This is a genomic window from Pseudomonas sp. S2_A02, assembly GCF_054668495.1.
In genome coordinates this window covers 1,376,967-1,434,265 of record NZ_CP162776.1, presented here as the reverse complement: position 1 = coordinate 1,434,265, position 57,299 = coordinate 1,376,967, and the positions used below count along the sequence as shown (strand labels likewise).

At 55.2% G+C, this 57,299-nt stretch carries 50 protein-coding genes, 1 tRNA gene and 3 pseudogenes (2 of these 54 cut by a window edge); 26 read left to right on the top strand and 28 right to left on the bottom strand.

All coding sequences use genetic code 11. From position 1 onward, the window contains the following. Window positions 1-602: pseudogene (locus tag AB4O41_RS06455) on the bottom strand (tellurite resistance TerB family protein); it reaches 1,815 nt to the left of the window's first position. 402 nt (window positions 603-1,004) lie between these two features. Here AB4O41_RS06455 and AB4O41_RS06450 point away from each other — a divergent pair. Then, window positions 1,005-2,167, top strand: a protein-coding gene (locus AB4O41_RS06450; protein ID WP_415265108.1) for an IS3 family transposase whose coding sequence is annotated in 2 segments (ribosomal slippage) — window positions 1,005-1,260 and window positions 1,260-2,167 — 1,164 coding nt in all. Because the reading frame shifts where the segments join, the coding sequence is not laid out codon by codon here. Window positions 2,168-2,419: 252 nt separating this feature from the next. Here AB4O41_RS06450 and AB4O41_RS06445 read toward each other — a convergent pair. From AB4O41_RS06445 to AB4O41_RS06415, 7 genes are all read right to left on the bottom strand, one after another. Continuing rightward, complete coding sequence (locus tag AB4O41_RS06445; protein ID WP_460146742.1) at window positions 2,420-2,590, bottom strand: AbrB/MazE/SpoVT family DNA-binding domain-containing protein; 171 nt, start codon at window positions 2,588-2,590, stop codon at window positions 2,420-2,422. Between the two features lie 78 nt (window positions 2,591-2,668). Continuing rightward, the gene (locus AB4O41_RS06440) at window positions 2,669-2,950 is read right to left on the bottom strand and encodes a hypothetical protein (protein ID WP_460146741.1); all 282 of its coding nucleotides are present in this window, start codon (window positions 2,948-2,950) and stop codon (window positions 2,669-2,671) included. Between the two features lie 231 nt (window positions 2,951-3,181). Continuing rightward, complete coding sequence (locus tag AB4O41_RS06435; protein WP_460146740.1) at window positions 3,182-4,144, bottom strand: endonuclease; 963 nt, start codon at window positions 4,142-4,144, stop codon at window positions 3,182-3,184. A 173-nt stretch (window positions 4,145-4,317) separates the two neighbouring features. Next, a complete protein-coding gene (locus tag AB4O41_RS06430; protein ID WP_460146739.1) occupies window positions 4,318-5,382 on the bottom strand; it encodes a hypothetical protein in 1,065 nt (354 codons plus the stop codon). Then, window positions 5,382-6,965 (bottom strand): coiled-coil domain-containing protein, encoded by a 1,584-nt coding sequence (locus tag AB4O41_RS06425; RefSeq protein ID WP_460146738.1) that lies wholly within the window; start codon window positions 6,963-6,965, stop codon window positions 5,382-5,384. The genes AB4O41_RS06430 and AB4O41_RS06425 overlap by 1 nt, the downstream gene beginning before the upstream one ends. A gap of 3 nt (window positions 6,966-6,968) precedes the next feature. Beyond that, the gene (locus tag AB4O41_RS06420; protein WP_460146737.1) at window positions 6,969-7,772 is read right to left on the bottom strand and encodes a hypothetical protein; all 804 of its coding nucleotides are present in this window, start codon (window positions 7,770-7,772) and stop codon (window positions 6,969-6,971) included. Continuing rightward, complete coding sequence (locus tag AB4O41_RS06415; RefSeq protein ID WP_460146736.1) at window positions 7,759-9,207, bottom strand: hypothetical protein; 1,449 nt, start codon at window positions 9,205-9,207, stop codon at window positions 7,759-7,761. Before AB4O41_RS06415 ends, AB4O41_RS06420 begins: the two co-directional genes overlap by 14 nt. Before the next feature lie 694 nt (window positions 9,208-9,901). Here AB4O41_RS06415 and parS point away from each other — a divergent pair. Beyond that, window positions 9,902-10,294: a type II RES/Xre toxin-antitoxin system antitoxin gene (parS, locus tag AB4O41_RS06410; RefSeq protein WP_460146735.1), complete on the top strand. Its 393-nt coding sequence runs from the start codon at window positions 9,902-9,904 to the stop codon at window positions 10,292-10,294. A 193-nt stretch (window positions 10,295-10,487) separates the two neighbouring features. Here the strand turns inward: parS and AB4O41_RS06405 are convergent, their stop codons facing one another. Continuing rightward, entirely contained in the window at window positions 10,488-11,738 is a 1,251-nt protein-coding gene (locus AB4O41_RS06405; RefSeq protein WP_460146734.1) for a hypothetical protein, read from the bottom strand. Between the two features lie 511 nt (window positions 11,739-12,249). Between AB4O41_RS06405 and AB4O41_RS06400 the strand changes: the two genes are divergently transcribed. The 4 genes from AB4O41_RS06400 to AB4O41_RS06385 all read left to right on the top strand — a co-directional run bounded on the left by AB4O41_RS06400 (window position 12,250) and on the right by AB4O41_RS06385 (window position 16,399). Next, window positions 12,250-12,933, top strand: a complete 684-nt coding sequence (locus AB4O41_RS06400; RefSeq protein WP_460146733.1) for a Cap15 family cyclic dinucleotide receptor domain-containing protein — start codon at window positions 12,250-12,252, stop codon at window positions 12,931-12,933. A 256-nt stretch (window positions 12,934-13,189) separates the two neighbouring features. Further along, window positions 13,190-14,335 (top strand): CBASS cGAMP synthase, encoded by a 1,146-nt coding sequence (locus AB4O41_RS06395; RefSeq protein ID WP_460146732.1) that lies wholly within the window; start codon window positions 13,190-13,192, stop codon window positions 14,333-14,335. A 4-nt stretch (window positions 14,336-14,339) separates the two neighbouring features. After that, window positions 14,340-15,941 (top strand): ThiF family adenylyltransferase, encoded by a 1,602-nt coding sequence (locus AB4O41_RS06390; protein WP_460146731.1) that lies wholly within the window; start codon window positions 14,340-14,342, stop codon window positions 15,939-15,941. Further along, on the top strand, window positions 15,929-16,399 hold the full coding sequence (locus AB4O41_RS06385; protein ID WP_460146730.1) for a Mov34/MPN/PAD-1 family protein: 471 nt from the start codon (window positions 15,929-15,931) through the stop codon (window positions 16,397-16,399). The genes AB4O41_RS06390 and AB4O41_RS06385 overlap by 13 nt, the downstream gene beginning before the upstream one ends. 992 nt (window positions 16,400-17,391) lie before the next feature. On the opposite strand, the gene AB4O41_RS06380 is transcribed toward AB4O41_RS06385, so the two are convergent. Together AB4O41_RS06380 and AB4O41_RS06375 are read right to left on the bottom strand one after the other, a co-directional pair. Beyond that, window positions 17,392-17,808: an exonuclease domain-containing protein gene (locus tag AB4O41_RS06380; protein ID WP_460146729.1), complete on the bottom strand. Its 417-nt coding sequence runs from the start codon at window positions 17,806-17,808 to the stop codon at window positions 17,392-17,394. Window positions 17,809-18,257: 449 nt separating this feature from the next. After that, window positions 18,258-18,548, bottom strand: coding sequence for a hypothetical protein (locus AB4O41_RS06375; RefSeq protein ID WP_460146728.1), 291 nt, complete (start codon window positions 18,546-18,548; stop codon window positions 18,258-18,260). 537 nt (window positions 18,549-19,085) lie between these two features. Between AB4O41_RS06375 and AB4O41_RS06370 the strand changes: the two genes are divergently transcribed. After that, the gene (locus tag AB4O41_RS06370) at window positions 19,086-19,454 is read left to right on the top strand and encodes a hypothetical protein (protein ID WP_460146727.1); all 369 of its coding nucleotides are present in this window, start codon (window positions 19,086-19,088) and stop codon (window positions 19,452-19,454) included. Next, window positions 19,444-20,694, top strand: a complete 1,251-nt coding sequence (locus tag AB4O41_RS06365; protein ID WP_460146726.1) for a relaxase/mobilization nuclease domain-containing protein — start codon at window positions 19,444-19,446, stop codon at window positions 20,692-20,694. The genes AB4O41_RS06370 and AB4O41_RS06365 overlap by 11 nt, the downstream gene beginning before the upstream one ends. 681 nt (window positions 20,695-21,375) lie before the next feature. On the opposite strand, the gene AB4O41_RS06360 is transcribed toward AB4O41_RS06365, so the two are convergent. Continuing rightward, window positions 21,376-21,834: a hemerythrin domain-containing protein gene (locus AB4O41_RS06360; protein WP_460146725.1), complete on the bottom strand. Its 459-nt coding sequence runs from the start codon at window positions 21,832-21,834 to the stop codon at window positions 21,376-21,378. Between the two features lie 514 nt (window positions 21,835-22,348). Between AB4O41_RS06360 and AB4O41_RS06355 the strand changes: the two genes are divergently transcribed. Next, window positions 22,349-22,546, top strand: a complete 198-nt coding sequence (locus AB4O41_RS06355; RefSeq protein ID WP_460146724.1) for a hypothetical protein — start codon at window positions 22,349-22,351, stop codon at window positions 22,544-22,546. A 131-nt stretch (window positions 22,547-22,677) separates the two neighbouring features. Here the strand turns inward: AB4O41_RS06355 and AB4O41_RS06350 are convergent, their stop codons facing one another. From AB4O41_RS06350 to AB4O41_RS06320, 7 genes are all read right to left on the bottom strand, one after another. Continuing rightward, window positions 22,678-23,469 (bottom strand): transporter substrate-binding domain-containing protein, encoded by a 792-nt coding sequence (locus tag AB4O41_RS06350; RefSeq protein ID WP_460146723.1) that lies wholly within the window; start codon window positions 23,467-23,469, stop codon window positions 22,678-22,680. Window positions 23,470-23,623: 154 nt separating this feature from the next. Beyond that, entirely contained in the window at window positions 23,624-23,965 is a 342-nt protein-coding gene (locus AB4O41_RS06345) for a hypothetical protein (protein WP_460146722.1), read from the bottom strand. Window positions 23,966-24,138: 173 nt separating this feature from the next. Continuing rightward, a complete protein-coding gene (copD, locus tag AB4O41_RS06340; RefSeq protein WP_460146721.1) occupies window positions 24,139-25,062 on the bottom strand; it encodes a copper homeostasis membrane protein CopD in 924 nt (307 codons plus the stop codon). Between the two features lie 3 nt (window positions 25,063-25,065). Beyond that, window positions 25,066-25,449, bottom strand: a complete 384-nt coding sequence (gene copC, locus AB4O41_RS06335; protein WP_460146720.1) for a copper homeostasis periplasmic binding protein CopC — start codon at window positions 25,447-25,449, stop codon at window positions 25,066-25,068. Between the two features lie 55 nt (window positions 25,450-25,504). Further along, entirely contained in the window at window positions 25,505-26,371 is an 867-nt protein-coding gene (locus tag AB4O41_RS06330; RefSeq protein WP_460146719.1) for a copper resistance protein B, read from the bottom strand. A gap of 10 nt (window positions 26,372-26,381) precedes the next feature. Continuing rightward, complete coding sequence (locus AB4O41_RS06325) at window positions 26,382-28,175, bottom strand: copper resistance system multicopper oxidase (protein ID WP_460146718.1); 1,794 nt, start codon at window positions 28,173-28,175, stop codon at window positions 26,382-26,384. Between the two features lie 147 nt (window positions 28,176-28,322). Then, window positions 28,323-29,027: a murein L,D-transpeptidase catalytic domain family protein gene (locus tag AB4O41_RS06320; protein WP_460146717.1), complete on the bottom strand. Its 705-nt coding sequence runs from the start codon at window positions 29,025-29,027 to the stop codon at window positions 28,323-28,325. A gap of 81 nt (window positions 29,028-29,108) precedes the next feature. Between AB4O41_RS06320 and AB4O41_RS06315 the strand changes: the two genes are divergently transcribed. Next, complete coding sequence (locus tag AB4O41_RS06315) at window positions 29,109-30,860, top strand: L,D-transpeptidase family protein (protein WP_460146716.1); 1,752 nt, start codon at window positions 29,109-29,111, stop codon at window positions 30,858-30,860. A gap of 3 nt (window positions 30,861-30,863) precedes the next feature. Here AB4O41_RS06315 and AB4O41_RS06310 read toward each other — a convergent pair whose 3' ends face one another. Beyond that, a complete protein-coding gene (locus AB4O41_RS06310; protein WP_367372152.1) occupies window positions 30,864-31,346 on the bottom strand; it encodes a hypothetical protein in 483 nt (160 codons plus the stop codon). Window positions 31,347-31,606: 260 nt separating this feature from the next. On the opposite strand from AB4O41_RS06310, the gene AB4O41_RS06305 reads away from it, so the two are divergent. The 5 genes and pseudogenes from AB4O41_RS06305 (at window position 31,607) to AB4O41_RS06285 (ending at window position 39,602) form a co-directional block, all read left to right on the top strand. Beyond that, entirely contained in the window at window positions 31,607-33,178 is a 1,572-nt protein-coding gene (locus AB4O41_RS06305; RefSeq protein ID WP_460146715.1) for a diguanylate cyclase, read from the top strand. A gap of 185 nt (window positions 33,179-33,363) precedes the next feature. Beyond that, complete coding sequence (locus AB4O41_RS06300) at window positions 33,364-35,949, top strand: bifunctional diguanylate cyclase/phosphodiesterase (RefSeq protein WP_460146714.1); 2,586 nt, start codon at window positions 33,364-33,366, stop codon at window positions 35,947-35,949. 85 nt (window positions 35,950-36,034) lie between these two features. After that, on the top strand, window positions 36,035-36,829 hold the full coding sequence (xth, locus tag AB4O41_RS06295; RefSeq protein ID WP_460146713.1) for an exodeoxyribonuclease III: 795 nt from the start codon (window positions 36,035-36,037) through the stop codon (window positions 36,827-36,829). A 113-nt stretch (window positions 36,830-36,942) separates the two neighbouring features. Next, a pseudogene (locus AB4O41_RS06290) lies at window positions 36,943-37,769 on the top strand (arylamine N-acetyltransferase family protein). Between the two features lie 315 nt (window positions 37,770-38,084). After that, window positions 38,085-39,602, top strand: coding sequence for a nucleobase:cation symporter-2 family protein (locus AB4O41_RS06285; protein WP_460146712.1), 1,518 nt, complete (start codon window positions 38,085-38,087; stop codon window positions 39,600-39,602). 310 nt (window positions 39,603-39,912) lie between these two features. On the opposite strand, the gene AB4O41_RS06280 is transcribed toward AB4O41_RS06285, so the two are convergent. Further along, window positions 39,913-41,382, bottom strand: coding sequence for an efflux transporter outer membrane subunit (locus AB4O41_RS06280; protein ID WP_460146711.1), 1,470 nt, complete (start codon window positions 41,380-41,382; stop codon window positions 39,913-39,915). Between the two features lie 87 nt (window positions 41,383-41,469). On the opposite strand from AB4O41_RS06280, the gene AB4O41_RS06275 reads away from it, so the two are divergent. From AB4O41_RS06275 to AB4O41_RS06235, 9 genes are all read left to right on the top strand, one after another. After that, the gene (locus AB4O41_RS06275; RefSeq protein WP_460146710.1) at window positions 41,470-42,090 is read left to right on the top strand and encodes a TetR/AcrR family transcriptional regulator; all 621 of its coding nucleotides are present in this window, start codon (window positions 41,470-41,472) and stop codon (window positions 42,088-42,090) included. A 177-nt stretch (window positions 42,091-42,267) separates the two neighbouring features. Beyond that, entirely contained in the window at window positions 42,268-43,389 is a 1,122-nt protein-coding gene (locus tag AB4O41_RS06270; RefSeq protein WP_460146709.1) for an efflux RND transporter periplasmic adaptor subunit, read from the top strand. Beyond that, window positions 43,386-46,472, top strand: coding sequence for an efflux RND transporter permease subunit (locus AB4O41_RS06265; protein ID WP_460146708.1), 3,087 nt, complete (start codon window positions 43,386-43,388; stop codon window positions 46,470-46,472). The genes AB4O41_RS06270 and AB4O41_RS06265 overlap by 4 nt, the downstream gene beginning before the upstream one ends. A gap of 320 nt (window positions 46,473-46,792) precedes the next feature. After that, on the top strand, window positions 46,793-47,368 hold the full coding sequence (locus tag AB4O41_RS06260) for a TetR/AcrR family transcriptional regulator (RefSeq protein WP_460146707.1): 576 nt from the start codon (window positions 46,793-46,795) through the stop codon (window positions 47,366-47,368). Window positions 47,369-47,764: 396 nt separating this feature from the next. Next, complete coding sequence (locus tag AB4O41_RS06255) at window positions 47,765-48,319, top strand: OsmC family protein (protein WP_460146706.1); 555 nt, start codon at window positions 47,765-47,767, stop codon at window positions 48,317-48,319. 98 nt (window positions 48,320-48,417) lie between these two features. Next, window positions 48,418-49,191 carry an SDR family NAD(P)-dependent oxidoreductase gene (locus AB4O41_RS06250; RefSeq protein ID WP_104910644.1) on the top strand — a complete coding sequence of 258 codons (774 nt, stop codon included), beginning with the start codon at window positions 48,418-48,420 and terminating at the stop codon, window positions 49,189-49,191. Between the two features lie 104 nt (window positions 49,192-49,295). Further along, window positions 49,296-49,868 (top strand): TetR/AcrR family transcriptional regulator, encoded by a 573-nt coding sequence (locus AB4O41_RS06245; RefSeq protein ID WP_460146705.1) that lies wholly within the window; start codon window positions 49,296-49,298, stop codon window positions 49,866-49,868. A gap of 23 nt (window positions 49,869-49,891) precedes the next feature. Continuing rightward, window positions 49,892-50,590 carry a DsbA family oxidoreductase gene (locus tag AB4O41_RS06240; RefSeq protein ID WP_460146704.1) on the top strand — a complete coding sequence of 233 codons (699 nt, stop codon included), beginning with the start codon at window positions 49,892-49,894 and terminating at the stop codon, window positions 50,588-50,590. A gap of 63 nt (window positions 50,591-50,653) precedes the next feature. Then, the gene (locus tag AB4O41_RS06235) at window positions 50,654-50,983 is read left to right on the top strand and encodes a thioredoxin family protein (protein WP_460146703.1); all 330 of its coding nucleotides are present in this window, start codon (window positions 50,654-50,656) and stop codon (window positions 50,981-50,983) included. Window positions 50,984-51,188: 205 nt separating this feature from the next. Here AB4O41_RS06235 and AB4O41_RS06230 read toward each other — a convergent pair whose 3' ends face one another. The 5 genes and pseudogenes from AB4O41_RS06230 to AB4O41_RS06210 form a co-directional block, all read right to left on the bottom strand. Beyond that, complete coding sequence (locus AB4O41_RS06230; protein ID WP_460146702.1) at window positions 51,189-51,407, bottom strand: tautomerase family protein; 219 nt, start codon at window positions 51,405-51,407, stop codon at window positions 51,189-51,191. Window positions 51,408-51,455: 48 nt separating this feature from the next. Next, the gene (locus tag AB4O41_RS06225; RefSeq protein ID WP_460146701.1) at window positions 51,456-52,562 is read right to left on the bottom strand and encodes an alkene reductase; all 1,107 of its coding nucleotides are present in this window, start codon (window positions 52,560-52,562) and stop codon (window positions 51,456-51,458) included. Between the two features lie 44 nt (window positions 52,563-52,606). Beyond that, window positions 52,607-52,939: a carboxymuconolactone decarboxylase family protein gene (locus AB4O41_RS06220; protein WP_014860758.1), complete on the bottom strand. Its 333-nt coding sequence runs from the start codon at window positions 52,937-52,939 to the stop codon at window positions 52,607-52,609. 431 nt (window positions 52,940-53,370) lie between these two features. After that, window positions 53,371-53,520 (bottom strand): annotated as a pseudogene (locus tag AB4O41_RS06215) (integrase arm-type DNA-binding domain-containing protein); the annotation flags it as partial. A 161-nt stretch (window positions 53,521-53,681) separates the two neighbouring features. Next, window positions 53,682-53,757 (bottom strand) — tRNA-Asn (locus AB4O41_RS06210). Window positions 53,758-53,982: 225 nt separating this feature from the next. Between AB4O41_RS06210 and AB4O41_RS06205 the strand changes: the two genes are divergently transcribed. Continuing rightward, the gene (locus AB4O41_RS06205) at window positions 53,983-54,213 is read left to right on the top strand and encodes a hypothetical protein (protein ID WP_460146700.1); all 231 of its coding nucleotides are present in this window, start codon (window positions 53,983-53,985) and stop codon (window positions 54,211-54,213) included. Here AB4O41_RS06205 and AB4O41_RS06200 read toward each other — a convergent pair. Together AB4O41_RS06200 and AB4O41_RS06195 are read right to left on the bottom strand one after the other, a co-directional pair. Further along, window positions 54,210-54,410, bottom strand: a complete 201-nt coding sequence (locus tag AB4O41_RS06200) for a hypothetical protein (protein ID WP_460146699.1) — start codon at window positions 54,408-54,410, stop codon at window positions 54,210-54,212. The genes AB4O41_RS06205 and AB4O41_RS06200 overlap by 4 nt on opposite strands. Before the next feature lie 233 nt (window positions 54,411-54,643). Beyond that, entirely contained in the window at window positions 54,644-55,840 is a 1,197-nt protein-coding gene (locus AB4O41_RS06195) for an amino acid aminotransferase (protein ID WP_460146698.1), read from the bottom strand. A 337-nt stretch (window positions 55,841-56,177) separates the two neighbouring features. Between AB4O41_RS06195 and uvrB the strand changes: the two genes are divergently transcribed. Beyond that, window positions 56,178-57,299, top strand: partial view of an excinuclease ABC subunit UvrB gene (gene uvrB / locus AB4O41_RS06190; RefSeq protein WP_008007189.1) — the 5' portion only. It continues 894 nt past the right edge of the window; only the first 1,122 of its 2,016 coding nucleotides appear in the window; the start codon lies at window positions 56,178-56,180; the stop codon falls past the right edge of the window.

The following is a 57,299-nucleotide window of genomic DNA, read 5'->3' as shown; positions in this document are numbered from 1 at the left end:
GCTCTCTAGCCACTGCAGGTATCCGCGCCGAGCCTCTGGCGAGATGGAGTGAAAACTCGGCCAATAGGACATCAACCGCTCTTCGATGTCGACGTACGACTTGGCTATCCGCAGTTTTGGATTGATTAGTGACGGCTCTTGCGCATCGTATCGACCCAACGCACTTCCTACATAGAGCATTCCGCCGGGAAGAGAAAAACCAGACACAGTGACCGATTCGCCCGCCGGCACCCAGCAAGTATTGGATTTTTGTTTGCTTGCATCTGGAATCTTAAAGGAAGGGGAAGGGGGGAGCCGAGTTGGACGGTATAAAATTCGGAGGTTTCTTCAGACATATTGCTCAACGAAACCTCATGCATGGAGAAGGTTACGTCTTTGCTTCGCGGCTCCTGCAGGTGCGTTGTCACTGACGCAGACTTTTGCAGCTGTTCAAGCTGTCGTTTAGTGCGAGTGGCTAAAAACCACATAATGGCGCCGATGCACGCGACGATGCCAACAGCGATCCAGGCGTTCTTCGGGATCGAAGCGAGTGCACCAAAAGCCAGTGCAATAATAATCAGGATGCCGGTGCCGCTGGAGTTTTTTGCCTTCTTCCTTGCCATGAGTCATTTCAACCTTGAAAGATGGGGGCTGGCGCAATGGCAGTATCCGACAATTAAATGGCTTGAGCCATGGGGCTCGCAGAGCTATTGATCGGAAAAATGCCTTCTAAATGGACGCCAAAAACACCGCCCGTGATGCTGGCCGCATATACGCACTGATCGAGCTATAGCTCATAACCACTGAGAACGCTCACGTCTGCAGTTCTGAGCTCTCGAAAAAATAGTCCGAAGTGCAAGACATCAACACTATTCATCACTCCCCATCAATTCCTTGAGCGCGGGCCGAAAGGTACGACGGATCAGCGAGCTTCTACATCGCTCACCTGATGGGCTCACACTGTAGTGGTCTAATGAAACCGGACACCCATTTAGGCGAGAATGCTCGCCAGATAGAGGTGTCTGATGACCAAACAACGTCGTTCCTTTTCCGCTGAATTCAAACGCGAGGCCGCAGGCCTCGTGCTCGATCAAGGCTATAGCCATATCGAAGCCAGCCGCTCGCTTGGGGTGGTCGAGTCCGCGTTGCGTCGCTGGGTTAACCAACTCCAGCAGGAGCGCAACGGCTTGACTCCGCAGAGCAAGGCGCTGACGCCAGAGCAACAGAAAATCCAGGAATTGGAAGCTCGAATCGCTCGCCTTGAGCGGGAGAAATCCATTTTAAAAAAGGCTACCGCGCTCTTGATGTCGGAAGAGCACGAGCGCACGCGCTGATTGATCAACTGAGCCCCCAAGAGCCGGTTGATTGGCTTTGCGCAGTCTTTGATGTCACTCGTTCGTGTTACTACGCCCACCGCCTCAGGCGCCGAACTCCGGACGTTGAGCGGCTTCGGTTGCGCAGTCGGGTCAACGAACTGTTTACGCAAAGTCGAAGTGCCGCCGGTAGCCGCAGCATCGTGTCGATGATGCAGGAAGACGGTGAGCAAATCGGGCGGTTCAAGGTGCGTGGCCTGATGCGGGAGCTGGAGTTGGTTAGCAAACAACCTGGATCACATGCCTACAAACAAACGACGGTTGAGCGGCCTGACATTCCGAACATCTTGAATCGAGAGTTTGATGTGCCGGCGCCGAATCAAGTCTGGTGTGGCGACATCACCTACATCTGGGCTCAAGGGAAATGGCATTACTTGGCTGTCGTTCTGGATCTCTACGCACGCCGAATTGTGGGTTGGGCGCTGTCAAACAAGCCGGATGCGGATCTGGTCATCAAGGCGTTGGACATGGCTTACGAACAGCGTGGCAGGCCTCAAGGGCTGCTGTTTCACTCGGATCAGGGCTCGCAATATGGCAGTCGCCAGTTTCGCCAACGGCTCTGGCGTTACCGCATGCGCCAAAGCATGAGCCGTCGTGGAAACTGTTGGGATAATGCGCCGATGGAGCGTGTGTTTCGCAGCTTGAAAACTGAATGGATACCGACCGTGGGCTACATGACAGCTCAAGAAGCGCACCGCGACATCAGTCATTACCTGATGCATCGGTACAACTGGATTAGACCGCACCAATTCAATAACGGACTGGCCCCAGCTCAGGCCGAGAAAAAACTTAACGTCGTGTCCGGGATTAGTTGACCACTACACACCAGATAGAAGTGGAGGTTCGTGCTGAGGAGGCTTGCCGGGGGGTGCGATTCTATAATCGCTCTATAGTCGACTATAAAGCCAAGGCCAGAGCTCTTACTGCTGGGTACTAAAACGTCGATGGCTGTCGCTCCTTCGGGCTTAAGCCCGGCTCAGCATCACGTCTTCAGGTTATGTGGCCCGAGCGACTCACTCCGCAATTGTGTCTGCCTGACCGTTTCAAGGAAGCGCATTGTGGCTGTCTCATTTCTCTTGGGCGTTGCCAGGCTGTCCGCTACCCCAGGCTTCAGTGGCCTCGTCCATTCGATCCGCGATTTGAGGCTTTTTTGATAGGACAAGGCAGCCTGTGTTGCCGACAAATTCCTCCATCAAAAAAAGAGAGTCACCATCCCATTCTTCGATCATGATTTTCATAGGTGACTTTCTCACGTGTGCTCTCCAATGCTTTGAACCGGCAAGCCGCTCCTGCCTGTAGATTCTCAGTGGTACGTTTTACAGATCCGGATAATCATCAAGCCTAAGGCTAGGAGTACCCCCGTCCTCTGGCTCGCGCTTAGGCGTATGTATCACTCCAGCCTCGGAATCTGCACGCATCTGCTCGAGCTCTTTGTGAAATGCCTTGTCCTGAACCGTGGGTTTGCTGGTATACGGTTTTCGTTCAGGTACAGGCTTTGCTGCATAAGTCGTTACCGCGTCTGGGTCGTGCTGTAGTTTTTCTTGAACTTGCGATTCCAGCATTGCACGGAGCGCGTCTTTGTCGGGACGGGTAAGCAATTTGTTACTCCTAGTTGGCAGTCAGCAATTGGCTCATTGGCTGAAGGGAGTTCGGGAGTCTAAGCCCTAGCTCCAACCGTCTGCGGTGAATGACGTTATGAATGAAAATAGCAAATACCGGACGCATGTCTCAGCCTAATGTTGGGCATCGGCATCGGCATCGGCATCGGCATCGGCATCGGTTTCGGCATCGGTTTCGGTTTCGCGAGACCGGTTTTCAACAAGCAGCAACTACTTGCAGTTGCCTGCCTTTCGATATCCTGCCGCTTGGGCCTCAGATTCTGACGTGAAGGAGACCTGATTTTTTTCAGACACCTGACCATAGCCAGGGCATCCCATTGAGAGGTGGTACACCTGGCTCTTCCGGTTACCGATGATCACACCTGTCCCGGTCACGCTCGCGAGGGTAGGCTGTGCTGCTCGCAGGGAATTAACAGGAATGACGCTAACTACCCCGTCACCAACCGCCTTGTACCCTTGCGACCATCGACGCTCGCCAGTTACGAATGGATTAGAATGCCCCATGATTGCTGCAATGCGTCGATCTCGCTCTTTCTCCCAAGACGAAACCGGGTACTGCTTGTCCCAGGCCATCAGTAGCTGTTGCTGCTGACGAGACATGTTCAATTTATATCTATCGAACATGTAAAAGGTTGTCCTCGCGACTAGCCCTTTGACTTCGTCACGCGGTTCCGCAGCGCGTTGATCAAAATCAACCCGAGTCTTGCATTGACCATACTGAGGTTCTACCCCGGAGGCCATGCCGTAATTGAAATTGCTACGGTCGCCATTCACCTCACCTACGGAAGGATAGAGGTTGAATAGATCGGCCTCCATTGCTCGAAAAACAGGATCATCGTCTACGCAATGTTCTCGACCACCGTTCTTCCAGCATTGGCGTTGGTTACCGAATGTCCACGCAGGAACGATGTGTTCCCACTCAGTTCGTTCTGCCCGATTTTCTTGCTTTCTGGCCTTAAGGCCACATGACTCAGCATCGATACGACCACCTGATTTGCCAACCCACGTCCACTTGCAGCCGCAATACAACTCGCCCATGGAACTGTTGGCTTGGTCGAGATAGATCTTTTGCTTTGCAACGACTTTGGCTTCAGTGAAGCTGGTGGGTGGTGCAGCAAGGGCAGGCAGGACGGTTGACAGAGACAGCGTTACAGCGAGAAGTATTCTTTTCATGGGAAAGGCATAGGCAAATTAAGCTGCGCATAGTACGTGAAACAAGCGCCTCCACTGGCAGCTGGAAAGGAAAGTTACTAGCCTTTGGCCGTGGCCACTGGTAACTAGATCCACGTATAGATCCATAAAAAAAGGATCTCTTATCGCGCAAACCAGCACTTGATCTCATTATCTCAGCGTCGCATTTCCTGTTTATAAAAAAGGTTTTCAATCGAACGGCGTTTACGATCTGATTCAACGCCTGTGGTGACATTGTTTTTCATACGCACGTAGAAACGGCAACCTTTAGCTTTGCTCATATCAAAGATGGGGCGTACCGCTTGCAAGAATTCCTCATACCCATAAGTCTGCTTGGCCAAGATTGACTGGATGCCTGGAAGATCCATGGCATCCTGCTTCCTAGATTCCGGCCAGTCCGGTGACGACACCAGGCCAGTATCATTTAGCTCGACAAAGAACAGCATCTGGATTTTTCCGCTGACTGGATCCGCCCAGCAAGGTGGATAGTCCATCCCACCTCTGGCATCAAGCTTGTGCTGAAGGAAAGCGATCTGGCCTTGGAGGTCGCTATTTTCCTTCTTCAGTTGAGCCGGGTTGACGTCTTTTTTCTGCAACTCACCGTATGCAGTGGCGTCGCTCACTAGCTTTTCAATCTTGGAACCGTCGAGGTCGCTTACCTTCACTTTCAAAACGTCGGCCAGACGTTGCTTGGTCTGCTGCAACTCCTGAACCTTCGTGATGATGGCTTCGTTACTCAACGGGCCCGTTGATTCATCCTGTTGGTTTTGAAGGGCCTTTTTGAGATCTGCAAGCGTCAGAATAGCCTGCCTAAGAACTTCCTTGGCCTGATCTTTTTTCTTTTCGTCCGGTACTTCGGCCAAAGCCTTATCAATTTCCATGAGGGCTGTGACCTCCTTGTTTTTCTCCTCAAGGAGAACTTTAAGACGGTCAGTTTCGGCCTTGGCTTCTGCTGCTAGGGTCAGCTTCGTGATTGTATCCTCGGGCTTTTTTACGCCCGCAGCCTGCAGCTGTGTTTTGAGGGCCTGGCTAATTTGGGTCAGCAACTCCGTTTGCCGCTGAGCATCACCACTACTTTCGATAGATGCTTTAAGGGACTCGTTTTCCTTGGTGGTTTTGAACACCATCATCCCCAATATCAGCATGAGTAAAAACGAAATCATGAACGCGAGCTCTGTAAGCGAAAGCTGGAATACCTGATCGTTCTTCTGGCCGGCCATTAGGGGGCTTCCTTACGTCCAAACCACGAACCCTTCGCTTGGTCAGACGTTTTTGAAAACTGGTTACCCTCGAGATCCTTTGTTGCCGGCTCGACATGGTGAATAGGCGGTTCGGTCTGAGCCGTTGATGGCGTCGCGATTAGCACTGCTTGAGCCGCTAGAAGAGTCTCAGTGCTAGCCGAGGCTGCGCGGTCGATCTCGATGAGGGTTTCGCTCAAGCGCGTCTGATAGGCTTCCTGGCTTTCAATCAGGCTTTTTCTATCCGCCGAAAGATCTGCAGTATTGTCGAGGTTTGCCTTGATTGCTTGCTCCAGGGTGGCCAGATTTTCATGTAAGGCCAACCGGGAACACGCTTCCTCATGGGCGGAGCTAACGATGCCGTCCTTGATCTGAGCAGATAGATCGGTCGATAGAGCTACGCTCTTGTTAACCGCTTTCAGAGTGTTGCCGATCTCCAGGAATGTGCCGGAGATTTCAGTCAATGCATCGAGCTGTCTCGAGACCCCTTCAGTATTGGCCTGACGCTGGTGATCGAGAGCATTAACGATTTGCTCTTGTTGTGCGCGAAGGTTTTTGATCATGTCCTCGTTTCGGTCTTCGATGATTTCGAGGAGTCCCTTTTGCTGGGTCGAAATTCTTTCAGCTACCTCTAGGGTATTGGTGATCGAGTCGGACTTGAGGTTAATTTTGGTGATGCTTTTTTCCACCAGTCTAGCCGCATCAAGCACTTGGCCAGATATTGCTGTCACGCCTTGAGTCAAAGCATCGGTAGATCCATTGAGAGCATGAATAGCTGTATCGAGTTTTCTTGAAAACAAATCTTGTGGGAAATCGATACTGTCCAACTTTTCAACCACACCTGATGCGAAACTGTCGACGGCCTTGTCCACCTTACTGACAGAGCCGGTGGCGGCCTTAGTGTACGTATCTACCGCCTTTTTGAGATCCAGTGTAGTGCTCCTGACATCCTCAATGATTTCAGCTAGCGCCTGAGAATTTCTCGTTGATACTTCTACAAAAAACTCGTCCATGCGTTTTGCGGTCTGCTCAGTGATGCTTTGGATTTCCTTTGTGACACTGAGCACTGTTTCTTTGGCTGCGGCTGCCACTTCACCGCGAAACTGCTCCAGTTCATCGAAGGAGCGTTGATAGGAATCGATAAGCCTTCTTGAGGCTTCGACGGAGTGATCCTCCATGTTCCGGACTGCATCCTCCAGGGTAGGTCTGAAACTCACTAGGCACACTCTGACAAAGAGGCCAAGTACGGTGCTAATCATCGCCGCGCCGAATCGAGCCGCGATAATGTAGATTTCGCTGCCAATGTTCGGTAAGTCGGCTAAACACAAGATGATCGATACAATCGTAAAAATAAAACCTAGGTAATAACAGGAGTCGGCAAATTTTTCATCTGATACTACGGATTCGCGGTATCGGTAGCCAATAAATATGTACAAGATCATCAACGAAAGCGGGACTATCGATCCAAGTATCAACATACTCTGTACATACCAGGCCAATACAGCAAGCCCGATTTTTAGGGTGCAGGTAACAATAAAAAGCGGGAGTATTTTTAGCGATCTCACTGGTTATCCTTCCATGCCACGGACAGACGCCAAGGTCGCGCCGGAGTTGTCAAAATAGCTTTCCCAAAACAGTCTTAGTTTTCCAGTTTGAATTTCAGGCTTATTTTTAAGCATCTCAATTTCAACCCGTACATTTTTGAGGTCTGAGCGAGAGATCTGGCCATAAGCAGTCGTATTGAAAACGGTGAAGTCCGGGATGCCCTTGTACATCATTAGCTCTTTTGTGTTCGGTATCATGTCGGAGAACATGATCAGCGTACGCGGGCCTTGAACATTGGAGCGCTCAAAGCCTACGCCCACAAGCTTCAGCATCTCAAAAATTGGCGATTGAGCCGAGCTTTCCTTAAGCAGAAGTGAGTCTGCCATTGTCAGTAATGGATCGATGTACCCGCTCTGGTAGCGCTTTTTAATGCGCTGGGCGTTTGAATTGAACTCGGTCTTGTCTGTGCCGAGGCCCGGATTACACCTCTCAAAAACAGGCCTAACATTCTGTGTAAAATCGGCGCCAAGTAGGTATATAGATACTAAGTAACCTTCTGGGATTTTAGACGTTGCGAGCGTTTTAATTTTCTGAAGAAATACTTCCCGCTGTATTAAGCGATATGGGTCTGTATTATCGACCAAGATGACATAGTGGCCTAATGGGCCGGAGGCTGGGCAAAGGGTAGTCTTATCGGGCGCGATGTCCCTTTCGGTATATGCCCATACGAACCACGATATAACCGCAACCACAATTACACCAGTTACAATGGCAGCAATGAGCTCGCGACTTTTCTTTTTTTGAGCTGCTCGACTACGCCTGGCCATTGATTTCACCTTCCTTGTTGATCTGGTTGCGGAACGGTTTCAACTGATCAAATTTACTAATGAACGACGATTGGATTCGATCACGAATCCCTTCAGTTTTGCTGTGTAAGCTGGAAAGCAGAGCTCGTTGCAGGTCGAGCTGCATCTCCTGCGGCGCCGTATCGAAATCAGGCAAGGTGATGCTTTGGAACAAAATCCCTTGCTTGAAATATTCTGGGGTAGGGGTGCCCTTACGATAGATCTCGTTCTCAGAGCGGAAGAGTGCGATGAGAGAGCTCGATAGGTTCTCCGCCTGATGCAAGAGAGCCTGCACACGTTGTTGGGTGACTCGCTTCTCCTCGATTTCGTGTGCGTATTTCACGACATGATCCTTGGCCGTAACACTGTCACTGTCGAGCTGGCTTAGGTACTGCTCTTTGAGGTCATTCAGCTTGGCGCGTACCTCTTCCACTTCAGCCTCATGAGCGTCGACGGCTTCGTCAGCTAACTGTTGGACGTAGGTATAACCAGGATAACTATCCTTCCAGTAGAAGCCATCGAAGTAACTAACTATTGCGAAGCCTACGCTCATGCCGAACAGCAACATCGAGAAAGCATCTGCAAAATGGAATGGAGTTTGGGTCAGCGTAGCGAGCGCTATCTTAGCTGCCTCGTTCGAGCCAATATCGGCGCCCGCAGATAGCGCGTCGCGAAAATGGGAGGTGACAAGCCCTATGAAAACTGCTCCAAAAAATGCGGGAATAATTGAAAACCACCCAAAAATCTTGCGAGCTGCGGTTACGTGTAGCGCATTCGGAAGGCAGAACCGTCCCCAGCAATAGCTCCATGCAACGTTGACCGCTGCGAGACCAAACGCCCAGGTAGCGCCTTCCATGAAGCCGCCATCGAAGCTAGCAGCGAAAAGCTTGGCATTAACAGCGGCCTCGCCCGTCGTCATCAAGACTAGTATCATAGAGAGCGTAAAGACTTTCGCCCCAGACTGCGTCTTCGCGGTTCGGTTGCGCCTGTGCTCGGTCTTGAACTGTTCAAGTTCTCTGAGAGCTGTCACCGCTGCTTGATGGGTAGATCTTAAAGCCGCCTCTTCTTCGGACAGTAATGAATTTGCCTGGCGTTCAAACTCCTCATCCGCCTGACGAGATCGATTGACGATAGGCGTGATATCTAGCTCTGCCAAACGGTTGTGGATGGTTTTGAGTCGGTGTGTCGCCCAAGACAACGCGTCGCGCCGGGCGTTTTCGAGCCGACCTTTAATTGCTGCTTCGGGGCCAGTGAGCTTTTCGTCGTTTGGTAGGCCAAGCTCCCCGAGGCGTTTGGCATGGTACTCAATCTTAAGTTCTGCTTTCAGATCATCAAGATCGAGAGGATACAGAAAAGGGTTCTCACTTTTATGCTGTTTGTTGCTAGCCCTGAACCAGCCAAAAATATTCTGTAGCACGCCCCAACCCCTTCCCTATGTGACCATGGACAGCAGCGACTGATTTTGGTGTTGGTGTCAGATATTGGCTAAGGGAACGGCTAATCTCGAGGCATATGCATGCCGTACTCGTATCTCGATGCAGAGCCTGCGCGCAATGATTTGTCCCACGATCCTTAGTCAATCTGGTGCCGAATGGCAAGATGGCGGAATAATGGCTATGTGAAAATTTAAATGCAAGGAGTGCGGTCGGTCTGTGGCTGCTATCGGACGAAAGCGATTAAAAAGGGCTACTGCGCACCTGGTGATCCCTCCAGCCACTAACGGCATTGGGCGCTGCTCTTTCCGTGGAAGACTCCTGTAACGGTTATTCCTCGCTTTGATACCTGCGCTCGTTCCATTTAATTGAATCAAGCTCGACAAGTTATTCGTCAGGGACATGGTCGAGAGGAGGCTCGCGAGATGGAAAGGCTGAAGGAGCAAAGCGGTGCATACCAGTTCTTGGGAGTCACGAAGACGCCTAAACTCGGATGACTACGCTACCCATCGAAATCACGTTGTCCTGTGTCTGATAGACCTACGCAGAGGGCAATGGACAAGTCGCTGGTTCGGGCCAGCGGGCCCGGCTTAGTCGTAGGTTTTTCAGATGGAGGTGAAGGTGCTGTCATCGATCAAGGAATACCAACCAGAGTCTCAGATCCCACGGAGCATTTGGATGATCCTCGGGCTGCCATCACGCGGTACCACGCTTCATGACCTAATTCGAGAAGGGCTGCCTTTTGAATTCTTCGACCGGATAGCGAGCCTTCTGCAGCTTCAGCGAGGTGTTATCTCAAAGGCTATTTGCGTGTCGCCCGCAACGTTGGCGCGTAGAGCGAAAGCAGGGCGGTTTAACACCGTAGAAAGCGACCGCCTCGTCGCATTGATTGGTGTCCTTGAAGAAGCCCTCTCTCTGTTCGAAAACGATGTCGCCACTGCAACGGAATGGATGAGCACGCCCGTTCGTGGGATTGGTTCGAAGCGTCCACTGGATATGATAAGTACGAGGGTGGAGACGAACGCTGTGCTCGACCTTATTGGCCGCCTGGAAAGGGGTGTTCTTGTGTGAGTTTCGCAAGGCACCATGCTGGGCTACGGAGCTAAAGCTTCTTTGGCAATCGCTCTTTCGGGCTTTGCCCGGCTCCATCTACCTCGTTAAGCGGATGCGTCCAAGACAGATAGTAGTAGAGGTTCGTGCTGACGAGGCTCGCTGAGATGGCCCCGATTTGCGCCATCCCGCTCAGAGCCGATAGGGATGGAGCTTATTGGCTATGTAGCTGGTCAATCACTGCCAAGTAACGCTGGAATGGCTCCGCAAGACGTTTGGGCAAGGTACGGTGCCAGGTTCCACGTCGATACTCATTCCAGACGTCTTCTTCGGGACGATGGTTAATGATACCGAGCCGATTCTTATACTCCACCAAGGCATTACCCTTGCCAGCCAGTAATGCGGCGATGGCAATGTGCATGAGGTGGCTCGGCACGTCCTGCGGTGTCCTGGGGCGATCCAAGGTGATCGTCAGGCATCGCTGCTCGTGGAACTCACGCCAATCCGGCCCCGCGATGTCGCCGAGGTTGGCAACTTGCTTGGCTGCTGACTCGCTTTTGCCGTTGACGACTCCAAGTAGAACCGTAGGGCTCTGAAGCCCGAGTGCCGAACTGACTTTGGCAAGGGTCGCTTTTACCCGCTCCAGGTGCTCATCAGCGGCAAATACAATGAACTGGTGCCGGAAGTCATCCCCTTCGATCAGCGTAGAGGGCAACTGAACATAAAGTGGATAGAGCAGGTCATTCAGGTAGATGAACGTTTTGCGTCGGCCCTCATCATCGCTGGACTTCGTTGCTGTCAGCGCCTGCCGGGCCCATTGCGGTGTCAGCTGATCCAGACTCATGTCGGTGATGTCGATGGATATGAGTGAAAAGCCCATTGAGCGACTAGCCAGAGCCTTTCGCCCATCAAATGCGTGGCCAAGCTCAATTTCGATACCCGCCAGCACCATCGGATGCCGAAGAATGGGCTTGCCGAGCACCGCCACATCAAGGCGATAGGAGTTGCCAAACGGTGTCTTGATGCTCTGTTCTTGGGTAACGCCATTAGCCCCGAGCAGGAGATTGCCGGCCAGGTGAAACTGGCTGATCGTTTCATCCCTGTAGTACCAGGGCATGGCCAGCCCTGCGTCGAGTCGGCGCTGAAGCTCATCGGCTATCAGCTGCTTGGCTCGTCTGTGCTCCTCGCTTTCGCCAATATGACGTTGTCGAGCCTGTTCCTGGCTGTCGAAATAGTCCGCGGCTCGAACGCCGCGTTTGCCGGTGTACGTTCTGAAATAGCTGCGTGTTTTCAGCTTTCCATCATCATTGAAACAAGGGCTCACCCAGCTTACGAGACGGTGGGGTTTGTCCGCAGTGACCAAGGGCCACATCTTTCGATAATGCTCCCGGCTTTTAATCTCGTAAGCCGTAATCGGAGTTTGGAAGAGGCCTTTCCGTGAAAAGACCACCAGCGCGTCATCCATAGCAATGCAATCCGAAGAGGTATAGCCAGGGAGAATAGCGCTTCGCTATCAGGCCTTAAACGCTTGAGTTTGGAGAATGTGAAAGTGGTGGGCTAGCGCCGTAACGATACGTCGACGAAGCTCCGGTAGCTTCATCAGCGTGGTCTGCTTGTTTGCAGAGTTAAGTGCATCCTTCAGGATTTCTGGCTCAGTGCGGTAGACGGAGCTTCGCATCATGATGCGTTTGCCGTGTGTGACTTCCGTCAGCACCTGGCAGACCTCGCGGGCGGTGAGAGGGGAGGTTGTGTTCAAATTATTTGCGTCCGAGGAATTGCTTGCCCATAGCTAAGCTGCGGGGAAATGTGAAATCTATGATAATTGTTGCTCGATCGGGCCTACGAGGCCCGGCTATCCCCTCGTTGATATTGCTGCACAGCACATCTTGCCGGTGTACTGTTTGAGCGGGCCAGCTACTGCTAACCGTTGCTTATGTGGCTGCCAGTTGCCAACGGCGATCTCACAAGGAGTAAGCATGTATCAAGTGATAGGAATCAAAAACACAGCCCTCGCTTTCCTGGTCATCACGCTGGCGATATTTGCCTTTCTGCACTATGACGACCTTGCAACCCTCCTGACCCAGCCAGTAAGTCTTCTTCGCGCTCTCTCGAGCGCTTCAAGCCTTGCGGGGTTCGCTTTTTTGATCATTGGTGAATCCTTCATTTTTCCTTGGATCTGCAAGCTGCCGATCGTGAGAACTTTTTTTCCCCCAATCGACGGGGAATGGCGTGTCAATCTTCAATCCAATTGGGGGGTGATAGAGCGGTTGAGAGGGAACTTGGACGTCGAGGACAAGGTGTCGAAACAGGGAACGGTGAAAATCTTCTCTCGCTTCTTCCGGGTGCGCATGAAATTCGAAGTAGATGACCGCTATTCCAAGTCCAGTACCGTGTGCGTGAGCGTAAAGCGTGACTGGCAGCATGGAACAATAGAACTCAACTACATCTACGAGAACCTCACGAGTAATCCCAAGAGCTCGGATTGCAGCAGACACAACGGCGCTGCGCGCGTTGAAGTGCGTGACGAAGACGGCGTCGTTTCCATGGAAGGCGTCTATTTCACCGATCGCAATTGGAATCAAGGCTTGAATACGGCGGGGTACATATCGTTTGAGAGGCCTGAGCAAAGCGCAGTCGGAGACAACAAAGCAAGCGGCTAACAATGTCTAATAACACTATATGTAGTGTTTTATTTGTTTCTTGAATCTATATGTTGGTGATGGCATCATTGGATCCAGACCGCCACCGTTTCTGTGCATTATCTGAAGAATCGACGATCCGCTCGAGGTTAGGGAAGGATTGGCAGGGCGGGAGTTTGATTTAGCTTGGCGTGATGTCAGCTGGACGCCGGGCGCCCCTGCAAGCCGACGAGGCTTGTTGACCATTGAAGGCCCTAACTGAAAAAGGAGTGGCGTCATGCCAAACCTCAGCCCGCTGCTGTACAGCACCAATGAGCACATGACCTTTTTGAAGGGGCTCGACCTCGACGTTGGCGAGAAGAACGACATCAACGCCGCAAGAGCGGACGTCCGCGAAGCGCTGCGCAAAAAATTACCTGCTTCTTTGAAAGCCAGGGGATACGAAGGCAAAGAGTGCAACCCCAAGTTCTTCATTCAAGGATCTTGGGCCTACAAAACACTCAATCGACCGTGTCAGACACCTCCCCAGCAGTCCGATCTCGATGACGGTGTCTATCTGCCCATGAGCATCGTGAAGGAAGAGAATCGTCCGAGCATGGCGATCAAAGATTTCCGGGCGGCTGTGTGGGATGTGCTTGAACCTCTCTGCCTAGAGAAAGGATGGGAGCTTTACTCCAAGGCCACATGTATGCGTGTGGAAATCTCTACATTCGCTCATATCGACCTTCCGCTGTACGCCATCCCAGATGATCAATATCAGATGATCCAGGAAAGCATGGAGGCGCGTAATTACACGGCTATGAAGGCGTTTGCGGTCAACTCGGAACTGGATTCTTGGAAGAAACTGCCCTCTGACAAGATCCTGCTCGCCTGTGAAGACGGATGGATTACGTCCGATCCCTTGAAGATGAAAGAATGGTTCGAGCTTGAGATCTCGGACAAGGAAGAGCAGCTACGTCGCGTGATTCGTTACATCAAAGCATTTCGAGACAATCAATGGGATAAAGGCGGGCCTAGCTCGATCTTACTGATGGCCGCAGCCTGTCCGCTGTTTGAGTTCAAATACAAACGTGACGACCTAGCTCTTTTGCATGTCGTTGCTGGCCTTCCGAATGCTTTGCGCAAGGGCGTTAAAAGTCCGATTGACTCCAAGGTAAACCTGACAGATGCGCTTGGTGAAAAAGGCGTTGAGGAGGCGGCGGCAAAATTCGAAACATTGAGAACATACTTGGATGCCGCTACTGCTGAAAGCGCGAGTAAAGATATGGCATGCGTGTGGATGCGGAGCATGCTCGGAGATCGATTCCCTGATCGACCTGACTTGATCAGCGACCAGCTAGCGCAGCCGATGCCAGCGGTTATGGCAGCGATCCCACCTGAGCGAGGCCCATCGGAAATCGTCAAGCGCACTAAAGCGGGGTAGCTCCATGAGCGTCATCCCAGAACTGCTTGCATCGCTGAGATCGGTTGGGTTTAAGCGGTGTGAGGAGCAGCTAGATTCTGCGTCCCTGCTCGTTGAGGGCCCTCTTGCTACGCGCTTCGGTGAGGTGCCATGTCTTGCATTGATCGACAGATCGTTTCAGACCTTTCCGCTGGTGCAATTGACGCCAGTACCGGATTCCTTGCGTCCAATCGCCCCGCATGTTGGGGTAGGGGGCTTCCTGTGCTACATCGCTGAAGCGACTGCCGTGGTCGACATCTTCGACCCTATCGGGCAGACCTTAGCGGCTCTAGAGCAGGCCGCTCGGGTGTTAGATCAGATTATGGCGGGCGAGCGTGTCGATGATCTGGCTGAGGAATTCTTTGCTTATTGGCCGGGTGAACCGTTCTACGTCGACGTCAACTCGCGACAATCGGGTGAGGGCATTCTGCTGGAGGGGGGCGGGACGTATGCTATTAGCGATGACCCTAAGCGTACCTTGGCCAAGCTTTCTCATTTGCCGGGTAAGTTGAGAGAATTGGCTGTGACGGTCGACAGGGTGACTACGCGAGCCGTGCCCAGACCAACGCCTGACGCTTGGCCACCCAAAACTGTGAAAGAGCTGCTTGAGTGGCAGGGGCGTCTTGACGACGCCTGCCGTCGTAAAATTGAAGCGCGCATCGCCAAAGCCTATCGGAAGGGGTGGGAGTTTGCATTGGTCGTCGTTAACTCACCCTCAATGCCATACGCTTTCGCAACGCTAGGCCTTCAAAAGATCCCCCGCGGATCGTCCAGCGACCAGCGTCTGCCGATCTACGATGTGGAGATACTTCGGTTTCGGCTGATCCGGATTGATGACGCCTACGTGACCCAGCGCAATATCCCCGGCCAAACTACATTGGCTGGCAAGCGAATTGCTATGGTGGGGTGCGGAACAATAGGGGGATATCTGGGAGAGATGCTCGCCAAGGCAGGTGCGGGCACAGCCGGTGGTGAACTAATGTTGGTTGACAAACAGATCCTTGAACCAGGGAATATTGGACGTCATCGGTTGGGCGCAGATAAAAGCTTCCTACCAAAGGCAACCTCACTGGCTGACGAAATAAAGCGAGCAATGCCGGCCTCGAATGTACGCCCCATCGACTTAGATGCAAGGGAGGTCAACCTAGAAGGCTTCGATCTGCTGATCGATGCCACAGGTGAACAGGCGTTAGGGCAGTGGCTCGCTGCAAGGCACGCTCAGAAGGCTCCGCTACTGCATGTCTGGATCGAGGGCGCGGGTGTGGCTGTCCGATCCTACATCGGTACACACCCCTCGGAAGGTTGCTATCGCTGCCTTTGCGACTATGAGTATCGCGGGGATTTTATGGCCATTGAGGGTGGGGTAGAACCACTCTTCGCCGGCGAAGGTTGTGAGGGGCCTTACGTCCCGTTTTCAGCCTCCGTATCCATGCAAGCCGCCGCACTTGGCCTTGATGCCATCATGGCGTGGGTTGGTCGAAAAAACTGGCCAGGTCTATCTACTCGGTTGTTGAGCCGAACCCACGAGTCTGCTTCCGCAGACTGCACAGTACTGAAGCGTCCAGGGTGTCCAGCATGCGGTTCTTGACAACGTGGCGAGGCCCGGAAGATGAGCAATTTGTATATTTCAGTCAGAACGTTTTGGAAGTGTTTGAGCGGCACATCCAGAGTGACTTTGGAACGGAAGCTGGAGGCATTCTCCTTGGCCACGTGCGTGGAAAGCATCTTGAGGTATTAGAGGCGAGCGAGCCTACTCAGCAGGATCGTCGACTGCGCTATTTTTTCGAGCGAATGATTTACGGGCATAAGAGCTTGGCTGACAGGCGATGGCAGGAGAGCAATGGGCTGGTGAGGTACATCGGGGAGTGGCATACCCATCCGCAGGAAATTCCGAGTCCTTCGAACATCGATCTCACCGAGTGGCAGGTTTTGGCTCAAAATCGCGCTGATCGCCGTCCGTTGTTGGCAGTCATCGTAGGCCGCCAAAACCTGCATGTTGAGCTGATGCATGCGCGAGGGAATCGTCAGGATTTTCTTGAGGAATGACCTTGGCCGGCGCACATTTATTTGTTATTCGATGATAAGTACCCGGTCATTGTGACGGGGCAGGGAAGCAGGGCTTCACTTGGGAATTCAGAATGGGTCATGATTTCTCCCCCTTTACTCATTTATCTAATCAGAGAAGTCGGCTGTCTGCTTAGAAGAGCGGCTCTCAGCGTATTGCAGCCTATCCCAAGGCTATTGCCTTACTCATAAATCGCGTATAGATGGCTGAAGGACATGATGGAGCAACTTGATCGAGCTAGGCGTTATCTGCATAAGATTGAGCGTCAGTATGCAGGCCTCTTTTCATCATCTGGGCACGATGAGCAAGAATATTTCGATGACGTAATGTCGTTTTTTATCCATTGCTATCACGTTAGAGACTGGGCCCTACACGAGTGTGACTCATGTGTGAGCGCGCGCGTGATTGATGCGTTCATTGACTCTCATCAGGCCCTCAAAATCTGTGCAGATCTGGCAAATGGCTTGAAGCACTGCAAACTCACGCGCTCTATGCGTACTGGCCATCAGCCGTCCGTCACGGATCGGCAAACCCAAACCTCGACATGGTTCACAGGAGATGGTGGAGGTGAAGTCTTAAAGTGCAGTTACCGGGTAACCAGTAACGACCAGTCTCACGATGTGCTGAGCTTGGCACGAGAGTGCATTAACCTCTGGGAGTCCTTTCGACAGACCAGCTCATGTGGTGCTGCCGATGACTCTTGATGATGTTGCCATCACGGGGTTGCACTTGGAGGGACGCGATTCAATTTGGGGGCCCGCCTAGGTGGGACACACGCTTTACTAAAAGGTGGTTCCTGAGACGGATTTTTTGATGTCGCCCGTTCGGGCCTAAGGCCCGGCTATCTAATTAGCTAAGCATCTCCTTAACGATGGACGCCACATTTCTAGCATCGTCTATCCCTCGGTGATAGGTACCCTGCCAAACCAATCCCAACGACTCTACCGTTTGCTTAAGTGATTTCGGTCGATTGTCATATAACCCTGCATGCCATTTCCTGGCGTTGAAATGGGGCAAAGCCTTCGAGTGAGGAAGGGCAAGCCGCAAACCCTGCGTCTCGCTCAAGCTGCCTTGCATCATAGTCACCCCATGACGCCCAAGCCGCATCCGAATAACGCGTGGCAAACGTTCGTAATTCTTCGCCAACCTCTCGATAGGTCAGAGCACCATCCACATCCACATCCACATCCACATCCGCTTGCTGAATGGATGTGAGCTGCTTGCAGAAGTCGGTGAGGATGGGATTGATCTGCGGTCGAACGAAACGCTGGAACTCATCGACGATCTCAAGCGTTTCAAGGTCGATCACCACCAGGCCAATCTCAATCGTTTCCATCTGATCAGGAACGACAGCGACCGGCCTCGGTGATTCCGACTCGCCAACCCTCATCACAGGTCGCCTCAAGGTCTACGCAATAGAGGTAGCGGTATGGCGCGAGAAGATTTTGGATTGTTTGGAGATGAAGGAGTTTTGCTTCAATGCTCATGGCAAGTATGGCCTCGCTTGGATCGGTTCAGGTTAGTCGCTCTCAGCTACTCCAATCAACGGCACCTTCGAGCTGTGTGGATTGGGGCTTGAGATCACCTTGCCGGTGGATTGAACAAGGGTCGAACGATTGGTAGTTACCCACCCCAGGCAGATGTCTTAGCCGGAGGGTTATAGCTCATAGACTCTACCGTTTGTTTTGGGCCTGTCGGTCGGGAGTCGTATGAACCTGCACGCCATGCCTGTGATTGAAATTTGCTAGACCTACGAGCACGGAAGCGCGCGCAGCAAATGCAGAGCACCGCTGTATCGCATCAAATTCGCGACTAGGCGTTAGGGTTCCGTTGTAACGCTCAGACGGGCCCTAAGGAGTCTGTTGAACACAGTTGGATGGAACGCATGCGACGGCGCTCCAGGCTGTCGAGAATGGTCGGTGAGTTGAAATATGTCGCCAATGCCATTTTCTCGAGTAGAGCACTGAAGACTTTTAGCTGTTGGTACTCAATAGAGTCGACCTCGATAAATCCGTGATCGTCGTGTCTCGACTCTAAGGTACACAGACGCGCTTCGATCCATTCGTCCATTTGGTGGACGGTAACGGTTGCTAGGTCAAAATTTCTTTCTTTTGTTGAATCTCGCAGCATGCGTCAGCTCCAGTGGCAAGTAATTGTGTTACTCGTAGTCTGCCTGTGGAGAAAGAATTGAATCCACTCCGTACACCATGAAGAGGTTGGTTGCGGCTGGTAGCTACATTGCTTGCAAGATAAGGAACGCAGGGAGTCGACTCGAAATTCACGTCTATATGTTTATTACGGATAGACCTGTCAGATCACTTTTCGAGCTTTAGGGGACGTTTAGCTTCTTTGTCTGTCTCTCTAGCGGCCGATTTTGGCGTTCTTTGAGCCAATACAGGTCTTTACTGAGCCTGCGCGGGCTTGTCTTGATACTCTATGGGCCCGTATTGGGCCAGACGTAACAATGATATACGCGCTACTTAAAGGGGGGCAAAAAAAGCGTTGTTCTAGAGCTATACAAGAAACAAGTTATGTCGGTGATATACCCGACGGTCAATTTCGTGTGAAATACTCTGATGCTCACCCCCCTTGTGGGGGTTGCGCTGGGTGTTGCTCCAAGAGTGATAATAAAACATAGAAAAATCTCGATAAGAAGAGAAGTACAGTATGAGTGACCAAGTTCTCACTACGAAGCCAATAAAGCCTGCTAAGAAAGACAAAAGTCTGCTGATCCGCATGAGCGTTGATGAGCGAGCTATTTTCGATGAGCGTCTCAAGGAATCGGGCTACAAAGCGGCTGGAGCTTTCGTAAGGGACTACGTCATCAATACCAAGCCCAAACGCAGATACGTGATTATTCCTCAGGCCCAGAAAGCCAGCGAGCATCTCGTTGAGCTTGCCCAGATGATCATGGACGACAAAGAAAAAGAAGTGCTAATTAAAAAGATTATGTACGTGGCGATGAATGTTTTTGGCGAGCTGGAAAAAGTTAGGCTTGGTGGTAAAGGCGAGGAGGGAGAAGGCTATGATTGGTAAGATCCTAAAATCTTCCACTGGCTCCTGCGCCAATCGCATCAAATATGTTTATGGAGGAAAAAAGCACGACCATGACATTGTCAATATCAAAACAATTGATACCAACTGCCTAGCTTTCTGCCCAGAGGTCGGGATACAGAAGGGGTGTGTGGAGAATCTAAGTTGTATGATCCTCGACATGGATATCGCTACAAAATTAAAGATAGGCGAGCAAGGAAAGCCAAAGAGAAATTTGAAGCCAATTTTTCATGCGGTTCTTTCGCTGGATGCTGGTGAGTCACTCACCCCCGCGCAGTGGAAGATAGCTGTACGACATTACCTGAAACTGATGGGTTTCAAGAACACCACCAAGTACACATCAGTCCTTCATGCTGATACAGGTAATGAACACGTTCATATCGTTGCAAATCGAATTAGTTACGAGTTGGGCTTTCCGATGGTTAGTGACAAAAATAGTTATGAAGGAAACATGCAAGGGGTTAGCGAGATCGAAGATATGTTCGGCCTCAGAAAGGCCCCTAGACCAGAAGAAAGCTGGAACATCACTGTCAGCAGTCGGGAAGTCGAAGGGGCTGCAAGGGCGCGCACAATGCCCTACAGATCCCGGCTTGCTGCAAAGGTTGGAGCTTGTATTGAGAGTACCAGAGAGCGTAACGGTGACATTATCAATTTTGTCCGTGCTTTAAAGAGGCAACGAGTCTACGTCCACCTACGATACGACACCGAAGGCCAACCGAAGGGAATTGCTTATGAATTTGAAGGGCGTGTGACTTCTGGCAAGGCTTTGAAAAAAGCTCGCTTTACATTTCAAAAACTGACCGCGCAAGAAGGCATCAGATATGAGCCGCGCATGCTTCCACAGTTACAAGCGGAGCTTTCAAAGCGAAATCCAACGAATAAAGGCAAGTCTAATCCCGCAGAGCAGCGCTACTGGGTCAACCGTGGTTGGATCTATCTGTACTTCGTCCCAGCCAACACTGCCAGTTCGCCTTTCCTCAAACTCAAAGTGAAAAAAACCGGGGCTCAGGTTAGACAGGAGATCGCTCACGAGGAGGCGATAGCGCTGATTGAGGCCATCTTGCAGATCCTAGCTGCGCTTTTCGGTGTTGCCGCGAGGTACACGGCAAAGCCTGGCAACCCCAGAGTCAAAGGTTATACAGAGTATGATCAGGATCAGGCGTTCCCACTTCTTGCCCCTGAGCAACCTAGGGTTATTCAGAAAGAACAGCCACTGGCTTGATGAGACACGCTGAACAGAAACGGTGCATAGAGCAGGCTCAACCGAGGTCAAGATGCATTCGACCTTTCGACCTTTCGACCTTTCGCTCAGTCAGTAATGCCTGTCGATAATGCCCGGAATTGGAGCTAGGCGCTGCCGGTCTGTCCAATCAGCTTCAGTCTAGTCGAATGGGAGGTGGTGGAGTGGTGTACTGCCGGTGTATGAGTGATTACACATCGATTACACACGATATGGTCTGTAGGCGGTGTATTTACTGGTTAAGCTGTCCAATCCATCATCGGGGCGACGGAGAAGCGGCGGGAGAGCGGGGCGGGTGTGGCGGTGATTGGGGGCATTGGCGTTTCTGGAATGGGTGAGGCTGGGAGGTGGGGAGTTTATCAGGATTGGGCTGGCGGAGCTCAGGTGAGTCTTGCTGAGGTAGTTGAGAGAATGAGCACAGGAACGGGAGGGATTGAGCGACTTGGCACGAGACCGGCTAACTGGGTGTCCCGATTTTTCTTTCCATTCCGCTTTCCCTGTATGGCCATTGGTAAATAGCCTTGGATCTTTGTGTAGTCGGCACAGGCGTCAAAGCGCAGGGACTTGCAACGAGGAGCCGTCAATATACGGACACCCCTGTAAGTTAATACGTGGAGTCCGCGTAATTACTTAGTGAGGTCAGTACTAAGTAGTGACCTCCAATTAATGCCATTGACGCTTGATTTCCTGCCACTGGTTGTCTGACAGCCACTTATCTGACGCCGGAAAGAAGATATTTTCCTCAGCGGCCATATGGTCGTAATATTTTTCGATGAAGTCATTGATAGTGTCAGCAATTACTCTCGTTTCCTGAGTTGTATCCTCCAACATCTTCAGCTGTCCAGCAATGCGCCCAAATGCCTGATGATCTCGCTCGATATCCTTGACCCGTTGGTGGATCGGCGCCTCAGTCTCTAGCAAGGCCAGCCGAATAAGTTCTTCATTTTCATGGTGGTGTCGCTCTGCATCACCATGCAAGGCTTCCAGCATCTTGAACAACAGCTTGCAGTCATCAGCCCCATCGGATTCATGCCTTATTTTCTTCAGCAACTCTTTGATCCGAGTAATTTTCATAGCCACTTCATGATGATAAGCCTGAAGTTCTTTCAATAAGACGTTCATGTAAAATCCTCATGCAAGCCATCACAGAAAAATATTTTTAACCAGCACCTCTCAAGAATACCTGCACTTTTAAATTTCAATATCTTGTCAAAAGCACTCGCCAGTACGATTTAACCTTTTTAGTATAGGCGAGCACAAAGCTCTCACCTCAGGAAATTTGTCGCCCTTGGAGAAAATTGAAATATCAAGTTTATGTTTATATGCATTATCTGATCTGCCGGATATCCGCCAGCGAAACGGAAGGAAAAGGCAGCGCCCAAAATCGACGCGATTCATACCTGGATGATCGCACGCAGACAACTCGTGCCTGAGGGGCCGGCTAGGGGGACATCCGAAGGCCTCCCGCACAGAGCCGCCATTGAGCGAACACAACGAGTGTGGGTCGCTTCAGAGAAAACAAGGATGCTGAACCAACGCTGTCGCTCAGCAATGTTTCATCAGCTTCGGCAGGCTCGCAGCATAGGATGACCACCTAAGATCGAGTCACCACTTCCACCCCACAGGAAACTGAAAAATGATCTCGAACCTCTTCAAAGTCGTGATGATCTCCAGTGCAGTGCTCCTGAGCGCCTGTTCGGGCATGAGCACCAGCACGTGTTTTTCAGAAGCCTGCCAACAGTTCGATGGCCATAGCCCCAACAAGTTAAACCTTGGCGGGAGCGCTATCGGCAACAGCTTCAATGAATACAGCTCAGGCTTGCTGCACGATTAAAGATGACGCAACGGCTGAAATGCTTCCGCCGTTGCGTGATCTGCCTGATGCATCGCGAGTTCTGATTTTGCGACTGCTGCGCAATCGAACACAGGCTTCGCCAACTGCTGCATGGAATGAATAGCAGCGGGCTATTTCGCCTCTGGTACCGCAATCCACTGCCCCAGAATTTTCTGGTAATTGCCCGTCACCTTGGCCAGGTGCAGCCACTGATCGACATACAACTTCCAACTAATGTCATCACGCGGCAACAGATAAGCCTTCTCCCCATACTGCATAAATTGCGTCGGGTTAACCGCGCACAAACCCGGTTTGAGTTTCTGTTGGTACAGCGCTTCCGACGCATCGGTAATCATCACGTCAGCCTTCTTATCCAGTAGCTCCTGGAAGATGGTCACGTTGTCGTGCAGCTGCAATTGCGCCTTGGGCAGGAAGGCATGAACGAAAGCCTCGTTGGTGCCGCCGGCCGGTTCGACCAGACGAACCGAAGGTTGGTTGATTTGTTCGATGGTCTGGTACTGCGTCTGATTTTCGCAGCGCACCAACGGGATTTTGCCGTCGACGTCCAGCGTGGTGCTGAAGAACGCTTTTTTCTGGCGTTCCAGCGTGACGGAGATGCCGCCGACGCCGATGTCGCATTTGCCCGCGAGCATGTCGGGCATCAGGGTTTTCCAGGTGGTCTGGACCCACTCAACTTTCACGCCCAGGCTGTCGGCCAGCGAGCGGGCCATGGCGATGTCGATCCCCGAGTATTCGCCGTCTTCACCTTTGAAGGTATAGGGTTTGTAGTCGCCGGTCGTACAAACCCGCAGTTGGCCTTGTTGCAGGACGGTATCGAGATGGGAAGGGCTTTGCTCTGCCTGAACGCCGCTGGCTAACGCGAGCAGGCCACAGAGCATCATTGTGCTTTTTATGGTTTTCATTGTTATCGGGCTTTTGTGATGGAGTGGGGTTCAAGCGAAAGCCAGTGTAGTGAAAGCACTTCTCGGCTGTCATCTACTGTCCCAATACCCCATGCACTCCAGCGCATGATACGTGTCAGGCAAGGCCCGACACGTATCCCTCTACATGAGTTGTTTATCCACAAGCCAAGGACTTCGAACTCTTAAGATGCGCTTCAATCGAGTTGCTAGCAGAGTGGACTCTTACTCCCTTGAGTTTATCGAGTGGTGGCTCTTTCCAAAGCTTTGATGCGTCGATGGGAAGGATGACCTGTATAACAGTTCCTTGGGGCGGATCAGCCACAAAGTCGAAGTCTTGAATGCCGTCAGGCGGGAACTGAATATAAACCCGTGGCTCCAATCTCGGGTTTGTCCATCCAGCAGAACTCACAAGGCCAATTGCCGATATGTGTAGCTGCGGTGGGTTTGATTTAAGTATTTTTAACTCGACATCCACTACCTTCATTACTTCAGCCATTTTCGATCTCCTTTTCGATAAGTGCGCCTCTTTTTCACCTTGGCGCTTGGGTGTTGAACCCTCTGGCTTGAAATCTGGTGTGGTTAGACGCTAGTAAAGGCCCCTCATCCTGTCCACTGGCGGCTATGGCCGGTCATCGGATGCTGTAGAGAGTGTTTCCCTGATTACATTCTCTACAGAGCGTCCATCTCCGGACTCAGCGTCCCCAACCAAGCCACCAGCCCGACAATCAACACCGCCGCTGCCAATTCCACCACCACGCTGCGCCGTAGTGCATTCGCCGCTTCCCGGTGTTGCCCGTCCCGCAACGACCGCTCCAGAAACGGTCCAAGGTGAAACCGGTTCAGCGCGGCAAGCACGAGCATCCCGGCAAACAGCACCACTTTGATGAACAGCAAAACCCCGTAAGTGCTGAGAAAAACTTCATCCAGTTTCGGCCCGACGATGAACAGATAATTCACAACCCCCGTCACCGTGATGAGCGCCACGATGACAGCGCCAATCACCTCAAATCGATTAACCGCGCGGGCCAGCAACCTGATACGCGCTTCGGTTTGCAGAGCGTTGATCTTCGCCATCAACGCAAACGCTACTAACGCCCCAAGCCAGGCTCCAGCCGCCAGCAAGTGCAGAATATCCACCACGAAATGCCAATCACGACGACTGCCTTCATCCATCGCGCCATGTCCGTTCCAGGCCAGGCTGGAGAGGGCGATACCGCCGGCAAAAGCCGCGGCCCACAAGCTGAAGCCAGGCGCGCGGAGCATCACCGCTAAACCAGCGACGACTAACGCAACGAGGCGAAGCACACAGGCCAACCCGACGTCCGTTTCAAACACCATTATCTCGATGTGCGGACGCAGTTCGGCGAAGTCCGATTCCCCGCTCATGGCACTCGCCATCATCAGCATGCTGGCAACGGACAACACCGCACCCAGCACTGCCGTCCCCGCCAACATCGACCGGAACGGCAATACTGCTCCCGACATCCGCTCCTGCCCTTTAAGGCTGTACAAGCCAAAAAGCGCCACCCCGAACAACAGCATCAAATCCACATACAACGCAAACCGCAGGGCAATGCTGACCGAGTCGCTCATCCATCACTTCACTTTGAACGTAACGTTGCCGGTGATCGGGTGAGTGTCCGAAGACACTGCACGCCATTCGACTTTGTAACTGCCGGTGGGCATCGGCGAGAGCGGGGTGATGACCATGGTTTTCGGGTCGCTGCCGCCGGAGACTTTGGCTTTCATTGGCATGGGCGAGTGGGCCATGCCGGGCATTTCGGTCATGACCAGTTTGGCGCCGGAGAATTGGGTCATAAGATTCTCGGAGAAGCGCAGTTCGATGGTGTTCGGTGCTGCGCCGTCCGCGCCTTCGGCCGGGGTGGAGGAGAGCAGTTTCGGATGGGCTTGAGCGAGTGCGCTCATGAGCAGCCCGGTGGAAAGTGCGATGGCGACAGCGGTGGTTTTGATGGTGCGCATGCAAGGCCTCTTACCGCTTTAAGCGGTTGTTTTTTAGGTTTTTGAGTTGAAGCGTTTAGAACCACAGCCGAACGCCGGCGACCAGGCGGGCTTCGCTGCGGTCCTCGCCTTCGTCCCTGGCGTAATCGGCGGTTTTGCCGTAGGTGCGGTTCCAGGTCACGCCGATGTAAGGCGCGAATTCCCGGCGGATTTCATAGCGCAATCGCAGGCCGGCTTCGGTGTTGGACAGCCCGGAGCCGATCCCCCGTAGCGGGTCGTTTTTGCCGTAGACGTTGAGCTCGGCGGTCGGCTGCAAAATCAGCCGGTTGGTGAGCAGAATGTCGTAGTCACCTTCCAGCCGTGCGGCGGTCTGGCCACCTTCGCCGATGAAGGCGGTGGCCTCGGTTTCGAAGTTGTACAGCGCCATGCCTTGCACGCCGAACGCGGCCCAGGTTTGCGGATCGCCGGGTTTGAAATCCTGGCGCACACCGGTCACCACGTCCCACCACGGGCTGATCGCGTGGCCCCAAAGGGCCTGGACTTCGGCGTCTTCGGTTTTGCCATTGACGCGTTCGCCTTCGGAGCGCAGCCACAGGCGATCAATGTCGCCGCCGATCCAGCCGGACAGGTCCCACGCCAACGCGCTGCCGTCGTCGGCGTCCTGCCACTCGAGTTTGTCGGCGAGGAAGTAATAGTTGAGCGCGGTGTCATGCACGGCGTGGCCAGCGGGGCTGACGTAGACGGCGGCGCGATCGGCGTCGGTCAATACCGGGATCGGGGTGCGGCTTTGGGTCGGCGCGGCGGGCTGCATCTGGCCGTCGTCCATGCTCTGCATTTGACTGTGGTCCATGCCCTGCATGTCGTCGGTGGCGGCCATGGCCGAAGAAGCCGTGAAGCCAGCGAGTGCCAAAGCGAGGCGGGTAGAGCGAATCTGTCTGGTCATGGGTAGGGCCTCATTCTTCCACGCGAACTTCACGGAACATGCCCATTTCCATGTGGTACAGGAGATGGCAGTGATAGGCCCAGCGGCCGAGCGCATCGGCGGTGACCCGATAGCTGCGCTTTGATCCCGGTGGCATGTCGATGGTGTGTTTGCGCACCATGAACTGGCCGTTCTCGTCTTCGAGGTCGCTCCACATTCCGTGCAAATGGATGGGGTGAGTCATCATCGTGTCGTTGACCAGCACCACCCGGATTCGCTCGCCGTACTTGAGTCGTAGCGGTTCGGCATCGGAGAATTTCACGCCGTTGAACGACCAGGCGAACTTCTCCATGTGACCGGTGAGGTGCAGCTCAATGGTGCGGCCGGGCTCGCGGCCGTCCGGGTCTTCGAAGGTGCTGCGCAGGTCTGAATAGGTCAGTACGCGGCGACCGTTGTCGCGCAGGCCCAGGCCCGGGTCGTCGAGTTTCGGCGAGGTGCTCATGGCTTGCATGTCCACCAGCGGATTGTCTTTTTCCGTATCCGGATGGGATTGCATACCGGCCATGCCGCCCATGGCCATGCTGCTGTGATCCATCCCGGCCATGCTGTCCATGCCCTGCATCTCACCGCCGTCCATGCCGGTCATGCCTTGCGTGGCACTGTGATCCATCCCCGCCATGTCGCCGCCCATGCTGCCGTGATCCATCCCGCCCATGCCCATGTCGTCCATGGTCACCAGCGGTCGCGGATCCAGCGGTGGCACCGGTGCCGACAACCCGGCCTTCGCCGCGAGGGTGCCTCGCGCATAACCCGTTCGATCCATCGACTGCGCGAACAGCGTGTAGGCGTCCTGGGTCGGCTCGACGATCACATCGAACGTCTCCGCCACTGCGATGCGGAATTCGTCGACGCTTACCGGTTTGACGTGTTGGCCATCCGCCGCGACCACGGTCATTTTCAGGCCAGGGATGCGCACGTCGAAGTAGGTCATCGACGAGCCGTTGATGAAACGCAGTCGCAGCTTTTCGCCGGGGCGGAATACGCCAGTCCAATTCGTGTTCGGCGCCTGTCCGTTCATCAAGTAGGTGTAAGTGGCGCCGCTGACGTCGGCCAGATCGGTGGGGTTCATTTTCATCTCGGCCCACATCTTGCGATCGGCAACCGTCGAGCCCCAGCCTTTCTCGCTGACGTCTTGGATGAAGTCGCCCACAGTGCGCTTGTGGTAGTTGTAGTAATCCGATTGTTTCTTGAGTTTGCTCATCAGGCCGACCGCATCTTCGTCGGTCCAGTCGGTCAGCATTACTACGTAATCGCGGTCGTACTGGAAAGGCTCCGGTTCCCTGGCGTCGATCACCAATGGCCCGTAAACCCCGGACTGTTCCTGAAAACCGGAATGGCTGTGATACCAGTAAGTGCCGTTCTGCCGGACCTTGAACTGGTAAACGTACATCCCGTCCGGTTCGATGCCATGAAAGCTCAGGCCTGGCACGCCGTCCATGTTGGCGGGCAGCAAAATGCCGTGCCAGTGAATGGAGGTGGTGTCCTTGAGTTTGTTCTTCACCCGCAGCGTGACGGTGTCGCCTTCACGCCAACGCAGCAGGGGGCCAGGAATGCCGCCGTTGATGGTCATGGCGGTTCGAGGGTTGCCGGTGATATTGAGCGGGGTTTCGCCGATGAACAGGTCGAAGTCGGTACCGGCCAGCACGTTCGGTTCGCCGGGGCTGGTGATCGCCCAGACCGGCGTGCGCCATAGCCCGAGGCCAGCGAGGGCTCCGCCCGCGGCGAGACCCTTCACGAAAGTGCGTCTTGAGGTGTTGGAATGCATGCCGTTTCGTTCCCGTCCGTCAGCCTGATGAAGCCCTCAAGTCCATCCTGAGCGGAGGGAAGAGCACTTAATGAGGTGGAGGCTAACGGGCGGCGCCTTTCAGCAGACTGAGGCCAAGATTACATTTCTGACAGTTTCACGCTGTGTTCAATGATTTCCAGTCGGCCTGGCCGAGTCCGCCACGGTGGCATTACCGCAATTGATGTACGAAGAAGACTTCAACCAGCGCTGATCCGGATAGTAAGAAAACAACAACTGGCCATCCTTCATCGAGTCGATCAGTTGATGTGCAATCGCAGGCCTTACAGCCGGGCAGCCCAAGCTTCTACCGATGCGGCCATTCGCCCGTGCCAGGTCGGGACTGACATAAGGCGCACCATGGATGACGATCGCCCGATCGAGAGCGTTGTCGTTGAAACCCGGCTCCAGACCTTCCATGCGCAACGAATAACCGTTGTGCCCGACATAGCTGGATTGGGTGCGATACAAGCCGAGGCTGGTGGCGTAACTGGCATTCTGGTTGGAGAATTGGCGGGCCATGTTTTCGCCGCTGTTGCGACCGTGGGCGACCAGTTCATGGAACAACAATTTGCGTTGTTTAAGGTCGAACACCCAAAGACGTTGCGCGGTCGAGGGCAGGGAATAATCGATGACTGCTAGTCTTTGAACCGGGGCCGCACTTTTGCCCCGGCTGCATTGGGAAGCGCGTACGGCCAAGGCAATCACCTTGGCGTTGGCATTGGGGGCCGCTTTGATCAGCGCGGCTTCAAGCGAATCGGCGTAGGCTGCCGGTAATGTAAAAGCGGTCAGCAACAGGGCCGTCATTAAAAAGCCGAAGCGGTCTAGGGCCATATGCAAGTCTCATCTGATAATTTCGAGTCTAGCAGCGCGCACGACGCTAGCCGGTTGAAAACGGGAGATTAAGGATTATCCATGGGGCAGTTAACAAGGTTATTCGTCATAAGCCGCATATTTTTTATGGGCTTTCTGATAAGCGGCATGGCAATCGCGGAAACTTCGCCGATTGAGCCGCCATCTCCCGTTAGCGTGGTCGCGGATGCCGCGCCTGGTGATTATGTCGGTCAGGCGATTCAGGCGGCATTGACGCCATTGAGTTCGGCGTTTCCTCCGTTGCTCACGTCGCCGGGCCATCAACGGGTCGACGTCAATCGAGCGGTGATGGACTTTTATAGCCATCGTGGCTATCGCGCGGCCTGGACGGACGATGACGATGTCGTCCAGTTATTGAAAAGCCTGAGCGACACCGAGGTCGATGGCCTGGACCCTGAGGATTTTCATATTGCCGAACTGGTCACGGCCAGAAACTCGATGCAGGCAACGGCGCCAACCCCCGGGCAACAGGCGGCTTTTGATATCTCGGCGACCCAGACGTTTATCACGGCGCTACTGCAGTTGCGGCGCGGTAAGGTCGACCCTTCGCGGCTGGACATCCATTGGAATTTCGACCCGGTCGGCATCGATCCTCGGGAGGACGTCAATCTTTTCTTCGCCGCTCTCGACAGCCATGAGGTCGCGCGTGCGTTCGCCCAGGCGCCACCACAAGAAGCGATTTATGGCACGTTGCGACAGGGCCTGGCGCAACTGCGCAGGGTTCGCGACAGTGGTGGCTGGCCAAAGATTCCAGGAGGGCAGACCCTCAGGCCCGGCATGGACGACGCCTCGGTTGCGCAATTGCGAGCCCGTTTAGTGGCGGGTGGTTATCTAACCGCGAAAACGAACGCGCGCTCCGACTACGACGACACCGTCATGGCGGCGGTGAAGAAGTATCAGGCAGAGCAATACCTCGGGGCGGATGGAGTGGCGGGGCCGGCGACACTCGCGGCGCTGAATGTGCCGGTCGAGGCGCGAATCGATCAGGTCCGCGTGAACATGGAGCGGGCGCGCTGGCTGCTGTACAAACTTCAGGGCACCTTTGTCATCGTCGACATCGCCGGGTACAAGGTTTCGTTCTATCGTGATGGCAAGCTGATATGGCGCTCCCGGGTGCAGGTGGGTAAACCGTATCGCAGCACGCCGATTTTTCAATCCGAGATCACCTACGTCACGTTCAACCCGACCTGGACCGTGCCGCCGACCATTCTGGTCAAGGACATGCTGCCGAAGATTCGCAACAATCCCGGTTACCTTAATGCAAGCCGGATTCGCGTGATCGATCGAGAAGGCAACGTGCTCGACCCGTCGACCGTCGATTGGGACAATCCGCGCGGCCTTACGCTGCGCCAGGATGCCGGGGCGGATAACTCGTTGGGACAGGTAGTCATTCGCTTTCCCAATGACTATTCGATTTATCTGCACGACACACCGCATCGCGAGTTGTTTGCGCAATCCAATCGCGCGACCAGTTCCGGCTGTATTCGGGTAGAAAATCCGCTGCAATTGGTGGAGTTGTTGTTCAACGACCCGGTTCGCTGGAACAGCGAAGGGATTCAAAAGCAGCTGGCTAACGGCAAGACAGAGAACATCAGGCTCCCTGTGAAAGTGCCGGTGCTGTTGGCCTACTGGACGGTGGACCTGAGTCTTGATGGGCGAGTGACGTTCAAGCCCGATGTGTATGGGTACGATAGCCCGGTGTTACGGGCGCTGAATCTGCCTTCGGAACGGCCAACGCTGGACGGGAGGCGAGCGGCGCCTCCCTCGATGGCGGTGGGGCAGAACAAGCTGTAAAGCTTAAAGCCCCAGCCCTTCTTGCACCGCCAGGAGCAGGTTGTGTTCCGTCAGTGCGATCGCATCCGGTTGTTGCCCGGACTGTTCGATCGCCTGAAGCCACCAATGCGTCGCGCCGTGTTCGTCCACGGTCCGCAACAGGGCGAGTTCCTTGCCTGTCGAGTGAATCTCGATCCGCCCGGCACCGTCGGCGGTGAAGCGAGCGACAGGGTCGAAGGTGATGCTGTGGTGGTTGCCTTCGATCAGCAGTTGGTCGATGGCGTAATCGTAACTCGCCTCGTCCGGAGCCCTCTCGAACACGTGAGTGGAATTGCGACGCAGCTTCAAGCCCACTTCGATCAGTGGCTGCAGCCAGGCTTCGATCTGGTGATACAGCTCGTAGACCTGGGCGGGCCAGCTATCGATGGCCTGATCGGCGATAGTCGCGTCGGCACTGGTTTGCCGGGATTGTTTCAGCTTCTCGGCGAGCTCGTCTGCTTTACTCATTTCGATTTCCTGTCGTGATGTCAGTTAATCGTAGCTCTTTCAAGGTCATGCGGTTTTGCCTTGCGTCATGGGATTAGTGCCGGGCGGGAGATATCCGGGCTAATGCCAATCAGTCAGGACTTGAACACCGCAGCTCCCACAGTTTGTGTACCATTGATCCTCCGCCCCCTGCGTTTATTCCTCCCAACCCCGTAGACTAAGCTCACAAAAAACAAGGGCTTTGGGCCTCTGCCCATGCCTTGCCCTTTCAGGACTCACTTTTGCCTATCCCCATTCCCGATCCGCACCACGCGCCCGAGGGTGCCTTGAAGCGGCTGCCCCTGCTCAAAGCTGCGGTACTGTTCACTGCTGCCGTGTGTTTCTGCCTCTGTGGTCTGCTTTACCTGCAACTGGAGCAGTCGCGTCGGCACGACCTGGCGTTGGCCGAGGTGTCTTCGTCGAACCTGACCCGGGCCATGGCGCAGCAGGCCGAAGACACCTTCATGAAAGCCGATCTGGTGCTGACCAGTCTGGTGGACTGGATTCAGGCTGAGGGTTTCGACGCTGCGCAGACACCACGCTTGCAGAAAACCTTCGCGCGGCGGGTGCAGGCGCTGCATCAATTGCACGGGATATTTCTGTTCGACAAGCGCGGGCAATGGGTCGTGACGTCGTTCGAAAATCTACCCCGTGGCCCTGGTGTGGCGGACCGCGAATATTTCAGGTTTCACCAGCAGAACATATCGTCCCAGGCACACATCGGCCCGGCGATTCGCAGTCGGGAAAATGGCGAGTGGATCATTCCAGTGTCCAGGCGGGTGAACGACCAGAGCGGTAATTTCCAGGGCGTATTGTTGGTCGGAATCAAGATGTCGTACTTCGATCAGTTCTTCAAAAGCTTCAGCATCGATGACAAAGGTGCAATGTTCTTGGCGTTGACCGACGGAACGCTGCTGGCGCGACGGCCGTTTGTGGAATCGCAGATCGGCACGTCCCTGGCCCAGGGGGCGATTTTTCAAAAGCACTTGCCCGGCGCGACTTCCGGCAACGCCATGATTGATTCGGTGGTGGATAGCATCGTCCGGTTGTATGGCTACCGTCAGCTCGATGCCTATCCGCTGGTGGTCGCGGCGGCATCCTCCAAAGACGCGATCCTCAAGGACTGGTACAACACGGCGATCCAATCCAGTGTGATCGTCGCTCTGGTCGTCCTCGGCGTGGGCTTGTTCGGTTGGGTGTTCGTTCATCAGGTGCGCGCGGGCGAGCGCATTGAGGCGGATTTGCGCGAGGCGCAGAAAACCCTGGAATTGATCGCCACCCACGACAGCCTGACCGGGTTGGCCAACCGTCGATTGTTCGAGCGGGCGCTGGAGATCGAGTTCGGGCGCGGTGCCCGGCGGTCGAGTCCGCTGAGCCTGATCATGCTCGATATCGATTTTTTCAAACGCTATAACGACACCTACGGCCATGTGGCCGGAGACCATTGCCTGGCTGAGATATCGCGGGCGCTAAAGAGTTGCTGCCATCGCCAGGCCGACTTGGCGGTGCGCTACGGCGGCGAAGAGTTCGCGGTGTTGCTGCCGGATACCGACATTCATGGTGCGCTGACGATCGCAGAGCAAATCCGTCGCAGTGTCATCGACAAAAACATCATCCATAGCGGTTCGCCCACAGGCTATGTGACGATCAGCCTCGGCTGTTATTCATTTGTACCGACGGGGTACGACAGCACCGAGGTGTTGATCAAACGTGCAGATGCGGCGCTGTATCAGGCCAAAAACTCGGGGCGAAATCGCTCGGCGGTGTTGTCCATGGAAGGGGGCGTCGAGGCGCTGATGCGCTCGGATCGATGAGGTTTTCGGTCATTGATTGGCAATGGCGATGTTATCGGTTCTTCAAGTGTGGCAATGACTTACGTTATTCAGGGGCGGTGACCGAGCATGGCTGCTATGGTCAGTGGAGAGCCTGGCTGTCATGACGACAGACCAGACCCCGCCGGTCTCACCCGATAAGGCGATCGATTGACAGGATCAAGTGCATGGATTTGACTGCCGTTACCACCGCTGCACCAGCGCGTCATACACCGATTACCCGCAACCTGATGCTCGTCATCGGCCTGCTATTTATGGTTGGGGTGCTGATCGCGCTGATGGCTCTGTTCAGCATTGCCGCACGGCTCGATGCCGAAGACCTGAGTAAAACCACGTTCTACACGCAACGCGCACTTGAGAATCGCATCACTGCCTCGAAAAACTACATCGCCAGCTACGCCAACTGGACGACCGCCTACGACCGCCTGAACGACAAGGTCGATGTGCAGTGGGCCTACGTCGATCAGAATGTGGGTAAAACCCTGTTCACCATCGATCACTATGACGCGGTTTTCGTGATCGATGGTCAGCGAACCAAATACGCCACGGTGCGCGGGCTACTGGTTCAGGATCAGGCGACAACCTCCCTGTCGACCTCGATGGCGACGCTTATAGACGAGGTTCAAAATCAGGAAAGCCTCATTGAGGCCGTCAGCCGTTACACCTTGTTCGAAGGCAAGCCGGCGCTGTTGACGGCAGCCGCGATCGTACCCAATGACGAACGCCCGGCGGTCGATCCCAAGAGCACCTCGGTGTTGATATATGTCGACCAGTTGAGCCCTGAGAAGCTCAAAACCCTGGGTGCCGATTACGGGTTGAATGATTTGAGCCTGACGGCCGACGACGCCATTGTCCGCGGTCAGCCAGCCGTCGCCCTGACCGGCACGGGTTACAGTTTGGTCTCCCGGCTTGAGCGGCCGGGGCATGAGTTGCTCTGGTCGCTGCTGCCGCCACTGGGCGGAGCGCTGTTGATTCTGGCGTTGTTGACGGCTTACTTCTTTCGATATGTTCTGCGCACGTCCGGGCATGTGGATGCCAGTTACACCAGCCTCGACTTGTCGAATCAGGCGCTGGAGGCCAGCGAAGAGCGTTTTCGTGCGGTGGCCGAAGCCGCGTCCGACTGGATCTGGGAAATCGACGATCAGCACTGCATCACCTATCTGTCAGGGCGCTTCAGCACCGTTACCGGATTCTCCGATCAGCAATGGCTGGGGCAGAACATCGGCCAATTGCTCAACTGCGATACCACGCCCTTGTCGCTGTGGCTGAACAAACTCGATGAGGAGCAAGCCGTCAGTCACTTGCGCTGCTCTTACCGCGATCAGTCGGGGCAACAACGGGTGTGCCGGGTGTCGGCGCGACCGATCCAGAGCAAGGGCGCGGTGCTGGGTTTTCGCGGGACGGCCACCGACATCACCGATGAAGTCGCCGCCCATGCGCAGATCCAGCATCTGTCGATGCACGACGCACTGACTGGCTTGCCGAACCGCAACAAACTGGCTCGCTACCTCGAAGACGCGCTGGCACTGAAAGAGCAATCGGCGGCGCTGACGTTGTTGATGATCGACCTGGATAACTTCAAGCCGATCAACGATTCCCTCGGTCATCCGGCCGGCGATGCGGTATTGCTGGAAGTGGCGATCCGTTTGCACGAATGCACGCGGGACATCGATCTGGTTGCACGATTGGGTGGCGACGAGTTCGTGCTGGTGCTCCACAGCATGGACAGCCACGCGGAAATCGACCGGTTTTGCGAGCGCTTGCTCGACAGCTTGCATCAACCGATCCATTACGATCACCACACGCTGCACATCGGTGCGAGCATCGGTATCGCCTTGAGTCGGCGCCAGGGGCATCTTCCGGAGGAGCTGATTCGCTGTGCCGATATCGCGTTGTATCAGGCCAAGTCCAATGGCAAGAAGACCTGGTGCTACTTTGCGGCGCACATGAACGATCAGATCCAGCACCGCCGACAACTGGAAAGCGACCTGCGTCAGGCGATCAAGAACAACGAATTCGTGATGCATTACCAGCCGCGTTATCACGTCGATGGCAAGCAGATCGTCTCGGTCGAAGCACTGCTGCGCTGGCAGCATCCGGTGCAAGGCTTGTTAAACCCCGACGCGTTTATTCCATTGGCCGAGCAGACCGATCTGATCGTGCCATTAGGGCGCTGGGTGTTGCGCGAGGCGTGCGAGACGGCCCTGACCTGGCCGGGTGCGATGATGGTGTCGGTCAACTTGTCGCCGGTGCAGTTTGCCCGTAGCGATGTGATCGAGGATGTCCGGGAGGCATTGATCCAGAGCCGATTGCCCGCCAGTCGACTGGAACTGGAGATCACTGAAAACGTGATGCTCATCGACGTCGATGGCGCCTTGGCGACCATGAATGCGCTCAAGGAGTTGGGCGTACGACTGAACATGGACGACTTCGGCACCGGTTATTCTTCGCTGGGTTACCTGCGCACGTATCCGTTCGACGGGATCAAGATCGACAAGCGCTTCATTGCGTCCATGAGCAGCGGCAGCAATGACCGCGCCGTGGTGCAGGCGATCATCAATCTGGGCAAGGCCATGGGCCTGACCGTCACCGCAGAGGGCGTCGAGACGCTGGAGCAACTGGACTTCCTGATCTCGGACCAGTGCCATGAAGTGCAGGGTTTCTACCTCAGTCGGCCGGTGGACAAGTATGCTCTGCTGCCGTTGCTCAAGGCATCAAGGGATGATTTTCCGCCGCAGGGCACGCACCTTTAGTCGCTTGTTTCGTGCGCCACGGCAACTGCCGTGACGCACCTCGGTCACAACTGGATATCGCCCATTCCGTTGCGAGCGTCGGATCATGAAGAACCTGAAAATCGCCACCTTCAACGTCAATGGCATGCGCGCCCGCTTGCCGAATCTACTGGATTGGCTTGCGCGGGAGCAGCCAGACATCGCCTGTTTGCAGGAACTCAAATCGGTCGATGGCGCGTTCCCCGTCGCCGAACTGGAGGCGGTCGGGTATGGCGCCGTCTGGCACGGCCAGGTGTCGTGGAACGGGGTGGCGATTCTGGCGCGTGATGCGCAGCCGCTGGAGAGTCGGCGCGGTTTGCCGGGTGATGACAGCGATACCCATAGCCGCTACGTGGAAGCTGCCGTGCACGGGGTTCTGGTGGGTTGTCTGTACCTGCCCAATGGCAATCCGCAGCCGGGACCGAAGTTCGATTACAAACTGGCGTGGTTCGAGCGGCTGATCTCGCACGCCAAGGACCTGCAAAGCAGCGACCATCCGGTAGTGCTGGCCGGCGACTACAACGTGGTGCCCACTGATCTGGACATCTACAACCCGCGCTCCTGGCTCAAGGACGCGCTGCTGCAACCCGAGAGTCGCGCCTGTTATCAGCGGTTGCTGGACCAGGGCTGGACCGATGCCCTGCGTCATCTGTATCCAGAGGAGCGGATCTACACCTTCTGGGATTATTTCCGGCAGCACTGGCAGAAAAACTCGGGGTTGCGCATCGATCATCTGCTGCTCAACCCGGCACTGAGTCCTTACCTGCAAGAGGCCGGCGTCGACGCCTGGGTTCGCAACGAACCTCATGCCAGCGATCATGCGCCGACATGGATTCGATTGGGTTCGCGCAAGCGTCGATAACCTTGGCGTGTGCGGCGATTGGCTAAATCAATTGTCAGTCCGACCGTGTTTTCCCTTATACATGGCGCCCATCGGCGGAGCGATCCGCGGACCTCTGCATAAAGGATTGAGCGATGAGCGAAACACGACTGACGAATTTTGCGCTGTACCTGCAACGCCTGGGCTTCGACGCCCCCCCGGCGCCGTCCCTGGAAACCCTGCGCCAATTGCAGTTGCGCCATACAGGTGCTTTCCCCTTCGAAAACCTCACCACGCTGTTGGGGCAACCGGTACTCATCGATCTACCGTCCATCGAGCAGAAAGTCTTGCGCGAAGGTCGTGGCGGCTACTGCTACGAACTCAACAACCTGTTCCTGGCCTTGCTTCAGACACTGGGCTTCGACGCACGTGGCATCACCGGTCGCGTGGTCATGGGCCAGCCCGAAGGCGCATGGACCGCCCGCACTCACCGCTTGAGCCTGGTAACCCTGGATGGCGTGCGCTACATCACCGACGTCGGCTTCGGCGGCATGGTGCCCACCGCACCGCTGATGCTGGATACCGAAGCCGAGCAGTTCACCCCCCACGAATCCTATCGCATCGAACCGCACGCCGACGGCTATACCCTGCGCGCCAACGTCGGCGGTGAATGGAGGGCGATGTACATCTTCGATTTGCAACGTCAGGAAGACATCGATTACACCCTCGGCAACTGGTACGTCTCGACCCATCCTGAATCTTCCTTTGTGAAACAGTTGATGGTGGCGCGGACGGGGAGGGATGGCGACGCACATTGCTTAACGGCAGCTTTACCATTCATCGCATGGGCAGTGAGAGCGAACGGCGGGAGGTGGCAGATGTGGATGAGTTGATCGGGTTACTGGAAAGCGAATTCGGGATTCGAGTGCCGGCGCAGGAAGTGTTGAAACGGGTGCTTGAGCGGTTGATCAAGCCTGTGTAGCAGGCAAATTGAGCGACACGTAAAGGGGCGGATTTGATCAATTTGCCCCTTTTTCTTTTGGTCGGTTTTGTGTCTAGGAGCGAGCGAGAGGCGGCCGTGCCGGCGGTCGCTTGGAAAGCAAAAGATTAGCGGTGGGGTGGGAAAGGGGAGGAAGGATGTATTTCAAGAGTTTTTTAGGCTGGAGGCTCTATGGCTAAAGGGCAGTGTGAATATCTGTCCATAATCTGACTGGTTAGTTGTATACAACTCTATAGACATTTGTCCTGACTATTGAATACAGTGTGCGCACAACAAAAACCAGGGAACCCCCCAACCATGAAAACGCCCCATGTTTCACAACAACGGCCTGAGGATGAGAATCTCGGGATCGGCGCGAATATGGCTTACGGCCTGCAACACGTTCTGACCATGTATGGCGGTATCGTCGCGGTGCCTTTGATCATCGGCCAAGCGGCCGGTCTCTCGCCGGCGGACATCGGTTTGTTGATTGCTGCTTCATTGTTTGCAGGGGGGCTGGCGACATTGCTGCAAACCCTGGGTTTGCCGTTTTTCGGTTGTCAGTTGCCGCTGGTACAGGGCGTGTCGTTCTCCGGCGTTGCGACCATGGTGGCGATTGTCAGCAGTGGCGGAGAGGGTGGGTTTCAGTCGATTCTCGGGGCGGTGATTGCCGCGTCGCTGATCGGCTTGCTGATCACGCCGGTGTTCTCGCGAATCACCAAGTTCTTTCCGCCGCTGGTGACGGGCATTGTCATCACCACGATCGGCCTGACGCTGATGCCGGTGGCCGCGCGCTGGGCCATGGGCGGTAACAGCCATGCCCCGGACTTCGGCAGCATGGCGAACATTGGCCTGGCGGCGGTGACGCTGGTGCTGGTACTGCTGCTGAGCAAGATCGGCAGTGCGACCATCTCCCGTTTGTCGATCCTCTTGGCCATGGTCATCGGCACAGTCATCGCCGTGTTCCTCGGCATGGCGGATTTCTCGTCCGTCACCCAAGGTCCGATGTTCGGCTTCCCGGCACCGTTCCATTTCGGCATGCCGACGTTCCACTTCGCCGCGATTCTGTCGATGTGCATTGTGATCATGGTGACCCTGGTGGAAACCTCGGCCGACATTCTGGCCGTCGGTGAAATCATCGGCACCAAAGTCGACTCCAAGCGTCTGGGCAACGGTTTGCGCGCCGACATGCTGTCGAGCATGATCGCGCCGATCTTCGGCTCTTTCACCCAGAGCGCCTTCGCCCAGAACGTCGGGCTGGTGGCGGTAACCGGGATCAAGAGCCGTTTCGTGGTGGCCACCGGTGGTGTGTTCCTGGTGGTACTCGGATTGCTGCCCTTCATGGGCCGGGTCATCGCCGCCGTACCGACCTCCGTCCTCGGCGGTGCCGGCATCGTGCTGTTCGGTACCGTGGCGGCCAGCGGCATTCGGACGCTGTCCAAGGTCGACTACCGTAACAACGTCAACCTGATCATCGTCGCTACCTCCATCGGTTTCGGCATGATCCCCATTGCCGCACCGAACTTCTACGATCACTTCCCCAGCTGGTTCGCGACGATCTTCCACTCGGGCATCAGTTCCTCGGCGATCATGGCCATCGTCCTGAACCTGACCTTCAACCACCTCACTGCCGGCAACTCGGATCAACAATCGGTGTTTGCGGCCGGTACCGAGCGGGTCTTGCGTTATCAGGACCTGGCGGCATTGCGGGAAGGGGATTACTTCAGCGAAGGTAAGCTGCGTGACTGCGACGGGAATGAGATTCCGGTGGTGGAGGCAGAGCATGGGCATACAGAGCTGCGGGCGGTGCATGCGAAAAACAGTGAGCATGTCTGACGGCGGTACCCGGTAAAAGGCAGGTAGATCAAGATCGCAGCCTGCGGCAGCTCCTACATGATCCGTTTCGTCGCGTACTACGGTCGGGATAAAACGTGACCGGTGTAGGTGCTGTCGCAGGCTGCGATCTTTTGACTTTATGAAAAGCCACAAAAAAGCCCCTGAACCTTTCGATTCAGGGGCTTTTCGATTTTGCTGTCTGGCTCACGGCCTGGACTCGAGCAGAAAAAACAGCCGATAAAGCAAAACCCAAAAAACAGCCGTTTTAAAGCCGTAAAGAGGGATGAAACAGGTGTGACGTTCTAAGGTCTTACAGTGCCTTTGAGGCAAAACGAGCATTTGAGTCGTCTCGCTGCCAACCGCCACCCAATGCTTTGAACGTGGCCACTGCAGCGCGAGCCGATTCAGTTTGTGCCTGGGCTCTGCCATCTGATGCCGCTAGGAGATGTTCATCGGCATCCAGCACTTCGATCAAGCTGACCACGCCTTTTTCATAGGCGGCAAACGACGTCGCTCTGGCTTTCGCATACGCCGACTCGCCCTGGGCGAGTTTTGTCGATTGTTGCTCGCGGTTAATCAGCGCCGAAAAAGCACTTTCGACATCTTCGCAGGCCCGCAGAACGGACTGGCGGTAAGCGGCCAAGGCTTCGGCTTCTTGGCCTTTCGCCAAATCAATTTGAGCGTTGATGCGGCCAAAATCGAACAGCCGCCAGCGTAATCCCAGTGCCGCCGAAGCCTGACTGGCGCCGTTGCTGAACAGGTTTGCGCTGGATACCGATGTAGCGCTGCCGAGCAGCGCAGCCACAGACAGTTTGGGGTAGTACTCGGACATGGCTTCGCCGATGCGTGCGTTGGATGCCGCAAGTCGGCGCTCAGCGACGATCAAGTCTGGACGCCGACGCAGCAGGTCGGCCGGAGCGCCCATGTCCGAGAGGCCTGGCACATCAGGGATAGGCGCTGGTTTGGTCAACTGCGCGCTATAAGTGCCCGGTGCCTTGCCCAGCATGACATCCAGCGCGTTCATTGCTGCGTCAAGGCCAGCTTGCAGTACCGGCACGGTTGCCTGCGCTTGATTCAGCGCTCCTTGGGTCTGGTTCAACTGCAGTTCAGCTGCCAGTCCTTTTGCGTAGAGGTGTTCGATGGTGGTGAGCAGTTGTTGTCGCGTGTCTACTTGATGCCGGGCAATTTCCAGGCGTGCTTGAAGGCCACGGATGCTGATGTAAAGATCGGCTGTCTGCGCGACCACTGCCAGGCGTATGGCAATCGCTCCGGCTTGCGAGGCCTGATAATCGGCGAAGGCGGCTTCTTTACCTCGGCGCAACCCGCCAAACACATCCAGCTCCCAGCCGGCATTTAGATTCGCGTCATAGGCACTGCCGTAGCGATTATAGGAAGGGTCTGAATTCAGCACTTGGCCCAACGGAGTCTCCAATGACTGACGGGCTCGGGCCGCTTGAGCGTTGACGGTAGCCGACGGCAGGAGGGCTGCGTTAGCGGCGCCCAAACCGGCGCGAGCCTGCTCGATCCTTGCGCTTGCCTGGGCTAAATCGAGGTTCTGTTCAAGTGCTCGATTCATTAGCTGACTGAGTATTGGGTCATCGAATGCGTTCCACCAAGCGGCGAGATCGGCATTTGCGGCGCCCTGTTGTCGTGCCTTGGACGTTTGCGCTGAGAAATGCTCGGGCAATTCCACACTGGGTTCTGAGTAGTCGGGACCCACTGCGCAACCTGCAACCATACCCAAACACAGCAAGACGGCGAAACGAGGAGGAGGGTGCATGCGATACCTGCGAAAGGGGCGGTTTGTGACGATATTACAATTTGGTCACAAGTTGTCAACCACCTTTGGGATGAGTAAGCTGCTCGCATGAATCAGCCATCAGTTTCTTCGCCCAGCGCCCGTGGCCCAGCCGATCACGACATTCGAGACCAGATTGTTGCGGCGGCCAACGAACATTTCAGTCAGTACGGTTATGGCAAAACAACGGTTTCTGACCTAGCCAAGGCCATCGGCTTTTCCAAGGCGTACATCTACAAATTCTTTGAATCCAAGCAGGCGATTGGTGAAGCAATCTGTACAAATTGCCTGACTGAAATCGTTGCGGCAGTGGAGCAAGCCATCAATGTAGACGGCATCTCGCCGACTGAACGTTTTCGGCGCCTGGTCAAAACCTTAATTGCGACAGGTGTGAGCCTGTTCTTTAACGACCGTAAACTCTACGACATCGCAGCGTTCGCCGCGTCGGAGCGATGGCCCAGCTCACAAGTCTATGACGCTCAGATCAAGACCTTCGTGCTGCAAATCGTGCGTGAGGGGCGAGAACTCGGCGAGTTTGAACGCAAGACGCCGCTGGACGAGACGGTAGAGGCGATTCATCTCGCTCTGCGGCCCTTCATCAATCCTCTGCTATTGCAGCACAACCTCGATGTTGTTGAAGAAGCCCCTTCTCTCATCTCCAATCTTGTTCTGCGCAGCCTGATGCCTTAAACCTCTGCTGACGGATGCGCTGCGCATCCGTATCAGCGTGTGCGCCTGAAAAAACCAGATATCGAGCCTCTTTGCTTTGCTCTGATCAAGTGGGCGATGTTCATTTGTCTCGGTAGTGACTATTGACACAAATGGTCACTTGAATAAATATGGGGCATCCGCTACTGAGAGGTCTGTATGATCCAGCGCCCCCACCTGTCATTCATTTTCATTGGCTTGTTGCCGTTTGCCCTGGCAGCCTGCAACGAGACCACGCCTGCCGATCCTCGCCTTCAAGTGCCCTTGGTGCGCATCGGCGTGGTTCAGCCCTCTGCGCCTGCGGCACGGGTATTCACCGGTATCGTCGCGGCTCGAGTTCAGAGCGATCTCGGTTTTCGGGTACCAGGGAAGGTCTTGGAGCGTTTGGTGGATGCTGGACAGAGTGTCAAGCGCGGGCAGCCCCTTATGCGAATCGATGCCAACGACCTGACGCTGACCGCGCGGGCACAGCAGGAAGCGGTACTGGCCGCCATGGCCCGAGCTCGGCAGGCCTCCGATGACGAGCTTCGCTACCGTGATCTGGTGTCCGTCGGTGCGGTATCTGCCTCAGCTTACGCCGGGTTCAAGGCGGCGGCCGACTCGGCGAAAGCTCAGCTAAACGCTGCCCAGGCCCAGGCTGATGTGGCGAAAAACGCGACCGGTTATTCGACGTTACTGGCTGATGCTGACGGAGTGGTAGTGGATACCTTGGCGGAGCCGGGGCAGGTGATTGGCGCAGCTCAGGTGGTGGTGCGTGTTGCCCATTCAGGGCAACGCGAGGCGGTGATCCAGTTGCCCGAGACGTTACGTCCTGCGCTGGATTCGGCGGCGACGGTTGAGCTATACGGCCAGCACCAGACTGCAGGTAAAGCGCGTTTACGCCAGTTGTCCGACTCTGCCGACCGACAGACCCGAACGTTTGAAGCGCGTTATGTGCTGGAGGGGGCGCTCTCCAACGCCACTCTGGGTTCGACGATCTCAGTGGTTATCGCTGACACGGATGTTGCTGATGCCAAGGAATTACAGGTGCCCATGGGGGCCCTCTACGACGCCGGTAAAGGCCCGGGGGTCTGGGTGGTGGGCGGGGAACCGGAGCAGGTGGCATGGCGCCCGATCAAGGTTCGCAGCCTGAATAATGAGGCCAGCGTGCGCGTGACGGGTGATCTGCAGGTGGGTGATCGTGTTGTCGCATTGGGTGCTCACTTGCTGAGTGAGGGAGAGAAGGTCAGGACTGAACTCGCCGATGCTCCGCAAAATTCAGTGGTTGAGGTAAGTCGATGAGTGGCTTCAATCTTTCGGCGCTGGCCGTACGCGAGCGCTCAATCACCCTGTTTTTGATCCTGCTGATTTCTGTGGGTGGGTTATACGCCTTCTTCAAACTGGGGCGTGCGGAAGATCCCGCATTCACCATTAAACAAATAACGGTGGTCACTGCCTGGCCTGGGGCGACGGCCCAGGAGATGCAAGACCAGGTGGTAGAAAAGCTGGAAAAACGCATGCAGGAACTGCGTTGGTACGATAGGACCGAGACCTTTACCCGGCCCGGCTTGGCATTCACCACGGTTTATCTGCTCGATAGCACGCCGCCCTCAGCCGTCCAGGAGGAGTTTTACCAGGCGCGCAAGAAAATCCTGGATGAGCAGAAGGGGTTGCCGTCCGGGGTGATCGGCCCGATGGTCAATGATGAGTATTCCGATGTCACCTTCGCGCTCTATGCGCTCAAGGCCAAGGGCGAGCCGCAACGTCTGTTGGTGCGCGAAGCCGAGAGCTTGCGCCAGCGTTTGCTGCATGTGGCGGGTGTGAAGAAGGTCAACATCATCGGCGAACAGGCCGAGCGCATTTTTGTCGAGCTGTCCTACGAGCGTCTGGCGACACTGGGCATTTCTGCACGAGACATCTTCAGTGCGTTGAACACGCAAAACATGATAACGCCGGCCGGTTCGGTAGAAGCGAAGGGGCCCCAGGTTTTCATCCGCCTGGATGGCGCGTTTGATGACCTGCAGAAGATTCGTAATACCCCACTGACGGTGCAGGGTAGAACCCTCAAGTTGTCCGATGTGGCTGAGGTCAAACGCGGTTATGAGGATCCTGCAACGTTCCTGGTACGCAACAATGGCGAGCCGGCATTGTTGCTCGGCGTGGTCATGCGCGATGGCTGGAACGGTCTGGATCTGGGGAAGTCGCTGGAGGCGGAGGCAACAGCGATCAACGAGCAGATGCCTTTGGGCATGAGCCTGACCAAGGTCACGGATCAGGCGGTGAATATTGGCGCATCCGTCAATGAGTTCATGGTGAAGTTTTTTGCTGCCTTGGGCGTGGTGCTGCTGGTGTGTTTTCTCAGCATGGGCTGGCGTGTCGGCGTTGTGGTTGCCGCGGCGGTGCCACTGACCCTGGCGGCCGTGTTCATTGTCATGGCGGCCACGGGCAAAGACTTCGATCGAATTACCCTGGGTTCGTTGATTCTGGCGCTGGGACTGCTGGTGGACGATGCAATCATTGCCATTGAAATGATGGTGGTGAAGATGGAGGAGGGCTACGACCGAATCAAGGCCTCCGCTTATGCCTGGAGCCACACGGCCGCGCCGATGTTGTCGGGGACGTTGGTGACGGCGATCGGCTTTATGCCCAACGGTTTTGCCAAGTCGACCGCTGGTGAGTACACCGCGAACATGTTTTGGATCGTTGGCATTGCGCTGATCACTTCCTGGGTGGTGGCCGTGGTGTTTACACCTTACCTGGGTGTCAAACTGCTGCCGCAGATCAAGGTGCCTGAAGGCGGGCATACGGCGATTTACGGTACGCCGAACTACCAGCGTTTCAGGCGCCTGCTGGGCAGTGTTATCCGCCGCAAAGGCCTGGTGGCGACATCCGTCGTTGGCTTGTTTGTTGTTGCGATTCTGGGCATGGGCGTGGTCAACAAGCAGTTCTTCCCAACGTCCGACCGACCTGAGGTGCTGGTTGAGGTGCAGATGCCTTACGGCACCTCTATCGAACAGACTGATGTGGCGGCGGCCAAGGTCGAGGCGTGGTTGGCTCAGCAGCCGGAGGCGAAGATCGTCACCGCTTACATTGGCCAGGGCGCGCCGCGCTTCTACTTGGCGATGGCCCCTGAACTACCCGATCCATCCTTCGCAAAAATCGTCGTCCTGACCGCGAATCAGCAAGAGCGTGAGGCGCTCAAGCTCCGCCTCAGACAAGCCGTGGCCGATGGCTTGGCGCCTGAAGCTCGGGTGCGGGTGGCGCAGTTGGTATTTGGTCCTTATTCACCGTATCCGGTGGCCTTCCGGGTGATGGGCGCCGACCCTGCGATATTACGAGATATCGCCGCGCAGGTGCGTGAGGTCATGACCGCCAGCCCCATGATGAGGACCGTCAATACCGACTTGGGCGAGCGCACACCGGCGCTTCATCTCACGCTGGATCAGGATCGCCTGCAAGCATTCGGCTTGACCTCGAGCGATGTCGCGCAACAGTTGCAATTCCTGCTCACGGGGGTGCCTGTCACCGAGGTGCGTGAGGACATTCGTGCGGTTCAGGTGGTGGCTCGCTCCGCTGGGGAGACGCGTCTGGATCCATCGAAAATTGCCGCCTTCACGCTGACCGGCGCCCAAGGCCAGCGTGTGTCGCTGTCCCAGGTAGGGGCGGTGGATGTGCGCATGGAAGAGCCCATGCTGCGGCGTCGTGATCGGACGCCGACCATCACCGTGCGCGGTGACGTGGCTGAAGGTCTTCAGCCACCCGATGTCTCCAACGCCTTGATAACGCAGTTGCAGCCCATCATCGAAACATTGCCTGCGGGCTACCGCATTGAGTTTGCCGGCGCGATCGAGGAGTCGGGTAAAGCAAACAAGGCATTGCTGCCGTTGTTCCCGATCATGATTGCGCTGATGTTGCTGACCATCATCATTCAGGTGCGCTCGATGTCGGCAATGATGATGGTGTTCGCCACCGCGCCTTTGGGCCTGATTGGTGTGGTGCCAATTCTGCTGCTGTTCCAGCAACCGTTCGGGATCAACGCCTTGGTGGGACTGATTGCCTTGTCAGGGATTCTGATGCGCAACACGCTGATCCTCATCGGCCAGATTCACTCCAATAAGCAAGCCGGCCTGTCGCCTTACAACGCAGTGGTCGAAGCCACTGTGCAGCGCGCGAGGCCCGTGATTCTCACGGCGTTGGCGGCGATGTTGGCGTTCATTCCGCTGACCCATTCGGTATTCTGGGGAACGCTGGCGTACACCCTGATTGGCGGTACGTTTGCCGGCACAGTGCTGACCCTGGTGTTCCTGCCAGCGATGTACGCCCTCTGGTTCAAGATCAAGCCTGAGCCTGCGCATGAGCTCGCAGCGAACACTCATGTTGCTTGATATCTGCGTGCCTGGATCGTTTCAAAAAGGAAAATCGATATGAGCCCGTTGGCCCAGATTACTCAGCAGTTTGATCCCGCTGCCTTTCGTAGCACCGGCCAACTGGCGACAAGGAAGAAAGGTGTTTGGCGGGCTATCTGCAGCCTGTCATTGCAGACGGTGTTGCTTGAGGCATGGCCGGATTTACCGCCATTCAAGTCCGCGCAGGTTTCACTTATAGGCCGATTCCAGAGGGTGGTTTATAGGTGCGCAACCTGAGCGCTGTCTTATGAAGAAGTACTAATTTATGATGCCGCATTGATAAATTTGGAAACGGCATCATGAGTACACGTTCCGACCTCCTGACCAGCGCTGAGATTCTGTTGCGTACCAAGGGATACGCAGCCTTCAGCTATGCCGATCTGGCGGAAGACATCGGTATCAAGAAGGCGAGTATTCACCACCACTTTCCCACCAAAGAAAGTCTGGCGATTGCCATCGTTGAGAGTTATCTGTTCCGGTTCAAGAATCAGCTGGAATGCATCAATGATGAAAATACCGGCATTATCGATCGGCTTAATGCCTTCGCCTTGATGTTCGCACAAAGCAGTAAAAACGCGATGCTTCCGCTCTGCGGCGCTCTGGCGGCGGAATTGCTGGCTTTGCCTGAAAGCCTAAAGGAATTGACGCGAGATTTTTTCGAAATCCATCTCAATTGGCTTCAGACCAATATCGCACTGGGCCAAGCGGCAGGGGAACTCAAAGCTGAGCTGGACGGCGTGAAGGTTGCCAGGTTCATCTTGAATACGTTGGAAGGTGGCAGCTTTGTATCTTGGGCGCTGAGCGACAATTACGAACAGTCTTCTGGATTTGATTTCATTTTAGATGGACTTCGGGTTACCGAAACGCATCACTGAGGTTTGATCAGCCTTTCTCTGCGTCATAAAACGGCCGATTCTGCCCCTGCTGGCTCGGTCCGTTTTCTCGCCTCGTAAGTGGTTTCAGCCGCTTAGCTCATACTCTCTGAATTCTTTCTGCGCGCGCTCAATTTAACGAGCGTACGTCTAGTCTCGCGTTTGGGTTGCGGATACCTACCCATGTCTACGCTTCCAGTGTGTTACCAGAAGTACAAGATTAAGTAGAAAATACTGCATTGTTATCGCAGTTATCCCTATTCAGGAAAATTCTGTCCAGGCTGTTTTTTTTTGGGGGCGATTGGTAGAAGAATAATCTCTTGATAGCCAACCTACCAGTTGGTAGGCTTGTTTCTCTTTCGGGCCAAACGCCCGGTCCATCCGAAGAGGAACGAACACATGAGCAGTAACCTGAATGGTATCGATGTCGCCGCACTCCAGCAGTTTGCCCAAGGCGTTGCTGAGGATGCGACCAAGCGCCACGCGAGCTTCAACGTCAAGACTCAGTGGAAAGGCCAGACTCGCTCTGTAGCCAAAGTCAATCGCTACAGTCTGGCCGGTGAAACCTATTCGCGGGATTTCGAAATCGTCGCCGATGAGCCTAATGAATTGCTGGGCCAAAACACTGCGCCTAACCCTCAAGAGCTGCTGATGGCCGCTCTCAACGCCTGCATGTCGGTCGGTTATGCCGCCAATGCCGCGATGATGGGGATCAAGATTCACAGCCTGGAAATCGAGACTGACGGCACCCTCGACCTTCGTGGCTTCCTGGGCATCGACGAAAGCGTCAACCCGGGCTACGACGAAGTGAGTGTAGTGATTCGTCTGCATACCGACGCCTCCCGTGAGCGTGTTGAAGAGCTGCACAACGTGGTGCTCAAAACCTCGGTCAACTACGCCAACTTCTCGAAAGCCATTCGCATGGTGCCAACCCTCGAAGTGCGTGAGGGCTGATTCGCTCGTTTCAAAGAGATTCAAACCTTGCGTGCACCAGCAGGCAGCCAGCCGCCTTGGTGCCGACCCTAATTAGTTCTGGATAACCGGAGTCTGCAATGAACGATTTTTTCAAAGGTAAAAAACTGCTAGTTGTCGGTGGCACCAGTGGCATGGGCTTGGAAACGGCCCGCATGGTGCTCAAGGCAGGCGGCAGCGTGGTGCTCACCGGCAGCAAGCAAGACAAGGCCGATGCGGTGCGTAACGAGCTGAGTCCGCTGGGCCCTGTGTCGGTGATCGTCGCCAACCTGATGACTGAAGAGGGCATGAATTTCGTTCGCAAGGAAATCAATGCCAACCATAGCGATATCAGCCTGATGGTGAACTCCGCCGGGATCTTTATTCCCAAGCCGTTCACCGAGCACGATGAGGCCGAGTACGACATGTACCTGTCTCTCAATCGTGCAACCTTCTTCATCACTCAGGCCGTGGTCAAGAACATGCTGGCGGCCAAGCTTGAAGGGGCAATTGTCAACGTCGGCTCCATCGGTGCACAGGCCGCATTGGCAGGTTCGCCGGCCTCTGCCTACTCCATGGCAAAGGCAGGTTTGCATGCGCTGACACGCAACCTGGCAATTGAGTTGGCTCACTCGGGTATTCGGGTCAACGCTGTCTCGCCAGGGATCGTTCACACCTCGATCTATGAAGGGTTCATGGACAAAGAGGCGATCCCGGAAGCGATGAAGTCGCTGAACGATTTCCACCCCCTGGGACGAGTCGGCGTTCCCGAAGACGTCGCCAACACCATCCTGTTCCTGTTGTCGGACAAGACGTCCTGGGTGACCGGCGCAATCTGGGACGTGGATGCTGGAATTATGGCTGTTCGGGCCTGACCACAGTGGCGAGCGCGGCCTGATGAAAGCTCTTATCGCGGGAGCTTTCACGCCTTCACTCAGTTCAAGTGAAAGAAGGCTGATGCTGGCCGCAGGAGTCTTCAATGTCGATCACGACAAAAGCAGCGCTGTTGAGAGCTGCGGAAACCCAAATGCGCTCCAAGGGCTATTCCGCGTTCAGTTATGCCTATCTTGCGGCGCAGATCGGCATTAGAAAAGCCAGTGTTCACCATCACTTTCCGACCAAGGAAAGTCTGGGCGCCGAGCTGATCAAGGACTACATCGAACGCTTCGATGCGACCCTTAGTTTGATCGAAGAAACGCATGTCGATCCGCTGCTGCGGCTTCGTGGTTCTGCCCGGCTTTTCATCATCAGCGCCAACGAGGGGTTGCTGCCCTTGTGTGGTGCCCTGGCGGCAGAAATGGCGGCACTACCGCTGTCGCTGCAAGGGCTTACTCGGGCGCTCTTTGAAACCCAGCTCGATTGGCTTCAGGTCACCCTCAATGCAGGGGGCCGGCAGCGCAACTGGTCGCTGGACAAACCCGTTGAGACCTACGCGTTCATGCTGCTGAGCAGCTTGGAGGGCGCGTGCCTTATCGATTGGACATTGGGCCGATCAACCGACCCGTTGGCAGGCTTCGATCATTTGATTGAAGCGCTGGTAATGCGGTCTTGATTTCTTTGAGTACAGGACGAGTCATGCAAACTTCTTCAAAAAAATATGCAGTGGATATCTGGTCTGATTTTGTTTGCCCTTGGTGCTGGGTAGCCAAGCGTCGATTTGAGCAGGCGCTCGATAAATTTGCTGAAAAAGACAATGTACAAATCAACGTCAGAGCCTATCGTCTGGCGGCGAATCACGCACCAGAGCCTATGATTGCTGCCCTTAAACGCAAGCTCGGCAATCCGGATTCCGCTGTCGCGATGATGAACACCGTCAGTAAATATGGCCGGGCCGATGGGCTTGATTATCGCTTTGACAGCATGCTGTTTGGCGATACTGCAGATGCCCATGTACTGGTCAAGGCGGTTGCGGACGAAGCCGTTAAAAAACGCCTGGTCGAGGCGCTGTATGAGCAAAGCACCTCCCATGGTCAGTCGCTGTTTGACCGCGGCAGCCTGGAGGCCATAGCCAAGGCTGTAGGTGTTTCGGACGCGTCAATCCAACAGGCGTGGTCATCCGCTGAGTTGCGCGTAGAGATGGAGGAGGACGAACATATCGCCGCGCAACTAGGTTCGGGCGTGCCTTTGTTTGTATTCGACAATGCCTTCTCATTGTCCGGTGCTCAGTCTGAGGCTGCTTTTCTTGAAGCGCTGAACAAGATGCAGGAGAAGTCGAAAGTCGACGATGACGCGTTCAGCGGTCAAGTCTGCGGCATAGATGGCTGCAAAATTTGATCAGCAGAAGCAGTGCGGCACCGGGTTGCGCCGCCCTTCATCCGTATTGAGAGCGAGATCCAAATGAGCCGTATCGTTGAGTTGAGTGCTCAGCAGTTCGCCCGCTTTGTGGCCAAAGGCAGCAGCGTCGTGCTGTTTTCTGCGTCCTGGTGCAAGCCTTGTCAGGAGATGAAGCCGGTCTTTCATGCTTTGGAAGAAAAGCTTCACTCCCTGGCGGCTTTTGCAAAGATTGATGTGGCGGTGTCTCCGACGATCGCGCAAATGTACGGTATCCCGGCGGTGCCATCCTTGGCGGTGTTCCATGAGGGGCGGCTGCTGCGGGTCATGCCCGGATCCCGTTCAGTTGGAGCAATGAAAAAAGCCATTCTTGCGGAGTTGGAAGAGGCGATTTAACCGAACCTCCTCCATCAGCGGTCAGGCTGATCAGCCTGGCGTTCTTTTTCATTCCTCGGGTGTGGATTTGCTCTGAACCAGTGATCAGAATCATTGGGAGCATTCCACGACAAATCGCGAGTTCATTCAGAACGAAAAAACTCTCTGGTCGTTGGGCATGAAGATGCCCATCGACCAGAGAGTCGCTTTTTGGGGATGGAACTCTTTATTTACCTACTTGCAGTTTTAATACGTCCTGCGCAGTCACGCGTTCGCCAGCGATTCCCCAATCTCCGCTTTTGACCTCTTCGAAGATGACCCAGGTGAGGGCGCGCATGTTTTCACCTTCCACAGACACCATGGCGTCCGTCACTTTCTGGATGACTTCGGCTTTCTGCTTGTCGGTAAAAACGCCTTCAATGCCTTTGATGGTAACGAGAGGCATGGTGTGCTCCTTAATGTCTGAAGTGGACGGTGATGAAACAGCGAATAATCAGGCTTTGGCTGCAACGTATTCCGGGTAGTCGGTGTAACCCTTGGCGATGCGATCGCTGACACCGTAGTAAGTCGCGCGATCACCCTCTGCCAGTGGCCAGCCGTTTTGCATGCGCTCCACCAAATCGGGGTTGGCGATGTAGGCCGTACCGAAGGCGATCAAGTCGAGTTCACCTTTAACCAGTTCCGACTCAGCGAGGGCTTGGTTAAACCCACCGGCGGCCATCAAGGTGCCCTTGTAGGCTTCACGGAACGCGGCGCCGAACCCCGGCGGCGTTTCAGCGGCGACGATGGTCGGTTGATAGTTCAGGTGGACGTAGGCCAGTTCGCGTTCATTAAGCGCTGCCGCCATGCTCATCCAGGTTTCTGCTTCACCTTCGTACACACCAAAGTCATACAGGCGGCCAAACGGCGAGAACCGTACGCCAATCTTCGAGCCGCCGATTTCGGCAGAAATCGCGTCAATGGTTTCCAGCAGAAAACGCTGGCGATTGGCGATCGAGCCACCGTACTGGTCGGTGCGGGTGTTCAAGGCGCTGCTGAGGAACTGGTCGAACAGGAACCCGTTGGCAGCCATGATTTCGATACCGTCAAAACCGGCCTCCATTGCCATACGCGCAGACTTCACAAAGTCACCGATGATACGTTTCACTTCATCCGTTTCCAGCGCACGGGGCACGCTGGGTTGCACAGGGCCGGATTCGCCAGGCTCGATCCAGGCATATACCGTGGTATCGACCGCCGGCTGAGTGCCCGAAGAAACCGGAACCATGCCATGCACCGAAATATGGGACATACGGCCAACGTGCCATAACTGCGCGAAGATCTTCCCGCCCTTGGCATGCACCGTGTCGGTGACCTGACGCCAGCCTGGCAAGTGTTCGTCGGCATAAATACCTGGGGTGTACAGGTAGCCACGGGCTTCGTCGGATATCGGCAGGCCTTCGGTGATCAGCAGACCAGCAGAAGCACGCTGTGCGTAATACAGCGCGGTGAACTCGTTAGGGATGTTGTCCAGGGTCCGGGTGCGGGTCATGGGGGCCATGACGACCCGGTTTTTTAGTGCAGTACCGGACAGATCGTAAGGGGTGAGCAGCTTATTCATGATTAGTCTCGAAGTCGTTAACAGGTTGAAAGTCAGCGTTTGATTTACGACTTATCGAATGCGTCCAGCACATGTGTGCTGTACACCAGCGCGGCACCTGCGTTCATGTTGATTGCCACGCCCAGTGCTTCGGCGACTTCTTCACTGGTGACGCCAAGTTTCTTGGCTTCGGCGGCGTGGAAGGCGATGCAACCATCGCAGCGGGTGGTCACGGCCACGGCGAGGGAGATCAGTTCCCGGGTCTTCGCGTCCAGATGATTGGTCTTGCCGCCGGCAGCGCCGAGCGCCGCCATGCCTTTCATTGTTTCCGGAGACAGGCCGTTTAGCTCTACCAAGCGAGTATTGATGTCTTTGCGGGTTTGCTTCCAATCTTGCATGTGATTCTCACAGGGATGGTGTTGATTACAGTTATATAAAAACTTGCTAATAAGCTACCATCCAGTTGGTAGGCAATCAATGTGCTCGTGCTGATGTTCACTATCAACGCAATCGAAGGTATTGAAGCCGCGCGGACAGGTTGCTGCAGGGCAGTTGGGTAGGGAGATGTATTTGCCGCAATGGCAATGATCTGAAGTGGGCATCCATCACTCGGTGAGTGACCGTGCGAGCTGTCGGACGCTAATCGCACTTTGGGAGAACCACCACGGCGTGGCGTAACCTTAAAGGTTCTGACTACCTGGGTTGCTGTCAACGACAGCGCTTTGCCCGACCTTTTCTACGCCTGTGGAGAATTCGGGTCAAAGCTCGAATTTTCGGGAGTTCTGCGGGGGTGGATTAAATTATCCACTAATGGAATCAGTGGTTTTCCAGGTTTGACGTATTTGAGACGCCAGCCTTTGCGGCCATTGGGTTGGATTAGAAGGTAAAGGCCGTCGCCGTCGAAAAGCTTCTAGGCGCGGTCTGTTTGCTTGGCCGAACGGCAAGCGGCGTCGGAGAGTGGAGCAGTGGTGCGCGACATAAGGGTACTCCCTTTAATCGAGCTGATCTTTATTTCAGGCTCTACCCTTAAAATGGCTGGTATCCACCGGAATCCGACAGAACGCCAAAACGAAAAAACCCGCCATAAGGCGGGTTTTCGGGGGTTTCAGAGATTTTGAAAGCCTTCTCTGGAACCTTGTCTGGCTCCACGACCTGGACTCGAACCAGGGACCCAGTGATTAACAGTCACTTGCTCTACCAACTGAGCTATCGCGGAATGGCGCCTATGTTACTGATTCAAAAAGAGAAGTCAAGCTTCTGTTGGAGGTTTGATGTTTTCATCGGATCAGAGCGGGTTATCGGCCATTGGCGGTTACCAGAATCGCGGCAGAGGTCTACCATGGTCGCCCGGAAGTGGTGACACGCGCTGCCGGCCCTCAGCCGAAAAGGTACGCGCCATGAATCACCCAACCCTCACACCTCAAAGCAGCGGGGTGTTCGCATGAGCATCGCTCAGATCAGCCTGCCCAAAGGCATTGGCCCGCACGCCGAGAAACTGTTCGACGCAATCACTCAGGCCAGCACCGCTGACGAATTGAACCGCGCGGGCGGCAAGGCCGAAGGTTTTGTTTTGGGGCTGGAAAGCACCAAGGCGATCAAAAGCCAGGTGGCCGAGTCGCTTTATGTGGCCTATGACGACGCAGCCAGCCAGCGTGCAACCGAATTGGCTTAACCGCCGAAGGTAATGGTGCCGAGCATCATCTTGGCGTACAGCATCGTGGCGGTCAGTTGCACCAGCCACAACGCCAGGCCGCCAAGGAACACGCCCGCAGCCACTTGCAGCACCAGGTTATTACCGCGTTTGGCCGAGGAGCGGGGCACAAAGTGGTCCAGCTCGTCGCGGTCGGCGCGTAGGTCATCGTTTTTCATGTTGGCTCTCGTAAAAATTCTCGGGTGTACATAAAACCTGTGGGAGCGAGCTTGCTCGCGATGAGGCCATCACATTCAACATTGATGTTGGCTGGCCGGCCGCTATCGCAGGCAAGCCAGCTCCCACATTTAATATGTGTGCAGTCTAGAGCGGTCGTTCGCTGCGCTGGGATTTATCTGAGACAAAAAAACGGGAAGCCATTTGGCTTCCCGTTTTCATATCACGCGTCGACTCAGATCACCGCAACGATGGCCTTGGTCACAACGTCGATGTTGCTCTGGTTCAGCGCGGCGACGCAGATGCGGCCGGTGTCCAGGGCGTAGATACCGAACTCGTTGCGCAAGCGGGTAACCTGCTCAACCGTCAGGCCGGAGTAGGAGAACATGCCGCGCTGGCGACCGACGAAGCTGAAATCGCGTTGCGGAGCGTTTTTCGCCAGCAGGTCGACCATCTGGGTGCGCATGCCGCGAATCCGCAGGCGCATTTCTGCCAGTTCTTCTTCCCACTGGGCGCGCAGTACCGGGCTGTTCAGCACGGCGGCGACGATGCTTGCACCGTGGGTCGGCGGGTTGGAGTAGTTGGTGCGGATCACGCGTTTGACTTGCGACAGCACGCGCGCGCTTTCTTCTTTCGATTCGCTGACGATCGACAGGGCGCCAACGCGCTCGCCGTACAGCGAGAAGGATTTGGAGAACGAGCTGGAAACGAAGAAGGTCAGGTCCGATTCAGCGAACAGGCGCACGGCCGCGGCGTCTTCATCGATGCCGTCGCCAAAGCCCTGGTAGGCCATGTCGAGGAACGGCACGTGACCTTTGGCCTTGACCACTTCCAGCACGTTTTTCCAGTCCGCCGGGCTCAGGTCCACGCCGGTCGGGTTGTGGCAGCAAGCGTGCAGCACAACGATGGAGCCGGACGGCAGGGCGTTCAGGTCTTCCAGCAAGCCGGCGCGGTTAACGTCGTGTGTCGCGGCGTCGTAGTAGCGATAATTCTGCACCGGGAAACCTGCGGTTTCGAACAGCGCGCGGTGGTTTTCCCAGCTTGGGTCGCTGATTGCCACGACGGCGTTCGGCAACAGTTGCTTGAGGAAGTCGGCACCGATTTTCAGCGCACCGGTGCCGCCGACGGCTTGAGTGGTGATAACCCGGCCAGCTGCGATCAGCGGCGAATCATTGCCGAAAAGCAGTTTCTGCACGGCCTGGTCGTAGGCGGCGATGCCGTCGATTGGCAAGTAACCACGGGAAACGTGTTGAGCGGCGCGAATCGTCTCGGCTTCGACAACGGCGCGCAGGAGTGGAATTCGCCCCTCCTCGTCGCAGTAAACACCCACCCCCAGGTTGACCTTGTTGGTACGGGTATCGGCATTAAATGCTTCGTTGAGGCCCAGGATTGGATCGCGTGGTGCCATTTCGACAGCGGAGAACAGGCTCATTATTGCGGCGGCTCTGAATGGAGTGTGGAGGGACGTGTCGCGCTCCAGCCGAATGCACTAGAGCGGTGCACAAACGGGGAGCTAGTATAGAGGCCATCAGTGATTGATGGCGACAGGCGATTCGGCTTTTACGGTAAGTTTTTCGAATTATTTTTCGATCGTTGACCGAGTGATGTCGTCAAAGGTTCTACCCGATGTAGGACGTTTGCCTTGAAAGCGATGGCAATCGGCTCCACATTGAGCACAATCCAGTTTTTTCCTAGGGCGACATCGGTCGTTTGCGGTCTTTTTCGTTGCTGTCCGGTTTGATCGGACAGGCGCGAATCCAGAGGTATGTATGTCTGAATTCCAGCTAGTCACCCGCTTCGAGCCCGCCGGCGATCAGCCGGAAGCCATCCGCCTGATGGTCGAGGGCATTGAGGCCGGGCTGGCGCACCAGACGTTGCTCGGTGTGACCGGCTCGGGCAAAACCTTCAGCATCGCCAACGTGATCGCCCAGATACAGCGCCCGACGCTGGTGCTGGCGCCCAACAAGACGCTGGCCGCGCAGTTGTATGGCGAATTCAAGGCGTTCTTTCCGAACAACGCCGTTGAATACTTCGTGTCCTATTACGATTACTACCAGCCCGAAGCCTATGTGCCGTCATCCGACACCTTCATCGAGAAGGATGCCTCGATCAACGACCACATCGAGCAGATGCGCCTGTCTGCAACCAAGGCGCTGCTGGAGCGCAAGGACGCGATCATCGTCACCACGGTGTCGTGCATTTACGGTCTGGGCAGTCCGGAAACCTATTTGAAGATGGTGTTGCACGTGGATCGCGGCGACAAGCTCGACCAGCGCGCGCTGCTGCGTCGTCTGGCCGACCTGCAATACACGCGCAACGACATGGATTTCGCCCGGGCGACCTTTCGGGTGCGCGGCGATGTGATTGATATCCACCCGGCGGAATCCGATTTCGAAGCGATCCGTATCGAGCTGTTCGATGACGAAGTGGAGAGCCTGTCCGCCTTCGATCCGCTGACCGGTGAAGTCATCCGCAAACTGCCGCGTTTCACCTTCTATCCGAAGAGCCACTACGTGACGCCGCGCGAAACCCTGCTCGAAGCTACCGAAGGGATCAAGGTTGAATTGCAGGAGCGCTTGGAATACCTGCGCTCCAATAACAAACTGGTGGAAGCTCAGCGACTGGAGCAACGCACCCGTTTCGACCTGGAGATGATCCTTGAGCTTGGTTATTGCAACGGCATCGAAAACTATTCGCGCTACCTGTCGGGCCGTGAATCCGGCCAGGCGCCCCCCACGTTGTTCGACTACCTGCCGGCGGACGCCTTGCTGGTGATCGACGAATCCCACGTCAGCGTGCCGCAAGTCGGCGCCATGTATAAGGGCGACCGTTCGCGTAAAGAAACGCTGGTGGAATACGGTTTTCGCCTGCCCTCGGCGTTGGATAACCGG

Excerpts from the sequence above, each read along its gene's own strand:
- AB4O41_RS06445 (WP_460146742.1), bottom strand. The coding sequence starts at position 2,590 with ATGAAAATCATGATCGAAGAATGGGATGGTGACTCTCTTTTTTTGATG.
- AB4O41_RS06435 (WP_460146740.1), bottom strand. The coding sequence starts at position 4,144 with ATGAAAAGAATACTTCTCGCTGTAACGCTGTCTCTGTCAACCGTCCTG.
- AB4O41_RS06430 (WP_460146739.1), bottom strand. The coding sequence starts at position 5,382 with ATGGCCGGCCAGAAGAACGATCAGGTATTCCAGCTTTCGCTTACAGAG.
- AB4O41_RS06420 (WP_460146737.1), bottom strand. The coding sequence starts at position 7,772 with ATGGCCAGGCGTAGTCGAGCAGCTCAAAAAAAGAAAAGTCGCGAGCTC.
- parS (WP_460146735.1), top strand. The coding sequence starts at position 9,902 with ATGATCCTCGGGCTGCCATCACGCGGTACCACGCTTCATGACCTAATT.
- AB4O41_RS06405 (WP_460146734.1), bottom strand. The coding sequence starts at position 11,738 with ATGGATGACGCGCTGGTGGTCTTTTCACGGAAAGGCCTCTTCCAAACT.
- AB4O41_RS06400 (WP_460146733.1), top strand. The coding sequence starts at position 12,250 with ATGTATCAAGTGATAGGAATCAAAAACACAGCCCTCGCTTTCCTGGTC.
- AB4O41_RS06395 (WP_460146732.1), top strand. The coding sequence starts at position 13,190 with ATGCCAAACCTCAGCCCGCTGCTGTACAGCACCAATGAGCACATGACC.
- AB4O41_RS06390 (WP_460146731.1), top strand. The coding sequence starts at position 14,340 with ATGAGCGTCATCCCAGAACTGCTTGCATCGCTGAGATCGGTTGGGTTT.
- AB4O41_RS06385 (WP_460146730.1), top strand. The coding sequence starts at position 15,929 with ATGCGGTTCTTGACAACGTGGCGAGGCCCGGAAGATGAGCAATTTGTA.
- AB4O41_RS06380 (WP_460146729.1), bottom strand. The coding sequence starts at position 17,808 with ATGAGGGTTGGCGAGTCGGAATCACCGAGGCCGGTCGCTGTCGTTCCT.
- AB4O41_RS06375 (WP_460146728.1), bottom strand. The coding sequence starts at position 18,548 with ATGCTGCGAGATTCAACAAAAGAAAGAAATTTTGACCTAGCAACCGTT.
- AB4O41_RS06370 (WP_460146727.1), top strand. The coding sequence starts at position 19,086 with ATGAGTGACCAAGTTCTCACTACGAAGCCAATAAAGCCTGCTAAGAAA.
- AB4O41_RS06365 (WP_460146726.1), top strand. The coding sequence starts at position 19,444 with ATGATTGGTAAGATCCTAAAATCTTCCACTGGCTCCTGCGCCAATCGC.
- AB4O41_RS06360 (WP_460146725.1), bottom strand. The coding sequence starts at position 21,834 with ATGAACGTCTTATTGAAAGAACTTCAGGCTTATCATCATGAAGTGGCT.
- AB4O41_RS06355 (WP_460146724.1), top strand. The coding sequence starts at position 22,349 with ATGATCTCGAACCTCTTCAAAGTCGTGATGATCTCCAGTGCAGTGCTC.
- AB4O41_RS06350 (WP_460146723.1), bottom strand. The coding sequence starts at position 23,469 with ATGAAAACCATAAAAAGCACAATGATGCTCTGTGGCCTGCTCGCGTTA.
- AB4O41_RS06345 (WP_460146722.1), bottom strand. The coding sequence starts at position 23,965 with ATGGCTGAAGTAATGAAGGTAGTGGATGTCGAGTTAAAAATACTTAAA.
- copD (WP_460146721.1), bottom strand. The coding sequence starts at position 25,062 with ATGAGCGACTCGGTCAGCATTGCCCTGCGGTTTGCGTTGTATGTGGAT.
- copC (WP_460146720.1), bottom strand. The coding sequence starts at position 25,449 with ATGCGCACCATCAAAACCACCGCTGTCGCCATCGCACTTTCCACCGGG.
- AB4O41_RS06330 (WP_460146719.1), bottom strand. The coding sequence starts at position 26,371 with ATGACCAGACAGATTCGCTCTACCCGCCTCGCTTTGGCACTCGCTGGC.
- AB4O41_RS06325 (WP_460146718.1), bottom strand. The coding sequence starts at position 28,175 with ATGCATTCCAACACCTCAAGACGCACTTTCGTGAAGGGTCTCGCCGCG.
- AB4O41_RS06320 (WP_460146717.1), bottom strand. The coding sequence starts at position 29,027 with ATGGCCCTAGACCGCTTCGGCTTTTTAATGACGGCCCTGTTGCTGACC.
- AB4O41_RS06315 (WP_460146716.1), top strand. The coding sequence starts at position 29,109 with ATGGGGCAGTTAACAAGGTTATTCGTCATAAGCCGCATATTTTTTATG.
- AB4O41_RS06310 (WP_367372152.1), bottom strand. The coding sequence starts at position 31,346 with ATGAGTAAAGCAGACGAGCTCGCCGAGAAGCTGAAACAATCCCGGCAA.
- AB4O41_RS06300 (WP_460146714.1), top strand. The coding sequence starts at position 33,364 with ATGGATTTGACTGCCGTTACCACCGCTGCACCAGCGCGTCATACACCG.
- xth (WP_460146713.1), top strand. The coding sequence starts at position 36,035 with ATGAAGAACCTGAAAATCGCCACCTTCAACGTCAATGGCATGCGCGCC.
- AB4O41_RS06285 (WP_460146712.1), top strand. The coding sequence starts at position 38,085 with ATGAAAACGCCCCATGTTTCACAACAACGGCCTGAGGATGAGAATCTC.
- AB4O41_RS06280 (WP_460146711.1), bottom strand. The coding sequence starts at position 41,382 with ATGCACCCTCCTCCTCGTTTCGCCGTCTTGCTGTGTTTGGGTATGGTT.
- AB4O41_RS06275 (WP_460146710.1), top strand. The coding sequence starts at position 41,470 with ATGAATCAGCCATCAGTTTCTTCGCCCAGCGCCCGTGGCCCAGCCGAT.
- AB4O41_RS06270 (WP_460146709.1), top strand. The coding sequence starts at position 42,268 with ATGATCCAGCGCCCCCACCTGTCATTCATTTTCATTGGCTTGTTGCCG.
- AB4O41_RS06265 (WP_460146708.1), top strand. The coding sequence starts at position 43,386 with ATGAGTGGCTTCAATCTTTCGGCGCTGGCCGTACGCGAGCGCTCAATC.
- AB4O41_RS06260 (WP_460146707.1), top strand. The coding sequence starts at position 46,793 with ATGAGTACACGTTCCGACCTCCTGACCAGCGCTGAGATTCTGTTGCGT.
- AB4O41_RS06255 (WP_460146706.1), top strand. The coding sequence starts at position 47,765 with ATGAGCAGTAACCTGAATGGTATCGATGTCGCCGCACTCCAGCAGTTT.
- AB4O41_RS06250 (WP_104910644.1), top strand. The coding sequence starts at position 48,418 with ATGAACGATTTTTTCAAAGGTAAAAAACTGCTAGTTGTCGGTGGCACC.
- AB4O41_RS06245 (WP_460146705.1), top strand. The coding sequence starts at position 49,296 with ATGTCGATCACGACAAAAGCAGCGCTGTTGAGAGCTGCGGAAACCCAA.
- AB4O41_RS06240 (WP_460146704.1), top strand. The coding sequence starts at position 49,892 with ATGCAAACTTCTTCAAAAAAATATGCAGTGGATATCTGGTCTGATTTT.
- AB4O41_RS06235 (WP_460146703.1), top strand. The coding sequence starts at position 50,654 with ATGAGCCGTATCGTTGAGTTGAGTGCTCAGCAGTTCGCCCGCTTTGTG.
- AB4O41_RS06230 (WP_460146702.1), bottom strand. The coding sequence starts at position 51,407 with ATGCCTCTCGTTACCATCAAAGGCATTGAAGGCGTTTTTACCGACAAG.
- AB4O41_RS06225 (WP_460146701.1), bottom strand. The coding sequence starts at position 52,562 with ATGAATAAGCTGCTCACCCCTTACGATCTGTCCGGTACTGCACTAAAA.
- AB4O41_RS06220 (WP_014860758.1), bottom strand. The coding sequence starts at position 52,939 with ATGCAAGATTGGAAGCAAACCCGCAAAGACATCAATACTCGCTTGGTA.
- AB4O41_RS06205 (WP_460146700.1), top strand. The coding sequence starts at position 53,983 with ATGAGCATCGCTCAGATCAGCCTGCCCAAAGGCATTGGCCCGCACGCC.
- AB4O41_RS06200 (WP_460146699.1), bottom strand. The coding sequence starts at position 54,410 with ATGAAAAACGATGACCTACGCGCCGACCGCGACGAGCTGGACCACTTT.
- AB4O41_RS06195 (WP_460146698.1), bottom strand. The coding sequence starts at position 55,840 with ATGAGCCTGTTCTCCGCTGTCGAAATGGCACCACGCGATCCAATCCTG.